This window comes from Actinoplanes sp. NPDC024001 (assembly GCF_040638955.1).
Lineage (GTDB): Bacteria > Actinomycetota > Actinomycetes > Mycobacteriales > Micromonosporaceae > Actinoplanes.
Genome location: NZ_JBEZZB010000001.1, coordinates 136,248 through 191,095, shown reverse-complemented (window position 1 = coordinate 191,095; position 54,848 = coordinate 136,248). Strand labels below are relative to the sequence as shown.

Annotated in this window: 57 protein-coding genes and 1 tRNA gene (2 of these 58 cut by a window edge); 19 read left to right on the top strand and 39 right to left on the bottom strand. The window is 70.6% G+C overall.

What is annotated here, in order from left to right:
• The 5 genes from pheA to AB0F81_RS00950 all read right to left on the bottom strand — a co-directional run.
• On the bottom strand, positions 1-685 hold the 5' portion of the coding sequence (gene pheA / locus AB0F81_RS00970; protein WP_360188955.1) for a prephenate dehydratase. The gene continues 263 nt to the left of window position 1, outside the view; 685 of the gene's 948 nt are visible here — the first part of the coding sequence; the start codon lies at positions 683-685; the stop codon falls past the left edge of the window.
• 30 nt (positions 686-715) lie between these two features.
• Entirely contained in the window at positions 716-1,366 is a 651-nt protein-coding gene (locus AB0F81_RS00965) for a hypothetical protein (protein ID WP_360188952.1), read from the bottom strand.
• Positions 1,367-1,390: 24 nt separating this feature from the next.
• Positions 1,391-1,777 (bottom strand): ACT domain-containing protein, encoded by a 387-nt coding sequence (locus tag AB0F81_RS00960; protein ID WP_360188949.1) that lies wholly within the window; start codon positions 1,775-1,777, stop codon positions 1,391-1,393.
• 83 nt (positions 1,778-1,860) lie between these two features.
• Positions 1,861-2,322, bottom strand: a complete 462-nt coding sequence (locus tag AB0F81_RS00955; protein WP_360188946.1) for a hypothetical protein — start codon at positions 2,320-2,322, stop codon at positions 1,861-1,863.
• 105 nt (positions 2,323-2,427) lie between these two features.
• A complete protein-coding gene (locus tag AB0F81_RS00950; RefSeq protein ID WP_360188943.1) occupies positions 2,428-3,180 on the bottom strand; it encodes a hypothetical protein in 753 nt (250 codons plus the stop codon).
• 286 nt (positions 3,181-3,466) lie between these two features.
• Between AB0F81_RS00950 and AB0F81_RS00945 the strand changes: the two genes are divergently transcribed.
• Positions 3,467-4,663 carry an arginine deiminase gene (locus AB0F81_RS00945; RefSeq protein WP_360188940.1) on the top strand — a complete coding sequence of 399 codons (1,197 nt, stop codon included), beginning with the start codon at positions 3,467-3,469 and terminating at the stop codon, positions 4,661-4,663.
• On the opposite strand, the gene AB0F81_RS00940 is transcribed toward AB0F81_RS00945, so the two are convergent.
• From AB0F81_RS00940 to AB0F81_RS00895, 10 genes are all read right to left on the bottom strand, one after another.
• On the bottom strand, positions 4,650-5,387 hold the full coding sequence (locus AB0F81_RS00940; protein WP_360188937.1) for a glycoside hydrolase family 16 protein: 738 nt from the start codon (positions 5,385-5,387) through the stop codon (positions 4,650-4,652). The genes AB0F81_RS00945 and AB0F81_RS00940 overlap by 14 nt on opposite strands.
• Positions 5,384-6,259: a DUF5926 family protein gene (locus AB0F81_RS00935; protein ID WP_360188934.1), complete on the bottom strand. Its 876-nt coding sequence runs from the start codon at positions 6,257-6,259 to the stop codon at positions 5,384-5,386. The genes AB0F81_RS00940 and AB0F81_RS00935 overlap by 4 nt, the downstream gene beginning before the upstream one ends.
• A gap of 60 nt (positions 6,260-6,319) precedes the next feature.
• Complete coding sequence (locus tag AB0F81_RS00930) at positions 6,320-7,522, bottom strand: HAMP domain-containing sensor histidine kinase (RefSeq protein ID WP_360188931.1); 1,203 nt, start codon at positions 7,520-7,522, stop codon at positions 6,320-6,322.
• 84 nt (positions 7,523-7,606) lie between these two features.
• Entirely contained in the window at positions 7,607-8,395 is a 789-nt protein-coding gene (locus tag AB0F81_RS00925) for a glycerophosphodiester phosphodiesterase family protein (protein ID WP_360188928.1), read from the bottom strand.
• Positions 8,392-8,727 (bottom strand): rhodanese-like domain-containing protein, encoded by a 336-nt coding sequence (locus AB0F81_RS00920; RefSeq protein WP_360188925.1) that lies wholly within the window; start codon positions 8,725-8,727, stop codon positions 8,392-8,394. Before AB0F81_RS00920 ends, AB0F81_RS00925 begins: the two co-directional genes overlap by 4 nt.
• A gap of 56 nt (positions 8,728-8,783) precedes the next feature.
• Entirely contained in the window at positions 8,784-9,932 is a 1,149-nt protein-coding gene (locus tag AB0F81_RS00915; protein WP_360188922.1) for an LCP family protein, read from the bottom strand.
• A 113-nt stretch (positions 9,933-10,045) separates the two neighbouring features.
• On the bottom strand, positions 10,046-11,209 hold the full coding sequence (locus AB0F81_RS00910; RefSeq protein ID WP_360188919.1) for an LCP family protein: 1,164 nt from the start codon (positions 11,207-11,209) through the stop codon (positions 10,046-10,048).
• A gap of 125 nt (positions 11,210-11,334) precedes the next feature.
• Positions 11,335-13,011 (bottom strand): cation acetate symporter, encoded by a 1,677-nt coding sequence (locus AB0F81_RS00905; protein ID WP_360188916.1) that lies wholly within the window; start codon positions 13,009-13,011, stop codon positions 11,335-11,337.
• Positions 13,008-13,361 (bottom strand): DUF485 domain-containing protein, encoded by a 354-nt coding sequence (locus AB0F81_RS00900; protein ID WP_360188913.1) that lies wholly within the window; start codon positions 13,359-13,361, stop codon positions 13,008-13,010. Before AB0F81_RS00900 ends, AB0F81_RS00905 begins: the two co-directional genes overlap by 4 nt.
• A gap of 120 nt (positions 13,362-13,481) precedes the next feature.
• On the bottom strand, positions 13,482-14,006 hold the full coding sequence (locus AB0F81_RS00895) for a flavin reductase family protein (protein ID WP_360188910.1): 525 nt from the start codon (positions 14,004-14,006) through the stop codon (positions 13,482-13,484).
• A gap of 100 nt (positions 14,007-14,106) precedes the next feature.
• Between AB0F81_RS00895 and AB0F81_RS00890 the strand changes: the two genes are divergently transcribed.
• Positions 14,107-14,385 carry a hypothetical protein gene (locus AB0F81_RS00890; protein ID WP_360188907.1) on the top strand — a complete coding sequence of 93 codons (279 nt, stop codon included), beginning with the start codon at positions 14,107-14,109 and terminating at the stop codon, positions 14,383-14,385.
• A 15-nt stretch (positions 14,386-14,400) separates the two neighbouring features.
• Here AB0F81_RS00890 and AB0F81_RS00885 read toward each other — a convergent pair whose 3' ends face one another.
• From AB0F81_RS00885 to AB0F81_RS00830, 12 genes are all read right to left on the bottom strand, one after another.
• Positions 14,401-16,017: an ABC transporter permease gene (locus AB0F81_RS00885; protein ID WP_360188904.1), complete on the bottom strand. Its 1,617-nt coding sequence runs from the start codon at positions 16,015-16,017 to the stop codon at positions 14,401-14,403.
• Positions 16,008-16,793 (bottom strand): ABC transporter ATP-binding protein, encoded by a 786-nt coding sequence (locus AB0F81_RS00880; RefSeq protein WP_360188901.1) that lies wholly within the window; start codon positions 16,791-16,793, stop codon positions 16,008-16,010. The genes AB0F81_RS00885 and AB0F81_RS00880 overlap by 10 nt, the downstream gene beginning before the upstream one ends.
• A gap of 82 nt (positions 16,794-16,875) precedes the next feature.
• Positions 16,876-17,466: a hypothetical protein gene (locus AB0F81_RS00875; RefSeq protein WP_360188898.1), complete on the bottom strand. Its 591-nt coding sequence runs from the start codon at positions 17,464-17,466 to the stop codon at positions 16,876-16,878.
• Positions 17,467-17,526: 60 nt separating this feature from the next.
• Complete coding sequence (locus tag AB0F81_RS00870; RefSeq protein ID WP_360188895.1) at positions 17,527-19,152, bottom strand: cation acetate symporter; 1,626 nt, start codon at positions 19,150-19,152, stop codon at positions 17,527-17,529.
• Positions 19,149-19,532 (bottom strand): hypothetical protein, encoded by a 384-nt coding sequence (locus AB0F81_RS00865; RefSeq protein ID WP_360188892.1) that lies wholly within the window; start codon positions 19,530-19,532, stop codon positions 19,149-19,151. The genes AB0F81_RS00870 and AB0F81_RS00865 overlap by 4 nt, the downstream gene beginning before the upstream one ends.
• A 31-nt stretch (positions 19,533-19,563) precedes the next feature.
• Entirely contained in the window at positions 19,564-21,009 is a 1,446-nt protein-coding gene (locus tag AB0F81_RS00860; protein ID WP_360188889.1) for a DUF4173 domain-containing protein, read from the bottom strand.
• A 136-nt stretch (positions 21,010-21,145) separates the two neighbouring features.
• Positions 21,146-22,192 carry a HAMP domain-containing sensor histidine kinase gene (locus tag AB0F81_RS00855; RefSeq protein WP_360188886.1) on the bottom strand — a complete coding sequence of 349 codons (1,047 nt, stop codon included), beginning with the start codon at positions 22,190-22,192 and terminating at the stop codon, positions 21,146-21,148.
• The gene (locus tag AB0F81_RS00850) at positions 22,189-22,887 is read right to left on the bottom strand and encodes a response regulator transcription factor (protein WP_360188883.1); all 699 of its coding nucleotides are present in this window, start codon (positions 22,885-22,887) and stop codon (positions 22,189-22,191) included. The genes AB0F81_RS00855 and AB0F81_RS00850 overlap by 4 nt, the downstream gene beginning before the upstream one ends.
• Positions 22,888-23,036: 149 nt before the next feature.
• Complete coding sequence (locus AB0F81_RS00845) at positions 23,037-23,774, bottom strand: LytTR family DNA-binding domain-containing protein (protein WP_360188880.1); 738 nt, start codon at positions 23,772-23,774, stop codon at positions 23,037-23,039.
• Entirely contained in the window at positions 23,771-24,964 is a 1,194-nt protein-coding gene (locus AB0F81_RS00840; RefSeq protein ID WP_360188878.1) for a histidine kinase, read from the bottom strand. Before AB0F81_RS00840 ends, AB0F81_RS00845 begins: the two co-directional genes overlap by 4 nt.
• Before the next feature lie 31 nt (positions 24,965-24,995).
• Entirely contained in the window at positions 24,996-26,582 is a 1,587-nt protein-coding gene (locus AB0F81_RS00835) for a sugar transferase (RefSeq protein WP_360188875.1), read from the bottom strand.
• 177 nt (positions 26,583-26,759) lie between these two features.
• Positions 26,760-27,620 (bottom strand): DNA-formamidopyrimidine glycosylase family protein, encoded by an 861-nt coding sequence (locus AB0F81_RS00830; RefSeq protein WP_360188872.1) that lies wholly within the window; start codon positions 27,618-27,620, stop codon positions 26,760-26,762.
• A gap of 81 nt (positions 27,621-27,701) precedes the next feature.
• Between AB0F81_RS00830 and AB0F81_RS00825 the strand changes: the two genes are divergently transcribed.
• Positions 27,702-28,886: a glycosyltransferase family 4 protein gene (locus tag AB0F81_RS00825; RefSeq protein ID WP_360188869.1), complete on the top strand. Its 1,185-nt coding sequence runs from the start codon at positions 27,702-27,704 to the stop codon at positions 28,884-28,886.
• A 30-nt stretch (positions 28,887-28,916) separates the two neighbouring features.
• Positions 28,917-30,446 carry an arylsulfotransferase family protein gene (locus AB0F81_RS00820; protein ID WP_360188866.1) on the top strand — a complete coding sequence of 510 codons (1,530 nt, stop codon included), beginning with the start codon at positions 28,917-28,919 and terminating at the stop codon, positions 30,444-30,446.
• On the opposite strand, the gene AB0F81_RS00815 is transcribed toward AB0F81_RS00820, so the two are convergent.
• The 3 genes from AB0F81_RS00815 to AB0F81_RS00805 are packed head-to-tail and all read right to left on the bottom strand — an operon-like array spanning position 30,436 to position 32,916.
• The gene (locus AB0F81_RS00815) at positions 30,436-31,155 is read right to left on the bottom strand and encodes a CDP-alcohol phosphatidyltransferase family protein (RefSeq protein ID WP_360188863.1); all 720 of its coding nucleotides are present in this window, start codon (positions 31,153-31,155) and stop codon (positions 30,436-30,438) included. The two genes, AB0F81_RS00820 and AB0F81_RS00815, sit on opposite strands and share 11 nt — an antisense overlap.
• Positions 31,136-32,197 carry an iron-containing alcohol dehydrogenase family protein gene (locus tag AB0F81_RS00810; RefSeq protein ID WP_360188860.1) on the bottom strand — a complete coding sequence of 354 codons (1,062 nt, stop codon included), beginning with the start codon at positions 32,195-32,197 and terminating at the stop codon, positions 31,136-31,138. The genes AB0F81_RS00815 and AB0F81_RS00810 overlap by 20 nt, the downstream gene beginning before the upstream one ends.
• A complete protein-coding gene (locus AB0F81_RS00805) occupies positions 32,185-32,916 on the bottom strand; it encodes a phosphocholine cytidylyltransferase family protein (protein WP_360188857.1) in 732 nt (243 codons plus the stop codon). Before AB0F81_RS00805 ends, AB0F81_RS00810 begins: the two co-directional genes overlap by 13 nt.
• A gap of 119 nt (positions 32,917-33,035) precedes the next feature.
• On the opposite strand from AB0F81_RS00805, the gene AB0F81_RS00800 reads away from it, so the two are divergent.
• The 3 genes from AB0F81_RS00800 (at position 33,036) to eccB (ending at position 36,649) form a co-directional block, all read left to right on the top strand.
• The gene (locus AB0F81_RS00800; RefSeq protein WP_360188854.1) at positions 33,036-34,130 is read left to right on the top strand and encodes a PLP-dependent aminotransferase family protein; all 1,095 of its coding nucleotides are present in this window, start codon (positions 33,036-33,038) and stop codon (positions 34,128-34,130) included.
• Positions 34,131-34,219: 89 nt separating this feature from the next.
• Positions 34,220-35,326, top strand: coding sequence for a magnesium and cobalt transport protein CorA (locus tag AB0F81_RS00795; RefSeq protein WP_360188851.1), 1,107 nt, complete (start codon positions 34,220-34,222; stop codon positions 35,324-35,326).
• A 9-nt stretch (positions 35,327-35,335) separates the two neighbouring features.
• On the top strand, positions 35,336-36,649 hold the full coding sequence (gene eccB / locus AB0F81_RS00790; protein ID WP_360188849.1) for a type VII secretion protein EccB: 1,314 nt from the start codon (positions 35,336-35,338) through the stop codon (positions 36,647-36,649).
• A 19-nt stretch (positions 36,650-36,668) separates the two neighbouring features.
• Here the strand turns inward: eccB and AB0F81_RS00785 are convergent, their stop codons facing one another.
• Positions 36,669-37,220 (bottom strand): hypothetical protein, encoded by a 552-nt coding sequence (locus AB0F81_RS00785; protein WP_360188847.1) that lies wholly within the window; start codon positions 37,218-37,220, stop codon positions 36,669-36,671.
• 171 nt (positions 37,221-37,391) lie between these two features.
• Here AB0F81_RS00785 and AB0F81_RS00780 point away from each other — a divergent pair, with 171 nt between their 5' ends.
• Both AB0F81_RS00780 and AB0F81_RS00775 read left to right on the top strand, forming a co-directional pair.
• Positions 37,392-37,916, top strand: a complete 525-nt coding sequence (locus AB0F81_RS00780) for a peptidylprolyl isomerase (protein WP_360188844.1) — start codon at positions 37,392-37,394, stop codon at positions 37,914-37,916.
• A gap of 23 nt (positions 37,917-37,939) precedes the next feature.
• Complete coding sequence (locus AB0F81_RS00775) at positions 37,940-38,842, top strand: rhomboid family intramembrane serine protease (RefSeq protein ID WP_360188841.1); 903 nt, start codon at positions 37,940-37,942, stop codon at positions 38,840-38,842.
• On the opposite strand, the gene AB0F81_RS00770 is transcribed toward AB0F81_RS00775, so the two are convergent.
• A complete protein-coding gene (locus AB0F81_RS00770; RefSeq protein WP_360188838.1) occupies positions 38,839-39,252 on the bottom strand; it encodes a PH domain-containing protein in 414 nt (137 codons plus the stop codon). The genes AB0F81_RS00775 and AB0F81_RS00770 overlap by 4 nt on opposite strands.
• Positions 39,253-39,340: 88 nt before the next feature.
• On the opposite strand from AB0F81_RS00770, the gene AB0F81_RS00765 reads away from it, so the two are divergent.
• Complete coding sequence (locus AB0F81_RS00765) at positions 39,341-39,826, top strand: hypothetical protein (RefSeq protein WP_360188835.1); 486 nt, start codon at positions 39,341-39,343, stop codon at positions 39,824-39,826.
• Between the two features lie 4 nt (positions 39,827-39,830).
• Here the strand turns inward: AB0F81_RS00765 and AB0F81_RS00760 are convergent, their stop codons facing one another.
• Both AB0F81_RS00760 and AB0F81_RS00755 read right to left on the bottom strand, forming a co-directional pair.
• A complete protein-coding gene (locus AB0F81_RS00760; RefSeq protein ID WP_360188833.1) occupies positions 39,831-40,703 on the bottom strand; it encodes a transketolase in 873 nt (290 codons plus the stop codon).
• Between the two features lie 9 nt (positions 40,704-40,712).
• Positions 40,713-41,384, bottom strand: coding sequence for a transketolase (locus AB0F81_RS00755; protein ID WP_360188831.1), 672 nt, complete (start codon positions 41,382-41,384; stop codon positions 40,713-40,715).
• Positions 41,385-41,433: 49 nt separating this feature from the next.
• Here AB0F81_RS00755 and soxR point away from each other — a divergent pair, with 49 nt between their 5' ends.
• The gene (gene soxR, locus AB0F81_RS00750) at positions 41,434-41,874 is read left to right on the top strand and encodes a redox-sensitive transcriptional activator SoxR (protein WP_360188828.1); all 441 of its coding nucleotides are present in this window, start codon (positions 41,434-41,436) and stop codon (positions 41,872-41,874) included.
• Positions 41,875-42,182: 308 nt separating this feature from the next.
• A complete protein-coding gene (locus AB0F81_RS00745; RefSeq protein WP_360188825.1) occupies positions 42,183-43,094 on the top strand; it encodes a sensor histidine kinase in 912 nt (303 codons plus the stop codon).
• 35 nt (positions 43,095-43,129) lie between these two features.
• Here AB0F81_RS00745 and AB0F81_RS00740 read toward each other — a convergent pair.
• Positions 43,130-43,214, bottom strand: a tRNA-Ser gene (locus AB0F81_RS00740).
• Between the two features lie 67 nt (positions 43,215-43,281).
• Here AB0F81_RS00740 and AB0F81_RS00735 point away from each other — a divergent pair.
• The 4 genes from AB0F81_RS00735 to AB0F81_RS00720 all read left to right on the top strand — a co-directional run bounded on the left by AB0F81_RS00735 (position 43,282) and on the right by AB0F81_RS00720 (position 46,887).
• Positions 43,282-44,244 carry an NAD(P)H-quinone oxidoreductase gene (locus tag AB0F81_RS00735; RefSeq protein ID WP_360188823.1) on the top strand — a complete coding sequence of 321 codons (963 nt, stop codon included), beginning with the start codon at positions 43,282-43,284 and terminating at the stop codon, positions 44,242-44,244.
• 155 nt (positions 44,245-44,399) lie between these two features.
• A complete protein-coding gene (locus AB0F81_RS00730) occupies positions 44,400-44,993 on the top strand; it encodes a DUF4352 domain-containing protein (protein ID WP_360188820.1) in 594 nt (197 codons plus the stop codon).
• Positions 44,994-45,229: 236 nt separating this feature from the next.
• The gene (locus tag AB0F81_RS00725; RefSeq protein WP_360188817.1) at positions 45,230-46,057 is read left to right on the top strand and encodes an NlpC/P60 family protein; all 828 of its coding nucleotides are present in this window, start codon (positions 45,230-45,232) and stop codon (positions 46,055-46,057) included.
• Between the two features lie 299 nt (positions 46,058-46,356).
• Positions 46,357-46,887: a YbhB/YbcL family Raf kinase inhibitor-like protein gene (locus tag AB0F81_RS00720; RefSeq protein ID WP_360188814.1), complete on the top strand. Its 531-nt coding sequence runs from the start codon at positions 46,357-46,359 to the stop codon at positions 46,885-46,887.
• 205 nt (positions 46,888-47,092) lie between these two features.
• Here the strand turns inward: AB0F81_RS00720 and AB0F81_RS00715 are convergent, their stop codons facing one another.
• A complete protein-coding gene (locus AB0F81_RS00715; RefSeq protein WP_360188812.1) occupies positions 47,093-47,806 on the bottom strand; it encodes a class I SAM-dependent methyltransferase in 714 nt (237 codons plus the stop codon).
• A gap of 248 nt (positions 47,807-48,054) precedes the next feature.
• The gene (locus AB0F81_RS00710; protein ID WP_360188809.1) at positions 48,055-48,582 is read right to left on the bottom strand and encodes a hypothetical protein; all 528 of its coding nucleotides are present in this window, start codon (positions 48,580-48,582) and stop codon (positions 48,055-48,057) included.
• Here AB0F81_RS00710 and AB0F81_RS00705 point away from each other — a divergent pair, their 5' ends adjacent.
• Together AB0F81_RS00705 and AB0F81_RS00700 are read left to right on the top strand one after the other, a co-directional pair.
• Positions 48,583-50,058: a hypothetical protein gene (locus tag AB0F81_RS00705; RefSeq protein ID WP_360188807.1), complete on the top strand. Its 1,476-nt coding sequence runs from the start codon at positions 48,583-48,585 to the stop codon at positions 50,056-50,058.
• A gap of 86 nt (positions 50,059-50,144) precedes the next feature.
• Complete coding sequence (locus tag AB0F81_RS00700; protein WP_360188804.1) at positions 50,145-51,236, top strand: calcium-binding protein; 1,092 nt, start codon at positions 50,145-50,147, stop codon at positions 51,234-51,236.
• A gap of 125 nt (positions 51,237-51,361) precedes the next feature.
• Here the strand turns inward: AB0F81_RS00700 and AB0F81_RS00695 are convergent, their stop codons facing one another.
• Positions 51,362-52,084: a hypothetical protein gene (locus AB0F81_RS00695; RefSeq protein ID WP_360189062.1), complete on the bottom strand. Its 723-nt coding sequence runs from the start codon at positions 52,082-52,084 to the stop codon at positions 51,362-51,364.
• Between the two features lie 330 nt (positions 52,085-52,414).
• Between AB0F81_RS00695 and AB0F81_RS00690 the strand changes: the two genes are divergently transcribed.
• On the top strand, positions 52,415-53,944 hold the full coding sequence (locus tag AB0F81_RS00690) for a peptide deformylase (protein WP_360188801.1): 1,530 nt from the start codon (positions 52,415-52,417) through the stop codon (positions 53,942-53,944).
• On the opposite strand, the gene AB0F81_RS00685 is transcribed toward AB0F81_RS00690, so the two are convergent.
• On the bottom strand, positions 53,945-54,848 hold the 3' portion of the coding sequence (locus AB0F81_RS00685; protein ID WP_360188798.1) for a globin domain-containing protein. Its footprint extends 206 nt past the window's final position; 904 of the gene's 1,110 nt are visible here — the last part of the coding sequence; its start codon lies off the right edge, out of view — the gene reads right to left on this strand; it ends in the stop codon at positions 53,945-53,947.

Below are 54,848 nucleotides of genomic sequence, written 5' to 3'. Positions count from 1 at the left end.
GGGACAGGTTGATCCCCCGCACCGCCAGCTCGGTGAGGACCGCGAGCAGCGCCCCGACCTGGTCGTGCCGGATCGAGACGGCCAGTGAGGTCACGTCGTCGCCGGTCGGCGCGGCCGGGGTGCCGGGCCGGGTGAGCAGCGCGAAGCGGGTGACCGCCTCGGCCCGGTCGGCGACCTTCTCGGCGAGCACGGTGAGGTTGTGCTGGGCGACGCCGATCGGGGCGCAGAGGGCCGCGTCGTGCTCACCGGCCGCCGCGCTGATCGCCGCCGCGGCGTTCGACAGCACGTCGACGACCGTGGCGTCCGGCGCGTTGGCCCGCAGCCAGTGCCGGCACTGGGCGGAGGCCTGCGGGTGCGCGGCGATGGTCCGGATCTGCGCCAGCGGGGTGAGGGCGTGCGCGGCCAGGACGAACTCGACCGGCAGCAGCACCTCCCGCGTGATCATCAGAGGGGTGCCGGTGATCAGCTCGTCGAGCGTGACCGGGACGGCGCCGCCGACCGAGTTCTCCAACGGGACCAGGGCGGCGTCGGCCTCACCGGAGCGGACCGCCTCCAGAGCCTCGGGCACGCTGCGGGCCGGCATGCGCACTCCGTGCTCGGCGGCGGGGATGGTGCGCAGGGCGGCCTCGGTGAAGGTGCCCTCGGGGCCGAGATAGGCGAAGCGCATGGGCGGCGTTCCGGGCATGCCCGAATTCTATGGTCTCCGCCCGGCGCTTCAGAAACCACAGGCCAGGACTCGGATCCCGGGCGGCGCCTCGGCCTGGACCCGGGCGTTGCAGACGTGCGTGCCGGCGGCGACCAGGGCCAGTTTGGTGCCCTTGCCGGTGGCCACCACCATCAGCGGCTCGACCTGCTCCGCGCCCTGCCCGGCGATCTTCACGGTGGTGAAGGACCAGGTGCCGGAGCAGAACGGCCCGTCGGCAACGGCCAGCTCCTTGTCCGGCACACCCGGGTCGTCCTTGATCAGGGCGAGGATCTGCGGACCGGTCGGCGAGGTTCGGCACTTGGCCGCGTGCGTCGGTGTCGGCGTCGGCGAGTTCGTCAACGGCGGCGTGGTGACCCCGGTGGTCGTCGTGGTCAGCTGTGGCTGCGGCGGTGGTGTCGCGTAGCCCGGGGTGGGATAGGTGATGCCGGGAGCCGGGTAGCCCTGCGTGGTGGTGGGCGGCGGCCCGAGCGGAGGGATCGTGACGTCACTGGGCACGGGCGCGCCGGCCGGTGGGCCCAGGGAGGGGGCGCTGGCCGCCGGCACGGGAAGCTCCGCCGGCCCGGCGCCCGGCGGCGCGCCACAGGCGGCGCTCACCAGCAGGGCACCGATGGCGCCTGCGACGCTCGCTGCCGGACGAATGCGGCGTGTGCGGGGGGACACGCGCTCATCGTAGGAGCCGAGCGGTCAGCTTGCGATACGGTGACCGGCCGCGGTGAGCGTGTTGACGGCCTCGGTGAGCCGCACGGTCGGCACCAGCAGGTAATCCGTGTCATACGTCGAGAAGGTGACGATGTTGACCCGGGCCTCGGCGAGCGGACCGACCAGCGAGGCGAGCACGCCCGTCATGGTCAGATCAAGATCGGACACCCGCAGGCACCGCCATGCCGTGTCGGCCTCGGCGCCCTCCGGAATCCGGTCGTTCGGGCAGATCACCGAGAGCTCGTCGACGCCCCAGGTCACCGAGATGACGCTCTTGTCGTCCGGACCTGTGGTGAGCGAGGCGGGCAGGATCGAGCCGGCCGGAAGCCGACACACCGCGTATTCACCCGGTAACAGGTCTAGATCGAGCATGAAGGAAGACTACGTTGCGGATCTGTAACGCCCAATGCCCACTCGCTGCGGTGAACAACACAACTCGGAGGACGAAAGGGATTTCAGTACCGTACCGGGGACAGGAAGGTCAGTGATCCGGCCACCCGATCGCCGGAGAGCAGCGGCGTCGACACGGCGTCGACCGTCAGCGGAGCCTCGCCGGCACCCGGAACCACCCGGATCAGCCCCCGCGCCAGGCGCTCGCTGCTGAGCGCGAGCAGCGGCGGGATCTTCTCCGTCTCGGGCTCCTCGAGCCGGCTCGCGCCGGCGGTGAAGTCGATCAGGTGCAGCGCCGCGGTGAGCCGCTGGCCGATCGCCTCGACGGGCTTGCCGAGCCCGAGCAACTCACTGCACGACGGCGAGACGGCGAGAATCGAGCCGGTGCCGTCGATGATCAGGCACGGCTCGTCGGCGACCGCCACCGTCGACGCCCAGCGCTCCACGCTGGTGACGAACTCGGCCTCGGCTGGTGTCCGCGCTTGGGGGACGAACGCTCCCGAGAGGGAGAGCTCAACATGCGCCACCCGCTCCTCCTCGCATCAGTCGCGACGACGGCCGGCGGCGGGCGGAATCACCGGTCTCCCGGTGCTCGGCCGCGGCGCCGGCTGTCGTCGGCGTCGAGGGGAACGTTACCGGCGGGTCGGCCGCTTGTCAGCGGCCGTCTGTCCGTTGCTGTACCAACGGTAGTCACCGGCCGGCCGGTAGGGCGCGTTTGCCCAGGTGCCCGGGTGTTGTGCAACCGCTGAGAGTTTGCTCGCCGTGGCCGGCGAGATCTTCGCGCCGCCCGCGATCAGGAGCCGGTCGAGCTCCTTGTCGGTGGCGACCAGACAGTCCTTCGGCAGGCCGTGGACGCTGATCACGCCGGAGCCGACGAAGGTCAGCACGGCGGTCACCGGAACGTTGAGGCCGACGGCGGCGGAGAGCGCCTTGGCTGCCCGGCGGGCGTCGCGACGGGCCTCGGCCACATACTGCGGGCGCTTGCCGTTGATCTGCACCACGTCACCGGCGATCAGAACGCGGGCGCGGCCGTGGTCGGCGACCGTCACCGCGTAGATGCCGCCGGGGCCGATCGCGAGGAAACCGGCGCGGTCGTCAGCCGGGTCGGGCTCACGATAGGCCTGCATGACGTCGGTCCGCGGCCAGTCGACGATGTGCCAGTTGGGCCCGAGGCGGTCGAGGCGGGTGAGCGCACGTGCACCGGCGGCCTCGAGGCGGCGTGCCTCACGCTCGGCACGACGACGCCGCGCCCACTCGACCGGTGTCAGGCGCGGCGGCTCCAGAACGGAGGGCGTCGGATGGCTGCGGTCGACGGGCGTCAGAGCTCTGGAGGGAACGGGCTTCGATGTCACGGGCAGAGCGGGGCGGGCGGGGAAGACAGTCACTGCGACCTCCGGCAAAAGGTCAGTCGGGCTCTCTTTTCCAACTACCGTACGTGCTCAGATCCCTACGGAACAGGGCGACGGCGAGGAAAGAAAGGGGAATGAGTGCGGATGAATGCCGTATTCACGGACAACACTTCTTTCGGATGGTGCACCAGTACGCCTGAGCGCCGCGGTCTCGTCGCACCATCACAAGCTATCGCTGTCGCCCCCAAGATGCATGTTCGTCCCAAGATCTAGTCAGAACGTCACGGCCCGATAGCACTCGGTACGGGCTAACGTCGGCGTCGTGTACGTCGACAGTGAAGTCAGCCGCCTCCGTACCGTCCTCCTCCACCGACCCGGGCCGGAGCTGGCCCGCCTGACCCCACGGAACAACGACTCGCTGCTCTTCGACGCCATCCCCTGGGTCGGCCGCGCCCAGGAGGAGCACGACGCCTTCGCCGAGGCGTTGCGCTCGCACGGCGTGGAGGTGCTCTACCTCGGTGATCTGCTCGCCGAGACGCTGAGCGTGTCCGAGGCGCGCACCGAGCTGACCGCCGGTGTCCTGGCCGCCCGCCGGCTCGGCGACCCGCTGCGGGCCAGCGTGCGCGACTACCTGGCCGACCAGGAGCCGGCCCGGCTCGCCGAGGTGCTGATCGCCGGGCTGGCGCACGAGGAGATCAAGCCGAGTGCCGGTGGCCTGGTCTACGAGATGATGCACCGCAACGACTTCGTCATCGACCCGCTGCCCAACCTGCTGTTCACCCGGGACTCCTCGGTCTGGGTGCGCGACCGGGTGGCGGTGACCGCCCTGGCGATGCGGGCGCGCCGCCGGGAGACCACGATCACCCAGGCCATTTACCGCAACCATCCGCGCTTCGCCGGCACCGAGCTGCTCTTCGACCCCTCGCTCGAGCACCTGGAGGGCGGCGACGTGCTGGTGCTGGCGCCGGACGTGCTCGCCATCGGCGTCGGCGAGCGGACCACCCCGGCCGGCGCCGAACGGCTGGCCCGCCGGGTCATCGACGCGGGCCTGGCGCACACCGTGCTGGCCGTGCCGATCGCACAGGAACGCGCCACCATGCACCTGGACACCGTCTGCACGATGGTGGACGTCGACGCGGTGGTGATGTATCCGAACGTCGCGCACAGCCTGGACGCCTGGACCGTCACCGGCGGGCCCGGCGAGCCGCTGCGGGTCCGCCCACCCCGCCCGTTCCTGGAGGCGGCGGCCGAGGCGATGGAGATCGACCACCTGCGGATCATCGACACCGGCCTGGACCCGGTGACCGCCGAGCGCGAGCAGTGGGACGACGGCAACAACACGCTGGCCATCGCGCCCCGGCTCTGTGTCGCCTACGAGCGCAACGTGGAGACCAACGCGCAGCTGGAGCGGGCCGGCATCGAGGTGGTCCGGATCAGCGGCTCCGAGCTGGGCAGCGGGCGCGGTGGCCCGCGCTGCATGAGCTGCCCGATCACCCGGGACCCGCTCAGGGGCCGGTGACCTCGGTGACGATCAGTTCCGGAACGGGAACCGGGCCGGGCGTCATCGCCCGGTCCGGGAAGTCGAAGACGGCGATCTCCAGCTGCATCGGGTAATCCGGCGCCTGGGCGACCCGCTTCACCACCGAGCCGTCGACGGAGAACTCCAGCGACCCGGGCTGCCAGTCCACCGCGTAGGTGTGGAACTCGGCGACGTCGACGGGCAGCGTGACCGTGCCCCACTCCTCGGTGACGGCCGGATCCCGGAACGCGTGCAGACCCATCCCGAACTCGTGCGGGGCGGTGCCGAAGACCTCCATCACGCAGATCTCCGCCGAACGCTCCGGCCGGTCCTCGATCCCGGCCAGCCAGAAGGCGGCCATCGAGCGCGGCGAGAGGACCGCCCGCATGCGGATCTCCAGCCGTCCGTAGAGCGGCGTGTAGCCCCAGAGCTCGGGCTGCTCCTCCTGCACCGTCAGACCGGTCCGGAACGGCTGCCCGCCGACGGTGCTCCCGACCGGCCCGGAGAAGTTCGCCGACTGGATGCCGGACACCCGCAGCGGCGTCTCGTGGATCCCCTCGGCCCACAGCGGTTGCTCCACCGGGATGCTCAGCCGCAGCTCACCGCCGCCCACGGTGTAGGTGGCCCGCGACGCCGCCCGCGAACTCCAGTGCGGCAGGTAGCACGGCACCCACACCGAGGGGTCGAGTTCCGCCTCGGTGAACCGCTCCCGGAAAGGACTCACCGCAAGGTCAGCTGCCGGCCGATCAGACCCTGCTTGGCGCGCCGGGCGGCCGCGTCGAGCGGCTCGTCGATCGCCAGCGTGTCGGCGTACCGCTTGGCGAAGTCGGCGAGCGGGGCCTCCCAGTCGGTGCCGTCCGGCTCACCCGGCACGTCCCAGACCGGTACGAGCAGCCCGTGCGCCCGGAACATGCCGGCGAATCGGGTGTCCTTGCCGAGCAGCAGCTCACCGGCCGCGGAGAGCCGCGCCAGCGCGTCCAGCGCCCGGTCCTCCGGGTCGGAGAGGACCCACCGGACGTGACCCTTGTCCGGGGCCACCCGGCACCAGTACGCCGCCTTGGCCGCCGCGAGCCGCACGGTCGGGTAGATCGAGGCGTTCGCCCGCTCCAGGGACGCCTTCACGTTCGCGTCCTGCATCTGGTCGGCGTCGAGCCAGTACTCGAAGCCCTCGTGCAGGGTGATGTCGAGCGGGCTGTCCACGATCACGTCCTGCAGGCGCGGGCCCTCGCCGGGCAGCGCGGGCACCGAGACCGTGTCGCCCGGGTTGGTACGCAGCGCGTTCAGGATCGCCACTGCCAGGTCCCGGGAGACGTCACCGGACTGGACGTGCCGCTGGAGCCCGATGAAGACCTGGCCGTCGCGGCGGGACATCGCCGGCCACGCCATCGGCAGCACCGTGGAGAGGGTGACCTGCCGGTCGCCGAACTCCTCGATGATCTCCGGCTTGAGGGTCAGGGGCGCGGAGGCGGCCGGGACCAGCTCACGCAGGGCGACCCATTCCGGTTCGTCCGCCAGACCCTCGAACGGGCGGGCGACGAAGATGTCGCGCACCTTCGTCTTCGGTGCGGTCTCGCGGGGCTTGCGTCGCTTGCTCACGGTGGACCAGCCTAAGCGCTCCTCCACGGGACGCGGTGATGTGGGCCACCCGTGTCGGATTCAGGCACGCGGCAGGCGAACCTCGGCGACCGTGCCGCCGCCCTCGCGCGGGCGCAGCGACACCCAGCCGTGCTGGCGCTCCACCAGGCGTCGCACCAGGTAGAGGCCGAGACCGGCGCCGGGGTGCGGGTGCTGCTCGCCGGCGCCCGCCTGCCAGTACCGCTCGAAGGCGCGCTCCACGTGCTCGGGCGCGATGCCGACGCCCCGGTCGGAGACCCGGAAGCGCAGCGTGTCGTCGTCGGTGCCGGCGCAGACCTCGACGACGCTGTCCGGCGCGGAGTATTTCTCCGCGTTGGTGACCAGCTCGGTGAGGATGGTGGCGATCGAGTCCCGGTTGCCGTAGGCCTTCGGCAGGCCGGCCGGCAGCTCGCCGAAGTGGATGCGCTGCCGCAGCGCGGCCGGCAGCTCCTCGGCGGCCGCACGCAGCGCCTCGGCCAGGTCGAAGGGGCCGGCCGGGGAGGCGCCGACCGAGCCGTCCTCGCTGGCGGCGGAGAGCAGCCGGTCGACCAGCCGGGCCAGCTCACCGGCCCGGGTGCCGATCACCCGGACCGCCTCACGCCGGCCCGGTTCCCCGAGGGTGTCCCAGTGGTTGGTGAGCGTGTCCGCGTACCCCTTGATGACCGTGACCGGCGTGCGCAGCTCATGGCTGGTGACCGCGACCCAGAGGTCGCGGTCCGCCTGGCGGCGGGCCTGCTCCGGCGCCGGCTCGCCGTGCACCGGCAGGCCGGAGCGCAGGCTGTAGAGCCAGCCGATCAGACCGGCCAGGAGCTCCAGTACGGCGTGATGCTCGGGTCCGGGCTCCCCGCCGGTGTCGCCGAAGTAGACGTGCAAGGAACCGGCCATCGTCTCGCCGGCCTCGCAGCGCGCACCGAGCATGTGCCGCAGGTCGCCGCCCTCGATCTGGCGGGCGAACTCGTCGTTCACCGAGTCGAGGGGGACCAGCAGGGTCCGCCGGTCGAGCAGCCGGTTGTCCGGGCCGTCCACCCGGCGGCCGATCGCCGGCTCGCAGACGCCGGTGGCCGCGATGATGCGGCCGTGACCCTCCGCGTACTCCGCGAACCCGGCGCCCCGCGCGCCGAGCGTCTCGCCGGCGAGCCGGACGATCTGCTGGAGGACGGACAGGCCGGTGTCGCCGGAGTTGACGCGGTCGAGGACCGCGATCTGACCCCGGGTCAGGGCCGCGTAGTCGGGACGAGCCGGCATGCCTGCGAGTCTGCCTCGCTCGCCCGCTTTTGGGCAGACGAACCTAAGCGGATGCTGGGGTAGACCAGCCGTCCGTGTCGTACGTCACAGTTGGTCGAGATGGTCCAGCACGAAACGGGGACGGTCCGTGATCACTCCGTCGACCCGGTGTCGAAGCACCAGCTCCAGATCGGCGGGCTCGTTCACCGTCCACACGTAGGTCCGGTGGCCGGCCGCGCGGATCGCCGGCAGCAGCGCGGGCCGCGCCCGGACCAGGTCGACTCCGGGCCCGGCGGTCCGGGCGCCGAACGGCAGCCGGCCCCGGCCGACACCCGGCGGCACGAACTCCATCAGGTAGACGGTGGGCACGGCCGGCGCCTGGGCGCGGATGCGGCGCAGCGCGAGCGCCGCGAAGGACATCACCGTCACCTGTACGGGGTCGTCCGGCTTGGGCTCGGTCAGACCGAACCGTTGCAGCATCCGTACCAGCCGGCGTTCGACCTCGGCCCCGTACCGGGAGGGGTGTTTGGTCTCGATCAGCAGGCGGACCTGGCGGCCGGTCGCAGAGACCGCGTCGAGCAGCCGTTCCAGCGTGAGCAACCGGGAGAAATCGGTCAGTTCCTCGTCGGCCGGGTAGCCGGGATGCCAGGAGCCGAAGTTCAGCGCGTCCAGCTCGGCGAGCGTCTTCGAGCTGACCAGGCCGCGCCCGTTGCTGGTGCGGTCGAGCCGCCGGTCGTGCACGCAGACCAGATGACCGTCCCGGGTCAGCCGGACGTCGCACTCCAGGCCGTCCGCGCCCTCCTCCAGCGCACGCAGGTATGCCCCGAGGGTGTGCTCGGGGAGTGCGTCGGCGCCGCCGCGGTGGGCGAAGACCAGGGGGCGGTACTTGGTCACAGCACGCGCGCCGGCTGCCCGTCGTCGCGGACCACGTCGCGGCCGGCCGCGGCCCAGGACTGCATGCCACCGTCGAGGTTGCGCACGTTGTCCCAGCCGTTGTTCATCAGGTAGGCCACGACCTGCCCGGAGCGGCCACCGGCGCGGCAGACGACGACCACCTCGCTGTCGGTCGGCACCTCGGCCATCCGGGCCGGCACCTCCATCATCGGCAGGTGGTGGGCGCCGGGCGCGTGGCCGGCCGTCCACTCGTCGGGCTCCCGGACGTCGAGCAGGTAGGCGTCGGGTGCGACTTGGTCAGGGGTCACGCTGGGTACCTGAGGTCCGAACACATGAAACAGGGTAGAGGCTTGACCTCTTCCGATTTCGGGTGGCGGGCGGGGGAGTCCTACTTCTCGTTGGCGACGACGCCCGGGTTGTCGAGCACGAACTGGGCCAGGTTGTCGTCCTTGACCGCCTGGAACATCGCCTGCGTGGTCTCGTCGATCCGCTCGCGCCCCTTGCCGTTGCCGGCGAAGGTGCCGTTGTTGGTGCGCAGCAGCACCATGTCGTTGGCGGCGACGTCCTTGAGCCCGAGCACGAAGTCGGTGATCGCGATCTGGCCGGTGTCCAGCACCAGCGCCTTGCCCGCCGACTTGATCAGCGAGGTGGCCTTGATCGGGTTGCTGAGCACGCCGCCGTTGGCCGCCTTCTTCGCCATCGCCTTGATCAGCTGCTGCTGGTGGCGCTGCCGGTCGTAGTCGCCGTTCTTCAACCCGTACCGCTGGCGGGCGAAGTCGAGCGCCTCCCAGCCCTCCATGGCGCGGCAGCCCACCTTGTGCACCACCGGCTTCGTCGCCTTGCCGGTCTTGCGGGCGTCGGCCAGGAACATGGGCTCACCGCCGACGTAGACCATGTGCTTCGAGGTGACCTGCTGGTCCACGCACAGGTTGACGCCACCGAGCTCGTCGATGACGCTCCGGAAACCACCGAAGTTGATGATCGCGGCGCCGTCGAAGCTGATGCCGGTCATGTTCTTCAGCGTCTTGGCCAGCAGCTGGGCGCCGCCACCCCAGCCGCCGCCGTTCTGCGCACCCCAGTAGAAGGCCTCGGTGGCCTTGACCGTGCCGCCGCCGTACTTACTCGGGGCGAACGGCGGCACCTCGACCTCGGTGTCCCGCGGGACGGAGATCAGGTACGCCTGGTCGTGGCTGGCCGGGATGTGCAGGATGATGATCGTGTCGGCGTGCAGCGCGTCGTCGGCCCAGCGCGCCCGGGCGTCCACGCCCATCAGCAGCATGTCGATCGGGCCTTCGAGGGTGTTGCCACCCTCGGCGGCGCTCTTCTTCGCGTCGCCGGTCAGGTTCTCCACCGCGATGCTGTCGGTGGTCTGGTCGATCAGCACGGAGCCGCCGACCAGACCACCCCCACTCGCCACCAGCAGCACCGCCCCGAGAGCGGTGGTGACCTTCGTCCAGAGCGGTGCACGCCGTTTCCGGGCCTTGGGCGGAGCCGGTGGAACAGTAGCCGGCGACTGCCTGTTGGCCGTGACGGTCATGCAGCACTCCAGGGGATGGGGTGAGGGGCTGCATCACTTTACGGACACTTTTTCGCCAGCTGAAGGTCTGGAGCGTTTCAGATTCCGTTCACAACCGGACAGCTGCCCGATTGCTACTTCTTGGTCGGGTTCGCCGCCATCCAATCGTCCAGCGTGTCGGCGGCCATCGCCTTGTAGAGGCCGAGTGCCTTCTCCCGGTCGGAGACCACCACGGACTGCCCGTTGATCGTCTCGCTGCCCTTGTTCGGGCTGGTGAGGAAGGTCAGGTTCTCGCCGCGCAGGTTACGGAACTGGATCACCATGTCCTTGAGGGAGAACTTCTCGTCGACCGTGACGGCGGCCGCCACCGCGTCCAGGAAGGCGTCCAGCTTGCCGGGGTTGGTCAGCGTGCCGCTGCTCGCCGCCTTGTCCATCACGGCCCGGAGGAACTCCTGCTGGTGCTGCATGCGGGCGAAGTCGCCGCGGGCGAACTGCTTGCGCTGACGCACCCAGTCCAGCGCCTGGGCGCCGTCCATGTGCATCATGCCCTTCTTGAACACCCGGTACGGCTTGTGGATCGACGTGATGGTCTGGTCAACCTTGAGGTCGACGCCGCCGAGCGCGTCGGTGACCTCCTTGAAGCCGCCGAAGTCGATCGCCATCACGTGGTCGAGGTGCACGTCGGTCATGCACTCGACGGTGCGCACCGCCCGCGGCAGGCCGCCGAAGGCGAACGCAGCGTTGATCTTCGCCCGGCTGCCGGAGCTGCAGGGCGCGTTGTTGTCGCTCGGGATGTTGACCCACAGGTCACGGGGGATCGAGACGATCTGCGCGGATTGGTGATCAGCCGGGATGTGCATGATCATCAGCGTGTCGGCGCGCCACTTGCTCGCCTCGTCGTTCTTGTTGTCCGGATTGCGGGAGTCGCTGCCGACCAGCAGGATGTTCAGCGCACCGTCGACGGCCTTGCCCGGTCGATCCGTGGTGATCTCGCCGAAGGCGTTGGTGCGCTTGATGTCCTTGTCGAGGCCGTTGATGTAGCCGTAGGCCGCGATGCCGCCGATCAGGGCGAGGACCAGGACGGCGATGCCTCCCACCAGCGCGATCCGGCGCCAGCGGGGCTGGGGACGACGTCCCCGAAAGGAGCGGCCGGGACCACCCGGTCCACCCGGTCCGCCGGGCCCGCTACCGCCGCCCGGTGCCCAGTCACGCTCGGGGCGGACCGAAGCCCGGCCACCATAGGCGGGCACTGACGCCCGGCCGGAAGGGTTGCCGCTGGGAGAGGTGGTAGCAGACATGTACTCCAGATTACGGAGCGATACGCAGTGATCCCGGTGCTCGACTCGCATCGGCACGAAGGTAGGAGTTTTCGCGGAGCACGGGCCGGCGCGGCGACTGCGCCGACCCGTGCGGGGGCCGGGGCTCAGTGAGCCCCGTGGCCGGTGAGGGAGCGGACCTCGAGTTCCGCGTACTTCTCGGGGTCGGTCTCCTTGGAGATGACCGTGCCGAGCCATCCGAAGAAGAAGCCCAGCGGGATCGAGATGATGCCCGGGTTGGACAGCGGGAACCAGTGCCAGTCCTGGTCCGGGAACATCGCGGTCGGCGAGCCGGACACCACCGGGGAGAAGAACACCAGGATCACCGCGGAGGCCAGGCCGCCGTAGATGGACCAGAGCGCGCCCGCGGTGTTGAACCGGCGCCAGAAGAGGCTGTAGAGGATCGCCGGCAGGTTCGCCGACGCCGCCACCGCGAACGCCAGCGCCACCAGGAACGCCACGTTCAGGCTCTGCGCGAAGATCGACAGGGCGATCGCCACGGCGCCGATGAGCAGGGCCGAGATGCGGGCGACCCGGACCTCGTCCCGCTCGGAGGCGGTGCCCCGCTTGATCACGCTGGCGTAGAAGTCGTGCGCGAGGCTCGACGACGACGCGAGGGTGAGACCGGCGACCACGGCGAGGATCGTGGCGAAGGCCACCGCCGCGATCACCGCCAGCATGATCGAGCCACCGGTGTCGCCGCCCAGGTAGTCGATGCCGAGCTGCTGGGCGAGCTGCGGCGCGGCGGTGTTGCCGGCCTTGTCCTGCGCGGTGATGTTCTCGCCGCCCACCAGGGCCGCCGCGCCGAAGCCGAGGGCCAGGGTGAACAGGTAGAAGGTGCCGATGATGCCGATCGCCCAGAGCACGCTCTTGCGCGCGATCCGGCTGGTCGGGACGGTGTAGAACCGGGTCAGGATGTGCGGCAGACCGGCCGTGCCGAGCACCAGCGCGAGGCCCAGCGAGAGCAGGTCCATCTTGCTGTAGAAGGTCTTGGCCGCGTCGCCGGCCGTCTCCACGCCGTAGCGCAGACCCGGTTCCAGGAAGGCCGAGCCCTTGCCGGATTGTTCGGCGGCGTCACCGAGCAGCGCCGACAGGTTGAACTTGTAGTGCGCCAGCACCATCACGACCATGATCAGGGCGCCGCCCATCAGCATGAACGCCTTGACGATCTGGACGTAGGTGGTGCCCTTCATGCCGCCGACCGTCACGTAGATGATCATCAGGGCGCCGACCAGGATGATCGTGGCGACCTTGGCGGTGTCCGCGTCCATGCCCAGGAACGTGGTGCCCGGCGAGATGCCGAGCAGCAGCGACACCAGCGCGCCCGCGCCGACCATCTGCGCGATCAGGTAGAAGATCGATACGACGATGGTGGAGACCGAGGCGGCGGTGCGAACCGGGCGCTGGCGCATCCGGAAGGCCAGCACGTCGGCCATCGTGTAACGGCCCGAGTTGCGCAGGAACTCGGCGACCAGCAGGAGCGCCACCAGCCAGGCGACCAGGAAGCCGATCGAGTAGAGGAAGCCGTCGTAGCCGTACAGGGCGATCAGGCCGGCGATGCCGAGGAACGACGCCGCCGACATGTAGTCGCCACCGATCGCCATACCGTTCTGGAAACCGGAGAACTGCCGGCCGCCGGCGTAGAAGTCGGTGGCGGTCTTGGTCTGCCGGCTGGCCCAGACGGTGATCGCCAGCGTGATCGCGACGAAGACCAGGAACAGCGTGATGGTCAGGGTGCGTGAGCCGCTGGCGTTGGCCTCCGCGGCGAGAGCGGTCCCCGTCACTGGGCGCTCCCCTCGGTGGTGGTGCCGGCGACCTTCTGGCCGTCCTCGAGCTCCTGGTAGATGTCGTCAGCGAGCGGGTCGAGCTTCTGCGCGGCGTAGCGGGAGTAGTACCAGGCGATCAGGAACGTCGAGACGAACTGGAGCAGGCCGAAGACCAGCGCGACGTTGATGTTGCCGATCAGCTTGATGCTCATGAAGTCCCGCGCGTACGCGGAGAGGAGCACGTAGAGGGAGTACCAGACGATGAATGCGACCGTCGTCGGGAAGATGAACGTGCGCAGCCTATGGCGCAACGTGGCGAACTCCTGAGAGTTCTGTACTTCCAGATATCTCTCGGCGGATGCCGGCACGGGATCACCACCTTCGTGGGGGCGGGCGGACTTTCCGGCACCGTACGAAGGAGTGGGCCAGGTCACGGCTCCCCGGTCGGGGTCTGCGCTGAGTGGTGGTCTGAGTGCGCTGAGCGGCAGTCACGCCAGCTCGGTGTACCGCCCCCGGTAGTGCACCAGCGGCGACGCGGACGTGCCGATCTCGATCGATTCGATGATGCCCTCGACCAGCAGCGCCCACCCGCACGGCCGGTTCCCGTCGAGCCGGCAGCCGGCCCACGTGGCGGCCTCCTCGGGCACCGGGCCGTACGGCGTCTGCTGCCACCGGCCGGCGGCGAACAGTCCCCCCGGCGCGGGCATCAGGCCGGCGAACCGGTCGGCCAGTTGCCGGTCGGCCGGGGTCAGCGGCACCACCGCGAAGACGCCGGAGTCCTCGACCGCCGCCCAGAACTCGCTCTCCTCGTCGATCAGGCCGAGGATCCGGCCCGGGTCCCCGTCGGCGACCAGGGTGGAGGAGACGGTGAGCCCGGCGGGGCCGGGCGTGGTCCAGATCGTGACCGGCGCGGCGAACCGCCCGCGCAGCCGCCGGACCGGGGATTTCGACGACTCCGGCACGGCGAACGGGTCGGTGGAGTGGATGCGCCCACCGGGCTCAAACGGATTCACCCGATCATTCTCTCGATTACAGATTGTGCATGCCGCTATCCCGTTTAATTGATCACAAACTATTTTGTAGGGAACTTTGCCGCGGGAGAGGAGACGGCGAATGCCTCATGTGGTGTTGCGGCCGGGCGACGTCGTCCAGGTCAGCGCCGAGGCGAGCGTCCAGTTCTCGGGCGACCGGGGGCTGCTCTTCCGGATCATCCGGGTGGACCCGCGGGTGACCTACGACGGCTGGCTCTGGCTGGACGGATATGTGATCGGGCCGGCCGGGAACGCCATGCAGCGCCGGCGCATCTTCGTCAAACGCGACGGGCTTCGCACGGTCATCCTGAACCGGGGGCCGGAAGCTCGGAGCGGATCGCGAACCGCGGGCCAGTCCTGACCATCGAGAGTGGACTCAGCGGGCGGAGACGGCGGCCAGGACCTCGGGCATGCGGCGGTCCAGCAGGCCGCCGGCCAGGTGCGCGCCGACCAGGTATGCCGCCAGGCCGTAGGCCAGCCCGGCCGGCAGCCCGAGCCACAGCCAGGCCGGACCGAGCAGATAGCCGGCGAGCACCACCGGCAGCGAACCGACGATCGCCCCGACCATCGCGCCCAGACTCGGCAGCGCCTTGCCGAGCCCGCCGCCGGAGGAGAGCGCGAACGGCGTGCTCGGATCTGGCAGCGCATAGGCCGCCCGGACCGAGACCGGCAGCACCAGCGCCAGCCCGACCCCGTAGGTGGCGACCAGCATGCCGAACGTGGCCGGGACCGACTCCGGCCGGCCGCCAGCCAGCAGACCCGTCACCAGCGCCACGAGCAGCAGCATCGGCAGCGTGAAGAGGGCGTGCGCGGCGGCTCGGGAATGCACCTCCAGACGGCCCGGGATCCCGGTGGCGAGGTTCGTGGCGTAGGCGCTTCCCTCGTACCCGAATTGGTTGGCCAAACCGATCGGCGCGATGGCGCCGACCAGGACTGCCAGGCCGCGTCCCCCGGAACCGCCCGAGCCGAAGGCGGTGGAGAGCGGCAGGAAGACACCCGCCACCCCCAGGGTGATCAGGGCGGCGCGCCGCCGCGTCTCCCGCCACCAGTACCGCGTCTCGCGCGCCATCAGCGCGCCGAATCGGCTCCGCGGCCACCAGCGGAACAGCAACTGATCCACCGGCCCGCGACCGTCCGCGCGGGTCACGGCGCTGCCGCGCCGGCTGCCTGCGGTCGCGGCGCCGGCCATGGCCCGCTCCAGCGTGCGGCTCCACCACCAGAGCAGGCCGCCGACGGCGACCAGCACGATCACGACCTTGATCGGTACGGCCCAAGCGCGCCCGCCCGCGACATCCAGCCCCACGGTCCACGCAGCGCCGAAGGGTGTCCACCCGACCACCTCGGCGATCAGCTGGACGCTTCGCCAGTCGGCCTGGTCGAGCAGCCCGAGCAGCAGCAACTGGGCCGGGCCGAGTGAGGCGGCCACCACCGCGAGCAGAACGGTGGCCAGGTCGCGGGCCCGGCGCGAGCGCAGAGCGGTGGCGAAAGCGCTGGTCACCGCCCGGCTGACGGCGACGCAGAGGAGCAGGCCGCAGATGATCCCGAGCAGCTGCGCGAGAGCGGCGCCGGGACCGCCGAGCCGGGCCGAGGTGTCGACCATCCCGGCGGTGGCGGCCAGCGTGGCGAGCGCCGGCAGCCCGATCAGGGCCGCCACGCCCAGCCCGGCCAGCAGGGTGCGCCGGGGCAGCGGCAGCAGCGCGAACTGTGCCGGGTCGAGCGAGTCGTCCACCCCGAAGAAGAGCAGCGGCATGAGGAACCAGCCGAAGACCAGCAGCGCGCCGCCGAACGGGAAGAGCACCTCGGCGGAGCGGGCGCTGTCAAGCAGGCCCGGCGTGGCGAACGCGGCATAGCCGAAGATGGCCAGGAAGCCGGCGGCGACGGCACCGAGCACGAACATCACGATCCGGGCCGGGCGGCCGCGCAGGCCGTTGCGGCTGATCCGCAGTTTGAGCCGGACGAACGGGCCGATCGACAGCGCCGGGGTCAGAGCCACGCCAGCTCCGAACCGGTGGCCACCCGGCCGCCGACGACCTGCACGAAGACGTCCTGCAGGGAGCGGTCACCGCGGATCTCGGCGAGCGGGCCGTGCATCCGCAGCACACCGTCGGACATGATCGCGACGTGCGAGCAGAGCCGCTCGACGACCTCCAGCACGTGGCTGGAGAAGACGACGGTGCCGCCGCCGGCCACGTACCGCTGGAGGATGTCGCGGATCAGGGCGGCCGACACCGGATCCACCGCCTCGAACGGCTCGTCCAGGACCAGCAGTCGTGGGGCGTGCAGCAGCGCGCAGGCCAGGCCGATCTTCTTCTTCATGCCGGCCGAGTAGTCGACCACCAGCGTGCGGTTGTCGACACCGAGTTCGAGCACGTCGAGCAGGTCGCGGGCGCGCTGGTCGACCACGTCGGCGGGCATCGCGCGGAGCAGCCCGTGATAGGCGAGCAGCTCGGGGCCGCTCAGCCGGTCGAACATCCGCACCCCGTCGGGGAGCACTCCGACCAGCGACTTCGCCTCGGCGGGGGACTGCCAGACGTCGTACCCCAGCAGGACGGCCTGGCCCGCGTCGGGCCGCAACAGGCCCACCGCCATGGAGAGTGTCGTGGTCTTGCCGGCCCCGTTGGGGCCGAGCAGGCCGTAGAACGAGCCGGCCGGAACCTCCAGGCTGACCTCGGAGACAGCGAGGCGGGAGTCGAACCGCTTGACCAGCCCGCGCAACGACATCGCCGCGGTGCCGCCCTCACTGGGCGGGCGCTGTGCCGGAATGCTCATGTACACGAACGTATCGGTACAGCGGGTGATCGGGGAACACCCGGACCGGCTGGCCGTGGCCGCCGGTCCGGGCCGGTGGCGATCAGCCCACCCGCTCGATCACGGCCCGCCGGATCAGGAACTTCCCGGGTTCGCGGACCTGCTCGAACGCGGCGTTGTTGAGCAGGATGCAGCTGCCCGAGGTGGTCTGCACGGTGACCGTGATGCTCTTGTCGTTGTCCAGGTTCGTCACCTTCAGGACGGTGCCGATGGGGAACGTCCCGCTGGAGGCGAACGGTTCGCCGGCCTCGCCGGAGAGGGTGACGGTCGAGCCCTGGCAGACGACGTCACCGTTCTGCTGAGGCGCCTCTTCCTCCGGCGCGGCTTCCTGTTCCTGCGCGGGCGGCGCGGGCGGCGCGGCGACCTCGCCGGTGCAGCCGGCCTGCTGCCGCTGGACGTTGATCAGGTCGATGACGTCCTGACGGTTCTTGAGCACGGCCTCGGTCTGCGCGTTCGGGTTGGCGCGCTGCTCGGCCATGAAGTCGAGGTTGCGCTGAATCGCCTGGTCCAGGCCGTCGCAGGTGGTGGAGGCGTTGCCCAGACCGGTGCCCACCGCGAGCGCGCCACCGGCCAGCGCGGCGACTACCAGCCCGATGACTACCTTGCGGTCGATCATTCCTCTGCGTCGTCTCATGCCCCGATTTACGGGACGGGCACGGCCGTGGCCGAGGATCGAACCTTAAAGATCCTTAAATCAGGTTCGCAGCGATTCGGGGGCGTGCAGCCGCAGCATGGTGGCGCCGACGTCGCCGGGAACCCGCCGGCTGCTCAGCAACGATCCGCCGACCATCACCACGAAGGCGAGCGGGACCGTCCAGGCGGCCGGCTGCTCGACGAGTTCCGCGGCGCTGCCGGTCAGCGGCGGTCCGAGGACGGTGATCAGGACCGAGGCCATCGCCGCGCCACCACCGGCGACGATGCCGGCGATCGCCCCCACGTCGGTCAGGCCTCGCCACCAGATGCCGAGCACGAGCAGCGGGCAGAAACTCGACGCGGCCACCGCGAACGCGAGGCCGACGACCTGCGAGACGTCCATGTCGGACACATAGAGGGCGAGCACGGTCGGCACCACCGCGGCGAGCACGGTGGCCAGCCGGAAGTCGCGGATCGAGCCGCTGCGCCCGGACCGCAGCACGTCCGTGAAGATCACCCCGGCGACGCTGGTGAGCAGGCCGGACGAGGTGGAGAGGAACGCGGCGAGGGCGCCCGCGGTGACCAGGGCGCCGAGCAGCCGGCCCAGATGCCCGCCGCCCAGCGCGGCCTCGGGCAGCAGCAGCACCACGGCGTCGGTGCGCCCGGTCATCAGCAGTTGCGGTGTGTAGATCCGGCCGAGCACGCCGTAGAGGGTGGGCAACAGATAGAAGAAGCCGACCATCGCGAGCACCACCAGCGTGGTGCGCCGGGCCGAGGCGCCGTCCGGATTCGTGTAGAACCGCACCAGCACGTGCGGTAACCCCATCGTTCCCAGGAACGTGGCGAGGATCAGCGAATAGGTCGCGAACAGGCCGAGTTCGCCGCCGGGCAGCAGCCAGTCCGGGCCGAACCGGGCCTCGACCGTGCTGACCCGCGGCACCGGGTCGCCCGCCGCGAACTGCAGCGTCTCCCCGGCCTCGACCGTGCGGCCACCCTCCAGCACCGCGTCGCGCTCGACCACGACCGTGGTCGCGGCGGGGAAGACCGCGCCGGCCGGCGGCGTCGCGGCCGGGCGGCCGTCGGCCTGCCACTGCAGGATCAAGAAGATCATCGGTACGGCCAGCGCGGTCAGCTTGAGCCAGTACTGGAACGCCTGCACGAAGGTGATCGCCCGCATCCCGCCGAACGCCACGTTCGCGGTGACGACGACGCTCACCAGCAGGGCACCCCAGACGTACGAGCCGCCGGTCACCGTGCTGAACGTCAGCCCGGCGCCCTGGAGCTGGGGCAGCAGGTAGAGGCAACCGATGAAGAGCACGAACGCGGTCGCCAACCGGCGCAGCGTGGTTGACCGGAGCCGCACCTGACAGAAGTCCGGCAGGGTGAACGCGCCGGAGCGGCGCAGCGGGGCGGCGACGAACAGCAGCAGCGCCAGGTATCCGGCGGCGAACCCGACCGGGTACCAGAGCATGTCGACGCCGTAGCAGAGGATCAGGCCTGCGACGCCGAGGAAGGACGCGGCGGAGAGGTACTCGCCACTGATCGCGGCCGCGTTCCAGGACGGGCTCACCGAACGGGACGCGACCAAAAAGTCCGATGTGGTTCGTGCGAACCGCAGGCCGTACGCGCCGATGGCCACGGTCAGCAGCACGACCGCGACCAGGCCCGGGGCGAGGTACGGGTTCACTGCTCCGGCCTGCGGATCAGGGCGGCGAAGTCCTGCTCGTTGCGTTCCGCCCAGCGCACGTAGGCGGCGCCGACCCCGACCAGGAACGGGAACGAGAGCAGCCCGAGCAGCAGCCACGGCAGATGCACGCCGAAGACGGTGAACCTGCCGACGGCCGGTGCGGCGGCGAACAGCAGCGGCAGCGTGCCGAGACCGGCGGCCACCACCAGCGCCAGCCGCAGGGCGAGCGCCAACTGCGCCCGGACCAGGCCCTTGACCAGCGCCTCACCGACCGGGGTCTGCTCGGCGAGGTCGGTGCGGGCCCGGTCGGTGGCGGCACGCCGGGTCGCGGCGTCAGCGAGGACCACCCGGGTGCGCGGGCTCGGGGGCGGATCGGCCATGTTCGGCAGTCTCGCCGCCCCCGGCGGATTGTCAATCCCTGTAGATCTCGTCCGCGCAGTCCGCGGGTGGGTTCACCGCCAGATCACGGGCGGTCTGCCGGCCGAGGTTCCACTCCCACCAGGCCTCGTCGGACGGCATCCGGTCGCCGATCGCCCAGAGCAGGCAGTCCTGGCGGTCCGCGTCGTCCAGCCCGGAGATCGCCGGCGCGGCGTCGGCGGAGAGCCCGCTCAGGTACGCCATGTCGATGCGCTGGGTGCGCTCGTAGCGCTGCACGTGGTTCTCGGCGATCAGGCCGTCCGGGTTCGCCCCGGCGAGGCCGAGCAGTGCCAGCACACCGGCCGCGATCGCCACCCGGGGCAGCCACGGCGCCCGGATCCGGATCCCGGCCACCAGCACCAGGACGAGCACGAACCCGAACCAGACCTCGCAGCAGGCGACCAGCAGCCGCAACCGGGTCAGCCCGTAGGTGTCGGTGTAGACGTTCATCCGGTGCAGCGCGGACGCGACGATGACCAGGGTGAGCGTGGCCAGCGTGCCCAGCACGATCCGCAGCAGCGTCCGGTCGCGGGCCTCACCGCGGGGCGCCCACCGGGCCGCGCCGGCCAGCACCACCAGGGTCAGGCCGGTGACGATGCAGAGCTGCCAGAAGCCGCTGCGGGCGTACTCGGCGTAGGTGAGCCCCTCGGTCTGCACGACGTGCCGGCTGCCGCCGAAGAGCACGGTGAGCTGGACCGCCACGAACGCCGCGAAGAGCAGGGTGAGCAGGCCGAGCGGGACGGCCCACTCGGCGCGGCGGACCTTGCGGCCCTCGGTGCGGTCCAGCCGGCTGACGTCCGGCGGGGCGGCGCGGAGGAAGGCGGCCGCGCCGAGCAGGACGAACGTGACGGCGGTCAGGAACACCCAGCGGAAGACCGTGTCGACGCGGATCTCCGGTGTCAGCGCGTCGAAAACCCGGGCGAAGGCCGCGTCGGCCGAGACGAAGAGCGAGCCGAAGACGGTGAGCAGGGCGATCGAGACGGCCACGGTCGCGGCGATCCGGACGCCAGAACCGTTCGGTCCGCGGCTGCCCAGACGGGCGAGACCACGCAGCAGCCAGGACAGGCCGCGCAGCGCGGCCACCGGGACGATGACGTACGACGCGGTCACGGCACGCATCGAGCGTCCGGTGCTGACCGCCACGACCCCGGTCACCGAGGCGGTCATCAGGCAGAGCACGAACAGCCAGTCGGCCGCCCGGAAGGTGCCGACCGCGAACAGGGCGACGGTGGCCGCGGCCCAGGCGACGCGGGTCCGGGAGACGGCCGGTGCGGGGCGCCGGACCAGCGGCGGCACCGCGTCCGGCTCCGGGAAGATCCGGGCGGCGACCAGGGCGGTGACGCCGGCGCTCACGGTGACCAGCCAGCCGACACCGGCCCGGTCGAGAGGGAGGGTGAGCGCGGCGACGACCGACGCGGCGAGCAGCGTGTAGATCGTCACGGCTGAGGGCGGGCGGCCCGGTCCGGGCCACCGGCGGTCCCATTCGGTCAGCGGCGGCCACGGCCCGTGCATCGGGCCGGCGTCCGTTTTTTGAGCTGGAGGTGCCGTGGACATGTCGATGCCTTCCCGCGCTGTGTCAGACGGTTTGCAGTGGAAGTCGTACTTCGATGTGGCAGCCGCGCTGCTGCTCCGGCTCGACCACCGCGATCGTTCCCCGGTGCAGCTGCACCACCCAGCGTGCGATCGCCAGGCCCAGCCCGGAGCCGCCGCCGGTCGCTCGTTCACCCCGGGTGAATCGTTCGAAGACCCGCTCGCGCTCGGCGGCCGGGATGCCGGAGCCCTGATCGGCCACGGCGAACAGGCAGTGCTCGTCGCGGCGCTCGGCCCGGACCGTGACGACGCCGCCCGGCGGGCTGTGCCGGGCCGCGTTGTCCAGCAGGTTCGCGAAGACCTGGTGCAGCCGCTCGCGGTCACCGCAGAGCACGATCCCGGGGGCGGAGACCTCGAACTTCACGTCGAGCCCGGTGCCGTCGGCGTTGACCGCGGCCTCCCGGACCACGTCGCCGAGGAAGACCGGCACGTCGATCAGATCCCGGCGCAGCGAGGTCACCCCGGCGTCCAGCCGGGACAGGTCGAGCAGGTCGGTGACCAGGCGACTCAGACGCTCGGTCTGGGCCAGGGCGGTGCGCATCGTCTCCGGCTCGGCCGCGGCCACCCCGTCGACGATGTTCTCCAGCACGCCCTGGAGCGCGGTGATCGGCGTACGCAACTCGTGCGAGACGTTGGCGATCAGCTCGCGCCGCTGCCGGTCGGCGGCCGCCAGGTCGGCGGCCATCTGGTTGAACGCGGAGGCCAGCTCGCCGACCTCGTCCTGTGACCGAGTGCGGACCCGCTGGGTGTAGTCGCCGCGGGCCATCTTGCGGGCCGCGACGGTCATCTCCCGCAGCGGCACGGTCGCGCCGTGCGCCATCACCTGGAGGGTGACCAGCCCGAGCGCGGCGGCGATGGCGATCCACAGCAGGTCGACCCGGTAGAAGTCGATGCTCCACAGGAAGACCAGCAGGCCCACCCCGCCGGCGAAGCCCAGGGCCAGCGAGAGTTTCGCCTTGATCGAGCGGACCGGGTCGAGCGGGCGCGGGAGCCACCCGAAGAGCCGGACCGCCAGGTCGTGCAGGGCGTTCACCGGTCGACCTCCAGGGCGTAACCGACGCCGTGCACGGTGCGGATCAGGTCGGCCCCGAGCTTGCGGCGCAGGCCCTTGATGTGGCTGTCGACGGTGCGGGTGCCGGAGGCGTCCGCCCAGCCCCACACCTCGGCCAGCAGCCGTTCGCGGGGCAGGACCGTCCGCGGCCGCTCGGCCAGGTGCAGCAGCAGGTCGAACTCGGTCGGGGTCAGGTGTGCCTCCACCCCGCCGCGCAGCACCCGCCGCTCCGCCGGGTTGATCTCCAGGTCGCCGAGCCGGATGCGCGGCGTCTCCGGTTTCGGCTGCCGGATCGCGGCCGCCTTGTCCGCCCGGCGCAGCAGCGCGTGCACCCGGGCGGCCAGCTCCCGCATCGAGAACGGCTTCGCCATGTAGTCGTCCGCGCCGACCGCGAGCCCGACCAGCAGGTCCGTCTCGTCGCCGCGCGCGGTCAGCATCAGGATCGGGACCGGGCGCTCGGCCTGGATGCGGCGGCACACCTCCAGGCCGTCGAAGCCGGGCAGCATCACGTCCAGCACGATCACGTCCGGGTGGGTGTTGCGGGCGGTCTCGACGGCGCTCGGGCCGTCGCCGACCACCTGCACCAGGAAACCTTCGGCGCGCAGCCGGGCGGCCACCGCGTCGGCGATGGCTCGCTCGTCCTCCACCAGCAGGACCCGTCGCTCGGTCGTCTCCATGGCCGATGAGCTTAGGTACCGGCTGGGTAGACGCCGGGGTCAAGTTGTGAACGAAGTGTGCAGATTGATCCGGCCAGCCTGTGTGCAAGTTGCAGAGCCTGTGGATAACTCTGTGGGTAAGTCGGTGGACCTGTGGATTACGGTGTGGATTAACGGGTCCAGTCGTGCTTGGCGGCCCGAATCAGACGGTCCTTGAGCTCCCGGGTGTGCCGGCGGCTCACCGGCAGCTCCACGCCGTCCACCGCCACCACATAACCGGAGTTGGTCAGCCGCAGCTCGGTCACCAGGCGCAGCTGCACCAGATACGACCGGTGGATACGGACGAAACCCGCGTTCGCCCAGCGCTCGGCCAGCGTGGCCAGCGAGACGCGGACCAGGTGGGACGTGTCCCCGGTGTGCAGCCGGGCGTAGTCGCCCTGCGCCTCCACCCAGCGCACCGAGGACCGCGGCAGCATGCGGGTGGTGCCGGCCAGCTCCACCGGGATCGCCGGCTCGTCCGGCGGCGTCGCCGGGGCCGGTGCGGAGCGCAGGCCCGCCACCCGGCGCAGCGACTCACCCAGCCGCTCGGCCCGCACCGGCTTGCGGACATAGTCGGTGACGCCCAGGTCGAAGGCGTCGACGGCGCCGTCGTCATAGGCGGTGACGAAGACGATCGCCGGTGGCTGGGCGAAACGGCGCAGGATCCGGGCCAGCTCCATGCCGTCCAGGCCGGGCATCCGGATGTCCAGGAAGACCGCGTCCACCTCGGTGTCGCGCAGCACCCGCAGCGCCTCGGTGGCGTCGCCGGCCCGGTGCACGTGTGCCACCCGGCCGTCGGCGTTGAGGAGATAGGCCAGCTCGTCGAGGGCGGGTGGCTCGTCGTCGACGGCGAGCACGACGAGACTCATGCCCGCACCTGGGGATGGAACTTCGGCACCCGCATGCTCACCTTCGTACCCGCTCCGAGGGCGGTCTCCACCACCAGGCCGTTGTGATCGCCGAACACCGAGCGCAACCGCTCGTCCACATTGACGAGGCCGACGTGCTGCCCGTCCTCGCCCTCCGAACCGTCGCGCCCGAAGACCGCCGGATCCATGCCGACGCCGTCGTCCTCGACCGTGATGTGGCACTCGGCCCCCGCGTCCCGCGCCTCGATGCTCACCATACCGACGCCGGGTTTGCGCGACAGGCCGTGCCGAACCGCGTTCTCCACCAGCGGTTGCAGGCAGAGGAACGGCAACCCGACCGGCAGCACCTCGGGGGCGATCTGCAGCCGGACCTGGAGCCGGTCGCCGAACCGGGCCCGCTCGATGGTGAGGTAACGGTCGATGGAGCGCAGCTCCTCGGCGAGCGTGGTGAACTCGCCGTGCGCCCGGAACGAGTAGCGCGTGAACTCGGCGAACTCCAGGATCAGCTCGCGGGCCCGCTCCGGATCGGTGCGCACGAACGAGGCGATCGCGGTCAGCGCGTTGTAGATGAAATGGGGGCTGATCTGCGCCCGCAGCGCCCGGACCTCGGCGCGTGCCAGCCGCTCGCGCGACGAGTCCAGCTCGGCGAGGGCGAGCTGCGAGCCGGCCCAGCGCGCCGCCTCCAGCGTCGCCTGCACCAGGCCCGGCGCGGGCTGGCCATCGGCCACCGCCACCAGCGCGGCCTCGGCCGTGCCGTCCGGCCCGGCCAGCGGCGCGATCATCGCGCCGCGCACCACGCAATCCATCCGGTCACAGGGCAGATCGGACCCGTTGAGCACGACCGAGCGCTGCGTCCCCACGGCCCGCCGGGCGGCGGCGGTCAGCTGGTCCTGATGGTGCGCGCCGCGACCGTCATAGGCCAGGCAGGTCTGCCCGTCGGTGATCGCCAGCCCGACCGCACCCACCAGCGTGCGCAGGTGCCGGACCGCCTTGCCGGCCGACGCCGGGGTGAGCCCGCCCCGCAGCGGCTCGGCGGCCAGGGCCGCGGTGTGCAGCACGTCGTAGGTGGCGCGCTGCATCGCGGTGGCGATCCCCCGCCGGGCCCGCAGCCGGATCACCGCGGCCACCGCGGCGGCCAGGGCTGCGAGCACAGCGAGGACCGCCAGCACACTCCCGACCTGACCCGCCACGCAGCGATCCTGACGGCTCCGCCGGGCTAACTCAATAGGCGCCCTTGCGCTTCAGGACGACGAAGATGGTGCGCCAGAGGATGCTCAGGTCGTAGGTGAGCGACCAGTTGTCGACGTAGTAGAGGTCGAGACGGACCGCCTCGTCCCAGGACAGGTCGGACCGGCCGCTGACCTGCCACAGGCCGGTGATGCCGGGGCGCACCAGCAGGCGGCGGCGGACGTCGCCGAGGTAGTCACCGTCGTCCGCGGGCAGCGGGCGGGGACCGACCAGGGACATCTCGCCCTTGAGCACGTTGATCAGCTGGGGCAGCTCGTCCAGAGAGGTGGCCCGCAGCTTCGCTCCGAAGGAGAAGATCCGCGGGTCGTGCTTCATCTTGAAGAGCATGCCGTCGGACTCGTTGAGTTCCTCCAGCGTGGCCTTGCGCTCCTCGGCGTCCACATACATCGTCCGGAACTTCCAGACCCGGAAGGTGCGGCCGTCGTGGCCGACCCGGGTCTGCCGGAAGAAGATCGGGCCGGGGTCGGACAGCCGGATGCCGATCGCGATGACCAGCAGGATCGGGCTGATCAGCAGCAGGCCGAGGCCGGCGGCGACCCGGTCCATCAGGTTCTTGACCAGCCAGCCGGGGCCGGAGAGGGTCGGCTCCTCGACGTGCAGGAGCGGCAGTCCCTCGATCGGGCGGATGTGGACCCGGGGGCCGGCGATGTCGGTGAGCTGCGGCGCGACCACCAGGTCCACACCGGTGCCTTCGAGCTGCCAGGCCAGCCGGCGCAGCTCGCCGGGCTCGGTGCTGGCCGATCCGCAGACCGCGATGGTGTCGGCGCCGACCTCGCGGACCAGCGACAGGACGTCACGACCGGCGTAGACCGGGACCGGGGTCTCGATGCCACGCGCCGCCGCGTACCCGTCGGTGATGTGGATGGCGACCGGGATGAGGCCGGCGGCCGGGCTGCGGGTGACCGCGGTGTAGACCTCGAGCGCCTCCGGCAGCGTGCCGACCAGGACCATCCGGTGCGCGCCGTGCCCGGTGCTGCGCCGGGCGAAGTGCAGCACCTGCCGGGCACCCACCCGGCACAGCAGGATGAGCACGAGCGCGCTCAGCGACGCCGTGGCGACCGTGCCACGGGACAGGTCGGCCTTGGTGGCGAACGCCAGCAGCGACACACAGGCCACGACGGTGACCGAGGTCCGCACGACCCGTTTGAACTCCTCGCTGCCCAGACCGAGATAGCGCCGGTCGTAGGTGCCGTTGGTCCAGAGCAGGACCAGCCAGCCGAGCGGCAGCACGATGTAGGCGAAGAAGAAGAAGAGTTCGGTGCCCTCCAGCGGGCCCCAGCTCCGGTTGGTGAAACCGGCTCGCGATTTCTCCAGGAAGGTGGCGGCGATCCAACTGGCCGTCAGAGTGGACAGCAGGTCGAGCAGGACGAGCCCGAACGTGTACGGCCGGTGCCAACGGGACAGGCGCCGACGCTGCCGGCTCCACGCCGATCGGGGAACGCCGTTGCTCGGAGTCGGCGAGTGCCACTCGAAGCTGTCGTACCCCACGGGCTTGCTCCGGCTGCTGTCGGTGGTTGGGCGATGCAGGCTAGTCGTCACTTCGCCTACGTCCTCCCGCATCCGGAAAAAGATTACGCACCGCCACGACGGTCGGGTCGTCGGCGGGTCCGCCGATACCCGTTCGCGTCATAACGGTTGCCAGGGACCGAGCCACTATACCGATGGATCGGCCGGAGTGAAGGTGACGTTGCGGTGGCAATCCCACCTTGTACGTTGCGTGACTGAGCGGTGGCAAAATCACCGCACCAGCTTGGACAGCCTGCGGTCCGCCAACGGCTTACCGCCGGTCTGGCAGGTAGGGCAGTATTGCAGACTCTTGTCCGCGAACGAGACTTCTCGCACCGTATCCCCGCAAACCGGGCAGGGAAGCCCGGTCCGGGCGTGGACCCGCATGCCCGCGCGCTTCTCGCCCTTGAGCTCGGCCGCCTTCTGCCCGACCGATCGCTCGACGGCGTCGGTCTCCACCGCGCGCATCGCCTCGTAGAGGGTGCCGATCTGCTCGTCGGTGAGCTTGCCGCTGAGCGCGAACGGCGACAGTTTCGCCACGTGCAGGATCTCGTCGGAGTAGGCGTTGCCGATCCCGGCGAGCACCTCCTGGTCGGTGAGGACGCCCTTGATCTGTCCGTTCCGCCCGCGTATGCGAGAAGTGAACTCGTCGAGCGAAACGGCCAGCGCGTCCGGGCCGAGCCGCGACACGCCGGGGACCTCGGCCGGATCCCGCACCAGATAGGCCGCCAGGGACTTCTGGGTACCGGCCTCGGTCAGGTCGAAACCGGAGTCGTCGTCGAGCCGGACCCGGATCGCGATCGGGCCACTGCCCGGCTTGAGCGGAGCCGGCGACTTGAACGAGTCGCGATAGTGCAGCCAGCCGGCGCGTGCCAGGTGGACGATCAGATGCAGCTCCGGGCCGATGCCGACGTCGAGGAACTTGCCGTGCCGGCCGGCGGCGACGACGGGCAGGCCACCCAGGGTGGACGGCGCCGGGTCATAGGTCTTCAGCGCGCTGAAGGAGGCGACCTCGAAGCGCTGCACGGTATGGCCGACCGCACGCTCACGCAGGTAAGCCGCGAGCGCCTCGACCTCGGGGAGTTCGGGCACCTCCTCACGGTAGCGGTTTCCGTCACGAGCGAGGAGAGAGCGGAGCGAGCCCCGCAGTCCGCGACCTCTAGGCTCCGGTTCATGAAGGTGGTGGTAGCGCACAACCGGTACCGCGAGGCGATCCCCTCCGGGGAGAACGTCATCGTCGACACCGAGATCGAGCAGCTGCGGGCGGCGGGGGTCGAGGTGGTGCCCTTCCAGCGCAGCTCGGACTCGATCGGCGAGATGCCGGCGAGCCGCAAGGTGCTGCTGCCCATCTCCCCGATGTACGGCGTGGACGCCCAGCGCGACCTGTCCGAACTCCTGTCCCGGGAGAAGCCGGACGTGCTGCACCTGCACAACCCGTACCCGCTGCTCTCGCCCTGGGTGATCCGGACCGCGCACGCGCACGGCGTGCCGGTCGTGCAGACCGTGCACAACTACCGGCAGGTCTGCTCGTCCGGGCTGTACTTCCGCGACGGGCACAACTGCCGGGACTGCCGGGGCAAGATCCTCGGCTGGCCGGCGATCAAGCACCGCTGCTACCGCGGCTCCGCGGCGCAGAGCGCGATCATGGCGACCACCCTGGCCGTGCACCGGGGGACCTGGCGCTCGGTGGACCGGTACATCGCCCTCACCGACAAGATCGCCGGGCATCTCGGCGACTACGGCATCCCGGCCGAGCGGATCGTGATCAAACCGAACGGCCTGCCCGACCCGGGCGCGCCGGAACCGCTGGGCGACGGCTTCCTCTACGGCGCCCGGCTCTCCCCGGAGAAGGGCCTCGGCCTGCTGCTCGACGCCTGGCAGCGGCACCCGGACGGCGCCCTCGGGACACTGCGGATCGCCGGCGACGGCGAGCTGCGCCCGCTGGCGGAGCAGGCGGCGGCCCGGCGGGCGGACGTGACCTATCTGGGCCCGCTGGACCGGGCCGGGATGACCGCGGCACGCCGCGCGTCGGCGGTGGTGATCGCCGTGCCGACCTGGGAGGACGTGCTCCCGACGGTGATCCTGGAGGCGATGTCGGCGGGCCGGGCCGTGCTCGGCACCGCGGTCGGCGGCATCCCGTACCTGGTGGGCAGCGGGGCCGAGGCGGCCGGCTGGCTGGCCCAGCCGGACCCGGAGTCGCTCGCGGCGGCCCTGCCGGTGGCCCGTGCCGGTGCGGCGGCCGCGGCGCCGGCCGCCCGGGAGCGATACCTGCGGCACTTCCACCCGGACGTGCTGACCCACCGGCTGACCGAGATCTATACCGAGATGATTGCTGATTCACAGCGCACATCTAGGTAATTTCGCCGCCCCGCGGGCAAAATCGCGCGTGTGACAGATCGATCAGTCTCGCAGTCCGGAGTCTCCCGCCGTACGGTGCTGCTCGGTTCCGCCACGGCGGCCGTCGTGGCGGGCGGCGCCGGTTTCCTGCTCGGCCGAGCCGGCCGGGAGGACGAACCGCCACGGACCGCGGCGCCGGCCGCCCCACCCGCCAAGTACCGCTCCCGCCCCGACCTGGACGGGCTCCCCGACGTCACCATCACCACGCCGGCCGACAACGTCGCACCGGGATACGTCTTCCTGACCCCGTTCGCCGGCGAGACGCTGCGCGGACCGCTGATCGTGGACGCCAAGGGCTCCCCGGTGTGGTTCAAGAAGGTGCCCGACCCGGCCACCGTCGCCATCGACTTCAAGGTGCAGCGGTACCGGAACAAACCCGTGCTGACCTGGTGGGAGGGGACCATCGGGGGAACCGGCGGGCAGGGCGTCGGGCAGGGCGAGTTCGTGATCGTCGACGAGTCCTACCGGGAGATCGCCCGGATCCGCGCGGCCGGGACCGAACAGGCCGACCAGCACGATCTGGTGCTCACGCCGGCCGGGACGGCGCTGTTCTGGGTCTACGACCCGGTGCCGTTCGACCTCTCCGCGAAGGGCGGTCCGGCCGACGGGGTGCTGCACGACGGTGTGCTCCAGGAGATCGACGTGGCGACCGGCCGGAAGGTCTTCGAGTGGCGGGCCCGCGAGCACGTGACGCTGGACGAGTCGTACGCGCCGCTGCCGCAGGGCGAGGCGGCCCACCTGCCCTACGACTACCTGCACCCGAACTCGGTCAGCCTGGACCACGACGGGCACCTGCTCTTCTCCGCCCGGCACACCTGGGCGGTCTACAAGGTGCACCGCAAGACCGGCGCGGTCATCTGGCGCATCGGCGGCAAGAAGTCCGACCTCCGGGTCGACCAGCGGTCCACCTTCTCCTGGCAGCACGACTTCCAGCGGCGCCGGGACGGCAGCTACAGCATCTTCGACAACGGCGCCGGGATCACCACCGAACGCGACTACTCGCGTGGGCTGATCTTCCAGGTCGACGAGCAGGCCCGGACGGTCACCTTCGTCGCCGAGCACGTGCACCCGCAGCGGCTCTCCGCCCCGACCCAGGGCAACTTCCGGGAGCTGCCGGACGGCGGCACGTTCATCGGGTGGGGCGAGAAGCCGCACTTCACCGAACACCGGCCGGACGGCACGGTGCGGTTCGCCGGCCATCTGCCGGAGGGCAACCAGTCATACCGGGCGTACAAGGCGGACTGGATCGGGGTCGCCCACGACCAGCCGGCGCTCGGCCTGCGCGTGGAGGGCGGCAACGTGCTGGCCTCGGCGAGCTGGAACGGGCACACCATGGTGACGAAGTGGCGGGCCCGGTCCGGAGCCCAGCCGGGCGTGCTGCAGGGCGCGGTGGAGGCGGCGCGGTCCGGGTTCGAGACCACGCTGACCATTCCCGGCACGCCGGAGTACGTGGTGGTGGAGGCGCTGGACGACGCCGGTCAGGTGCTCGGGTCCTCCAGCGCCATCCCGATCAGGATCTGAGCGCCGCGCGCCCGGTGAAGGCGATGCTGGCCGCCAGGAACCCGGCGTTGATCAGGGTGAACAGCGCGACGAACCAGACCGTCCACTGCGGCGCCACGGTGAGCACCACGCCGGCCAGCGTGATCACCGCGCCGTAGTCACGGACCAGCTTGACCATCCGGACCGGCAGGGACCGGCTGGTCACCATGCTGGACGCCTGGTCGCCGCCCTGCATCACCGAGGTGACCAGGTTGACCATCCAGGTGGCGGCGAACGCGGCCAGCAGCCAGGCCGGGGTGTCCGGCTCCTGCGCCTTGGCGGTCGCGGCCAGGGCTGCCACCAGGGCGGACTGGACCGCGACGTCGCAGAGCACGTCGAGGCGGGCGCCGGCCGGGCTGGTCTGCCCGGTCACCCGGGCCAGCTGGCCGTCGGAGCAGTCGAACGCGTACGCCAGCTGCCAGCCGATCAGCGCGAGCAACCCGACCGGCGCCGCCCAGAAGCTGCCGTCGGCCACCGGGCCGGCGGCAGCGATCACCACGAAGGAGGTCAGGCAGCCGAGCCCGAGGTTGAAGACGGTGAGCACGGTCGGGGTGAGGCGGTGCTTGTGCGCCCGCACCGCGATCCGGGCGCCGATCCGTTGACTGATTCCCTCGCTGAAGAGGCCACCGCCCCGGTTCACCGCGTAGTAGTCGGCGGCCGTGGGCGCGGGCTCAGTGGGCTGCGACTGCATCGTCGTACTCGGCCAGCTTCCGCCGGATCTCGTCCGGCTTCATGTCCAGGTGTTCGAGGATGGTGTAGCGGTCCGGCCGGGTCCGCGGGGCGAACTCGACGATCCGCACGAACTGCTCGACGTCCAGGCCGACGTCCGAGGGGGTGCGCGGCAGCTGGTGGCGGGCCAGGCACTCGGACATCTGCCGGAACCGCCGCTCGTCGCCGCGCAGGAAGGTGCAGAACAGCGCGCCCATGCCGGCCAGCTCGCCGTGCGACGCCGTACCCGGGTAGAGCGAGTCGGTGGCGTGCATGATCTCGTGGCAGCCGCCGCTGGAGGGCCGGCTGCTGCCGCAGACCGCCATCGCGAGGCCGCTGGAGATCAGCGCCTCGGCCAGCACGGTGACGAACGCGTCGTCGGTCATGTCGCCGGGCATGGTGAGCACCGCCTCGGCGCCCATCCGGGCCAGCGAGGCGGCCAGGCCGTCGACCGGCTCGCCGCGCACCTCGCGGGCCAGCTCCCAGTCGGCCAGCGCGCTGATGTTGCTGATCACGTCACCGATGCCGGCCCGGTTGACCAGCTCCGGGCCGTTCTCGACGAAGTCCAGGTCGACGACGACGCCGAACGGGATGTGCACGCCGTACGAGCCCTTGATGCCGTCGTTGATGAGGCTGGCGACCGGGGAGGCGATGCCGTCGTTGGCGAGGCTGGTCGCCACCGAGACCATCGGCAGGCCCCAGCGGCTGGCCGCGTACTTGGCGGTGTCGACGGTCTTGCCGCCGCCGATGCCGATCACCGCGTCGTAGTGCCCGGAGCGCAGCTTGTCGGCCAGCTCCAGCGCCGCGTCCAGCGTGCCACCGGTGGTGGTGAAGACGGTCGCCGACTGCAGCGAGGGCCGCAGCAGGTCGACCACCTTCTCGCCGAGCCCCGGGCCGACCACCACCGCGACGTCGCCGCCGGCGGAGATACGACCGTCGGCGAGGATCTTGCCGAGGTCGGCGACCGCGCCCCGCCGCACCTCGATGTGCAGCGGGGTCTGGACGCTACGAGCTAGTAGCGGCATGCGATGTCCCGGGCCTTGGCCAGGTCGTCGTGGTTGTCCACCTCGACCCAGGGCAGGTCGCCGATCTCGGCGGCACGCACCTCGCCGCCCCGGTTCGCGTACTCCTGGAAGCCGTCCTCGTAGTACAGGTCGGGGTTGCGCTCCCAGGTGGTCTTGAGCGCGTCGGCCAGGGCCGACGCGGCGGACGCCTCGATGATGTTGGCGCCGATGTACTCGCCGTACGCCTCGGCCGGGTCCATCAGCTTGGTGATCTTGGTGAGCTGGCCGTCGGCGCCGAAGACGGTCTTCATCTCCTCGTCGGCCAGCTTCTTCACCGTGTCGACGGCGAGCAGGATGCTCGGGCCGCGCTTGGCCAGCAGCGTGTGCTCGACGCTGACCGGGTGCACGGTGTCGCCGTTGACCATCAGCGCGCCCTGGGCGAAGTGGTCCCGGGCCAGCCACAGGGAGTAGGCGTTGTTCCACTCCTCGGCCTTGTCGTTGTGCACCAGGGAGATCTTCACGCCGTACTTGCGCTCGAAGCCCTCGACCCGCTCCTCCACCGCGCCGGCGCAGTAGCCGACCACGATCGTCACGTCGGTCAGGCCGGCGGCTGCCAGGTTGCGCAGGGAGATGTCCATGATCGTGGTCTCCCCGTCCACGGGGACCAGCGCCTTCGGCAGCGTGTCCGTGTACGGGCGCAACCTGCGCCCCGCGCCGGCGGCGAGTACCAGACCGATCATGGGTGGTTCCTTCCAGAACGAGGGGTGTGCCCAGCGAGGATAGCGGCACCAGTCCCATCAGCAGGACTCGCGCGGACCACTGGGAAAATGGTATAGACCCGGCTTCTAAGCTGATGGGCATGACCGCTGAGCAGCTGATCTCCTTCGCCCGTGGCGCTCCGTCGCTGGACATCGTCGACGTGGAGGGCCTCAAGGCCGCCGCCGCCCGTGCCTTCGACGCCGACCCGGCCGGCGTGACCGCCTACGGCACCTCTGTCGGCTACCTCCCGCTGCGCAAGTGGATCGCCGACAAGCACAACGTCTCCCCCGATCAGGTCATCGTGACGAACGGCTCGCTGCAGGCGGACGCGTTCCTCTTCGGCCACCTGGTCAAGGCGGGCGACGACGTGGTGGTGGAGAAGCCGACCTACGACCGGACCCTGCTCAACCTGCAGAACCTGGGCGCCAAGGTGCACCAGGTCACCGTCGAGGCGGACGGCATCGACGTCGAGGAGCTGCGCGCGCTGCTCGAGTCCGGGGTGCGGCCCAAGCTGGCGCACATCATCCCGAACTACCAGAACCCGGCCGGTGTCACGCTCTCCGCCGAGAAGCGGCAGGCGCTGCTCGCCCTGGCCGAGCAGTACGAGTTCATCATCTTCGAGGACGACCCGTACGTGGACATCCGGTTCCGCGGCGAGGCGCTGCCCTCGATGCTCTCGCAGGACACGAACAACCTGGTGGTGCACGCCTCCAGCTTCACCAAGACGGTCTGCCCCGGCGTCCGCGTCGGCTACCTGGTCGGCCCGGCCGCGCTGATCGACGCGATCGCGAAGAAGGCCACCAACCTCTACATCTCGCCGGGCATGGTGTCCGAGGCGATCGTGCACCAGTTCTGCGTCTCCGGCGACATCGAGAAGTCGGTCCGGACGGTCAGCGCCGCGCTGGGCGAACGGGCCCGGGTTCTGGCCGAGTCGATCCGCAAGCACATCCCCGGGGCCACGTTCACCGAGCCGGACGGCGGTTACTTCCTCTGGGTCGACCTGCCCGAGGACGTCGACGTCGACAGGCTCTTCCCGGCGGCCATGAAGAAGGGTGTCGCGGTCGTGAAGGGCAGCGACTTCCTGCTCGAGGGCGGCCGGCACTCGCTGCGCCTGGCCTACTCCGCGGTCACCGTCGACCAGATCGACGAGGGCGTGCGCCGGCTCGCCGACGCCATCGAAGAGGTGCGAAGCTGACAGCCGCTTCCCGTGCCGGCCGGAGGGTCGGCACGGGAACCTCCGGGTAGCCTCGATTGGTTTGGTGGTCCCCGGGGGAGGTTGAAGCTATGACGGAGAACCGTGCTCGCCCGCTCGGAAAGGCCCTCGCCGAGCGGATGCGAGGCTTTCTCACCAACGGGGAGCTCGCCGAGCCGAACGGTTCCCGCGTCCACACCACTACCTCGGTGGTCGACTGCGGCGTCTATGTCGGCGGAAAGCGCCTGCCGGGGGACTTCCGGCCCGACCGGGCCCTCGTGGAGGCCTGCCGGCAGGAGGGCGCCTTCGTCTGGCTCGGCCTGCACGAGCCGTCGGAGGCCGAGATGGCGGCCATCGCCCGCACCTACGGCCTGCACGAGCTGGCCGTGGAGGACGCGGTCAAGGCCGAGCAGCGGCCCAAGCTGGAGCAGTTCGGCGCGGTGCACTTCCTGGTCCTGCGCACCGCCCGCTACGTGCCGCACCAGGAGCTGACCGAGAGCCAGCAGGTGGTGGAGACCGGCCAGATGATGATCTTCATCGGGGAGCGGTTCGTCATCACCGTCCGGCACGGCGACGCCTCCGAGATGGCGCCGGTCCGCGCCGACCTGGAGGCGCAGCGTGCGGTGCTGCTGGAGCAGGGGCCGTGGGCGGTCGCCTACGCGGTGACCGACCGGGTCGTCGACCACTACCTCGAGGTGGCCGACCAGGTCGAGGCGGACCTGGACATCATCGAGGAGGGCGTCTTCTCGCGGGACAAGAGCGCCCCGATCCAGCAGGTCTACCAGCTGAAACGGGAGCTGGTGGAGTTCCGCCGGGCGGTGGTGCCGTTGCAGCGGCCGCTCGCCGCGATCACCGCGAGCCAGGGTGTGGTGCCCAAGGAGATCCGGCGCTACTTCCGCGACGTGCAGGACCACCTCACCCGCACCGTGGAGCAGGTGTCCTCCTACGACGACCTGCTCAACTCGATCCTGCAGGCACGGCTTGCCCAGGTGACGGTGGACCAGAACAACGACATGCGCAAGATCGCGTCCTGGGCGGCCATCGCCACGGTGTGGACCGCCTTTGCCGGCATCTACGGCATGAACTTCGACTACATGCCGGAGCTGGGCTGGAAGTACGGCTACCCGGCCCTGGTCGCCGTCCTCTCGGTGATCACCGTGCTGCTCTACCGGGCCCTGCGGCGCAACGGTTGGCTCTAAAGTGGCGTGATGCCGTCGCGTCAGGATGAGCTGCATTCGTATCAGTATTCGATGCAGCGCGTCGTCGCGGCGCTGGTCACGCACGATCCCGATCCGCCACGCTCGCCGATGCGCCGGGCCGGCCTCACCGCGCTGATCGGGGTGCTGATCGCCGCGCTCGGCCTGGGCGGCACCGCGGCGTACGGCATGGTCACCGGGCACACCATGACCGAGGCGACCGACGCCGACGCCGTGCTGCTGGAGAAGGGCACCGGCGCGCGCTACGTCTACCTGCCCGCCGACGGCCGCCTGCACCCGGTGCTGAACTACACCTCGGGCCTGCTCCTCGCCGGTGGCGCCCGCCCCGAGGTGAAGGCCGTGCGCGCCGACAAGCTGGCCAGGGTGCCGCTGGGCGAGCCGCTCGGCATCCCGGGCGCGCCGGACTCGCTGCCCACCGCCAAGAACCTGCTGGCCGGGGACTGGTCGGTCTGCTCCGAGACGGTGGCCGGCGGGCCGCGGAGCACCCTGCTGGTCGGAGCCGCCCCGTCCGGCGGCACGGATGCGGCGGAGCGAGGACTGCTGGTGCGCGACGAGGCCGGGCGCACCCATCTGGTGCACGGCAACCAGCGCTTCCTGCTGGCCGCGGAGCGGGTCGACGTGATCCAGCGGGCGCTCGGTTGGTACGGCCGGCGTCCATGGCCGGCCCCGGCGGCCTGGGTGGACGCGATCCCGGCCGGCCCCGATCTGGCCGCTCCGGTGATTCCCGGCGCCGGCCGGCCCTCGACGATCGCGGGGCGCCGCATCGGGCAGGTGGTCACCGACGGGAACCAGTTCGCGGTGGTGCTGCGGGACGGGATCGCCCCGGTGGGCGAGACACAGGCGAGACTGCTGGCGCCGGCGGCGGCGATCGGCGCGGCGTTCCGGCAGTTGCCCGGCTCGGCGACGCGGCTCGGCGACGGCGCGGGCCTACCGGCCCGGGTGCCCCGGCTCGCCGACGATCCGGCGCGGGCATGCGTCACCCTCGCGGGTGGCAACGCCGTCGTACGGCTGGACGCCGCTTTCCCGCCCGGTGCGGCACCAACCGGACCGACCCGCGTCGATCGTGTGCACGTGGCCCGTGGCCGGGGCGCGCTCGTGGTCGCGGCGGCCTCGCCGGGCGCCCCGGCGAGCACCGGCGCGGTGCACCTGGTCACCGACAGCGGCCGTCGCTATCCGCTGGTGGGCCGCGATCTGGCGGCCCGGCTCGGTTATCCGGACGTGTCACCCCGGCCGGTGCCGGCGCAACTCGTCGCGTACGTCCCGGCCGGCCCGGCCCTGGATCGGGGTCGGGCCGGACGACCGTGACAGCGGTCCCGCGTCGGGGTCAGACGCTGCCGGGCTTGCTCTTGTCGGCCACCGTGCCGTTGGACGTGGTGTAGACGGTCGGCTCGATCGGCTCGAACGCGGCGTCGTCGGCACCGGTCTGCGCCGAGGTCAGCGCCGGGTCGTACTCCTCCCACTGCGCGTCGCGGCGGCGACGTGCGAAGTAGGCGGCACCCAGGCCGACCGCGGTGCCGAGCAGCGCGTAACCGGCGAGCCGGCCACCGCGGCCCTTCTTGCGCCCGTACGCCTTCTCGGCCTTGCGCTCCAGCTTGCGCGCGGCCTTCTCCTGCTTCTTGAGCTGCCGCTTCGACTGCTTCTTGGTCGCCTTGCCGGTGTGCCGGACGCTCTCGCTGGCCGCGGTCACCAGCGGAGTGATCGCCGCGACCGTGCTCTCCCAGCTGTTCGAGGCGGCGTCCTTGGCCTTCGTGGCGGCCGGCTGGACGCGGTCCTTCGCGGCGTTGAACTTGGGGCCGACGGTCGCGCTGGTCTCCTGCGCCGCGAGCGACGCGGCACGCTTGAAGTGATCCATGCTCTGGTTGAGCTCGTTGCGCATGCGGTTACTACGACGCCGACGGCGGATCGTTGCGAACACCAGTGCCCACCTCCTGTGGTCTTCTCCCAGGCCATGTTGCCTTCTCGGGTACCCCCGCGCCGCCGGATCCACGACATGGGGGAGGATCCGAATTGCACGAGAACAGTCCCATCACCGCAGACGGGAGTACCCGTGGCAGAGAACATTTACGCCACCCTTCACACCAATCACGGCGCGATCCGCCTCCAGCTGTTCCCGGATCACGCTCCCGCGACCGTCCGCAACTTCGTGGAGCTGGCCGAGGGCACCAAGGAGTACAAGGACCCGCGCACCGGTCAGCCGGGCAAGGGGCCGTACTACGACGGCACCATCTCGCACCGGGTCATCGCCGGTTTCATGGTGCAGATGGGTGACCCCACCGGCACCGGCCGTGGCGGCCCGGGCTACCAGTTCGGCGACGAGTTCCACCCGGAGCTCTTCTTCGACCGTCCGTACCTGCTCGCCATGGCGAACGCCGGCCCGGGCACCAACGGCTCGCAGTTCTTCATCACGGTTGTGCCGACCCCGCACCTGAACCGGCGGCACACCATCTTCGGCCAGGTCGCTGACGAGCAGTCCGCGAAGGTCGTCGACGCGATCGCGAACACCCCGACCGGCCCGGGCGACCGGCCCCGCGAGGACGTCGTGATCGAGCGCGTGGAGATCGAGCGTTCCTGACCGATGACGGTACCTTTGGTGCCATGAGTGAGGCTCCCTCGACCGCATCGGTGTGCTATCGGCATCCGGACCGAGAGACCATGCTCCGGTGCAGCCGCTGCGATCGTCCGATCTGCACGAGCTGCATGAACGACGCCGTGGTCGGCCACCACTGCCCGGACTGTGTCAAAGAGGGACGCCGCAGCCAGCGGCCGGCGCGCACCGCCTTCGGCGGTAGTCGCGCCGGCCAGCTCGGCTATGTGACGACCGCGATCGTCGCGATCAACGCGCTCGTCATGATCGCCTCCGCCGTGGTGGGCGGGCCGCGGGCGATCGCCGGCAGCGGGTTCCTCGGCCTGCTCGGCACCGGCACGCCGCTGACCGACGCGGGCGAGGTGCTCGGTTACGCGACCTACGGCGGCGAGATCCACGGTGTCGCCGAAGGCGAGTGGTACCGGCTGGTCACCGCCATGTTCCTGCACTACGGCGCGGTCCACCTGCTGCTCAACATGATGCTGGTGGCCCAGCTCGGGCGATACCTCGAGGCGCAGCTCGGCCCGCTCCGGTTCGCCGCGCTCTACCTGCTCGCCGGTTTCGGCGGCAACGTCGCGGCCTACGTCTTCCAGGCGCCGAACCAGCCCTCCGCGGGCGCCTCCACCGCCACGTTCGGCCTGATCGCGGCGGTGCTGGTGGTCAACCGGCGGCTGCTGCGCGACCCCGGCCCGATCCTCTCGCTGCTGGTCACGAACCTGATCTTCACGTTCACGATCCCGTTCATCTCGATCGCCGGGCACCTCGGTGGTCTGGCGATCGGCGGGGCGACGGTCGCCGCCCTGGCCTATCCCCGGCTGCCGCGCCGCAGCCTGAAACAGGCCCTGGGCTGCACCGCGATCCTCCTGCTGCTGATCGCCGCGGCGGTCGTGCGCACCCAGAACCTCTTCACCTAGCGGGTCGCGGCACCGCGCAGCTCACCGAGCCGGGCGGCCACGTCCTCCGGCAGCGCGCCGAGGTCGTGCGCCCCGAACTGGTAGATCGCGTCGCCGGCGTCGACCTCCAGGAGCTCGCTGCGCAGTCCACGGCGCACGGTGCGCTCCACCCGTACCCTCTCGATCTGCGGCCAGGGGAGATGCCGGCGGCGAGCGAGGCCGGTGAGAACGGTGACGCCGGCGGCGTCAGCCGCCAGGCGGACCGGGAAGAAAAGATCGCGCAGCGCCCACGCGAGCAGGCCGGCGGCGACGACACCGCCGAGCACCCAGCGCACCGGATCGCCTTCGGCGAACGCGGCGGCGAGCACCAGGATGGCGACGGCACCCATCAACTTCGAGATCGGTACGACCGGACGAACACGCCACTGCATGCCGTCAACTATGGCAGCCGTCCCGTGTAATTCGATATTCAGCGGCGCCGCCCCGCCTCCTCCTCGTTCATCCCCCGTTAAACATCACATGGACGTGTTCTCAAGTACGTTCCACACCGCTGCCGAAGCCGGGTCGGTCTCCCTCCCGACGGCGAACCGGCACCTGTCGATCTTCAAGAACTGCGTGGACCAGGACGACCCCGCGGTCCTGGTGGCCCGCTGCACCCGCTCCGGGCCGCTGTCGGCCGGCTGCCACCTGCTGCTGACCGAGCGCCGGCTGGTGGTCATCCGCCAGACCTGGCCGCTGCGGCGGCTACGGCTGCACCTGATCGCCAACCTGCGGCACCTGTGCAACGTGAACTGGCGCCTCGACCTCGCCAAACCGGCCGTGGAACTGTCCGCGACCGCGATGGACGGCGAACGCGAACGGTTCCGGATGCGGCTGGGCAGCACCGACGCGGTCTGGCGGGCCGAGGAACTGCTGCAGCGGGTTTTCGAGGGGCGGCGCGGCGAGCAAGTAGCCGTCGCGGGACGGGCGTCGCGGCGCCCGGCACCCGCGGTCGCCCTGGCCTGATCCGTCAGCCACCCAGGAAGTCGCTGATCGAGCGGCGCAGCCCGGCCGCGTCGAGCCCGTGCTCGCGGGCGTGGTCGTGCCGGCTGCCGTACCGTCGCACCTCGTTGCGGCCGACGCCGAGGTACCGGGCGCGGTGCGGGACACCGCTCAGCGCCTCGCCCACCAGCCGGGCCGACGTGCCGGCCAGGTACGGCTCGACCAGCACCACCTCGCCCCCCGCCAGCGCACGGAGACCGTCGGTGTCGAACGGCCGCGGGGTGTTGGTGTAGGCGACCGTCACGTCGAGATCCCGGGTCGCCTCCAGCACCGGGTCGAGCATCGGGCCCACCGCCACGACCAGCGGTCCGCCGCGCCTGAGCACGCGCAGCTTCGCGCCGTCCGGGTGGGCTCGCGTGTTCTCCTGCGCGGAGAGCCGGATGTAGACCCGGTCGTCGTGGCGGGCGGCGTTGCGCAGCAGCGGGGCCACCTCGTCGCGGTGGCCCGGCACGTGCACGGTCCAGCCTTCCAGGGTGTCGAGCAGTGCCACGTCACCCGGGGACTGGTGGGTGTAGCCCTCCTCGGCGGCGTCGTACGAGGCGCCGATGCTGACCAGCACCGCGCCCACGTCCTGGTGCGCGAAGTCGAGCTTGATCTGCTCGTAGGCCCGGTCCACCAGGAACGGCGCGTACGAGTGCAGGATCGGCCGCAGGCCGGTCAGCGCGAGCCCGCCGCCGACCCCGGCCATGAGTTGCTCCCGGATGCCCACGTTGATGACGCGCTCCGGGTGCCGCTGCTGCGCGGCGGTGAACGAGGCGGCGGAGATGTCCGCGAGCACCAGTGCGGTCCGCGGATCCTCGTCCAGCAGGGCGGTGGTGGTGGTGATGAAGGTTTCCCGCATGGCAGGGCCTCACTTCGTCTCGACGGCGGCGACGACCAGGTGCGGCCGGCCGGTGATGCGCAGGGCTCGTTCGATCTCGTCGTGGTCGCGCCCGTTCACCACGGACACGCTCCACCCCGGGAAGCGCGCCGGAATGCCACCGGGCCAGCCGTGCGTCGACGACTGGTTGTCGATCACGATGGCGGTGAGCGGCAGCCGGACCGCGGCCGCATAGGCGATCGCCTCGTGGTTCGAGCCCTCGTCCAGCTCCGCGTCGCCGAGCAGCACGAACGTCCGGGTGTCCAGGAAGCCTTGGGCGCGCAGCCCGAGCACGGTGCCGACAGCCAGGCCGAGCCCGTGGCCGAGTGATCCGGTCCCGACCTCGACGCCCGGGATGAGCACCCGGTCGGGGTGGTGCCCGAGCCGGCTGTCCCAGCCGCCGAGGTCGTCGAGCCACTCCTCGGGGATGAAGCCCTTGGCGGCCAGCACCGCGTAGTAGGCCGCCGGGCCGTGGCCCTTGGAGAGCAGGAAACGATCGCGGTCCGGCTCGTCGACGGTCTCCGGTGTGTTTCGCAACACACGGTCGTAGAGAACCCAGAGGACGTCCAGTGTGGAATGCGCGCTGGGCGCGTGTTTCTCGTCGCCGGTGATCCGGCTGAGCAGATGGTGTAGCGGGTGTCTCGGTGCGGCGATTACTGTCATGCGCCTAGGCTGCAACTTAAAGTTCACTTCAGCTCAAGGGGTGTCCGAAATGGAGACGCTGACCATCGGCGACCTGTCCGCCCGCAGCGGCGTGGCGCCCTCGGCGCTGCGCTTCTACGAGCGGGAAGGCCTGATCCACGCCACCCGCACCAGCGGCAACCAGCGGCGTTACGAGCGGGCCGAGCTGCGCCGGGTGGCCTTCATCAAGATCGCTCAGCAGGTCGGGGTGTCGTTGGAGGAGATCCGCACCGCGCTGGCCTCACTGCCGGAGAACCGGACACCGACGAAGGCCGACTGGTCCCGCCTCTCCGCGCACTGGCGGCACAAGCTGCAGGAGCGCATCACCGTGCTGGAGCGCCTCCGCGACCAGCTCACCGGCTGCATCGGCTGCGGTTGCCTCTCCCTGCAACGCTGCAAGCTCGTCAACCCGGCCGACCAGCTGGCCACCCGCGGCGCCGGCCCTCAGATGATCCTCAACCCGCCGGACTGAGCGGTGTTCGTGCACCGTGGCACGGCCGCACCGACGTCGCTCGGTTGAGTGACCCGGTCAGGGCATATTCGCGGGTAGATTGTTCGACTCGGGGCTCGTGCTGCGCATCCGGCGCACGCGTCAGATCTGGTCGATCAGCCGGCGCTCAGCGCCGTGCTCGATCACCTGCTCCGGAACGCGCCGCGGGCCGGCTCCGGCTCGTCGGCCGGTCGCCGGCACTCGCCCGGCTTCTCGAACGGCACGGTGCCGGTCAGCCCGCCGGCACTGCCTGAGCGAAACGCCGCTGAGTGTGCGAAGAGGAATCCCGCATGACCGACTTCCATCATCCAGCTCTGCTGTACTGCCGAGACGCGGAGTACGTCGCGGGCGTCACCGCGTTCGTCCGCTCCGCCGTGAACGACGACAACCCGGTCCTGATCGCGGTCCCCGGGGCGAACCTGGACCTGTTGCGCGCAGCCCTGACCGACCTCGGTGACCGTGTCGACTTCGCGGACATGGCGGTGGCCGGCCGCAACCCGGGCCGGATCCTGCCCAGCGTGCTGCTCAGGTTCGCGGCCGAGCATCCGGGCCGCCGGGTGTCGATCGTCGGGGAGCCGATCTGGCGGGACCGGACCCCGATGGAATACCCCGCCTGCGCCGTGCACGAGGCGCTGATCAACGCGGCGTTCGCCGGCCGGGACGCGGCCATCCTGTGCCCCTACGACGTGGGGCAACTCGACCCGTCGGTGATCGCGGACGCCTGGTCCACCCATCCGACGATGATCGAGGACGGCGCCCTGCGCGACAGCCACCGATACGCCGACCCGGTCGCGACGGCCGCGGCCCTCAACCGGCCCATCCCGCCACCCCCGGCCGAGGCGGAATCGCTGGTGTACGAGAAGACGGTCGCGGCCGTCCGCTGCTTCGTGCGGCGGCACGCTGCCGCGCATCTGCCCGAGGACCGTGCGGAGGAGCTGGTGCTTGCCGCGAGCGAGGTGGCCGCCAACACGGTCGAGCACACCTCAGGCCGGGGCCGGGTCACCGTCTGGACCGAGCCTGGCCTCATCGCCTGCCACTTCGAGGACTCCGGCCACCTGACCGACCCGCTCGCCGGCCGCGTCGCGCCGGCGGACATCCGCCATCGCGGTTACGGCCTGGTCCTGACGAACGAACTCTGCGACCTGGTGCGGATCCACTCGAGCCCGTCCGGCACGACCGTTCGGCTGCACAAGCTGCGCTGAACGGCCCGCGGCCGCGGTGTCGGAAAGTGATCGCGCGGAGGGCGTGGGATTCGAACCCACGAAGAGTTTCCCCTTACCGGTTTTCAAGACCGGCGCCATCGGCCACTAGGCGAGCCCTCCCGTAGTGCCGCTCCAGTCTGCCACCCGCCGGATGTTTATGTCGTACCGGTGGGGCAGAGTCGAATGCATGCACGCGATCGTGATCGAGGACAAGCAGCTGGTGTGGGCCGAGGTGCCGGATCCGGAGGCCGCCGAGGGTGAGGTCGTGGTCGATGTCACCGCGACGGCGGTCAACCGGGCCGACGTGCTGCAACGGCAGGGGTTCTATCCGCCACCACCGGGCGCGCCGGAGTTCCCGGGGCTGGAGTGCTCCGGTGTGATCAGCGCGGTCGGGCCCGGGGTCACCGGGCACCATGTGGGTGAGCGCGTCTGCGCGCTGCTCGCCGGCGGGGGCTATGCCGAGCGGGTCGCGGTGCCGGCCGGGCAGCTGCTGCCGGTTCCCACCGGTCTGTCGCTGGTCGAGTCGGCCGCACTGCCCGAGGTGGCCTGCACCGTCTGGTCCAACGTGGTGGACCGTGACCGCCTGCGGTCCGGCGAGACCCTGCTGGTGCACGGCGGCGGCAGCGGGATCGGCACGTTCGCGATCCAGCTGGGCGTCGCGCTGGGGGCGACCGTGCTGGTCACCGCCCGCGAGGAGAAACATGAGCGGCTGCGCGCGCTGGGCGCCGCGCTGACGATCGATTACCGGAGCCAGGATTTCGTCCACGAGGTGCTGGAGCACACCGGTGGGCGCGGCGCCGACGTGGTGCTGGACATCATGGGGGCGAAATATCTGGCTCGCAACATCGAGGCGCTGGCGCCGGAGGGGCGGATCACCGTCATCGGCATGCAGGGTGGGCGGTCCGCCGAGCTCGACCTGGGCAAGCTGATGGCGAAACGGGGACGGATCTCGTCGACCTCGCTGCGCGCCCGCCCGGTGGCCGACAAGGCACGGATCGCCGCGGGCGTGCGGGACCAGGTGTGGCCGCTGGTCGCCGCCGGTTTCGTGAAACCCGTCATCCACACGGCCTTCCCGATGGCGGAGGCGGCTGCGGCGCACGAGCTTCTGGAGTCGAGCGATCACCTCGGCAAGATTCTGCTGCTGAGCTGATCACCCGTATGAGGGAACAGTCGCGGAGGTATATGCCCGATACAGCCGGATATGCGGCGAGTCGCGGGGGTGTTCGGCGGCATCGAACCCAGCATGGACGGACGGCGCGGCCGGATTCCGGTCGCGCCCCGTGAGTTTGACTGTTGGGGGACACCGTGACCTACACACCGCATCGTTCCGCGCCCACCCGTGCCGTGGCGTCGCACGACGACAGCGCGGAGGCCCGGTCACTGCGCTGGAAGATCCGGATCTGGATCGCCGGTGGCGCCGTCATGGCGCTCGCCCTGATCGGTTTCGGGATCTGGGCGGTGGCGACCGCTGAGCACCGCCCGGCGGTTCTCGGCCGTCAGGTGCCGAACGGCGCGGTGGCCGGAAACTTCGAATTCGCCGTGACGTCACTGCGGTGCGGAGTGGCGTCGGTCGGCCCGGAAGGCCTGGAACAGCGGGCCGGCGGGCAATTCTGTCTTCTCGGTGTGACGGTGAAGAACACCGGGAGCGAACCGGAGCTGTTCGACAGTGGCGCGCAGCGGGTCTACGACACCAACGGGGTAGCCTACGCCGTCGCCGATCAGGCCGCGGTGTTTCTGAACGATCGCAGCCCGACACTGCTCAACGAGATCCCTCCGGGTGACACCGTGGCCGGTGTCCTCCCCTTCGACGTGCCGACCGACGCGCAGCTCACCGAGGTGTCCGTGCACGGTGCGATGTCCACACCGGGCGTACGCATGACGCTGCCACCCGTTCAGTGATTCGTCGCCTTTATCTTTTCGAGATCGGGGGATCAATTACGTGAATCCCGCCCCGGCGCATTAGATCTTGTGTTGGCATGGTCCACGGAATACGCACGGTTGTCCGGGTTCCCATTGCCCACCTTCGACGGCGGCAAAGCGTGGCAGCAGCATCGTCCACGCACGGATGGGATTCGCGCGAGTGCCCCGGGCCTATTTCGGAGGCAACACTGCACGGTACGTCGACGCGCCGTGTGTTGACCGCCGGCGCCATTGCGCTGGCTGTCATCGCACCGGCTCTGGAACCGGTCGAGCACGCCGCGGAGGCCGTCACCATGCCCCCGCGGGCCCTGCCGGCCACACCGGAGCCGCCCGCTCTCCCGTTGCGCGAGGAGATCCAGGAACGACAGTTCCTGCTTCGGGACCACAAATCGGAGATTCCGCTTCGCGCGAGCCTTCAGGAACGGGAGACGGCCAGCCAGCGCGCGTCCCGCTCGATTCCGCGCCGCCCGGCCGTACGCCCGGTGACGCGGGTGCGCCCGGTGGTGGCGCCGGCGTCGCGGCGGCCGGTCCGGCTCAACAATCGGCCGGCCGCGCGGATCGCCGAACGGCCCGCCGCCCGCATCGCCGAACGCCCGGCGCAGCGCCGGGTGGTCGTGCACCAGAAGCGGACGAGCGTGTCCAAGCGCGGTTCCGTCGCGGTCCGCACGACCACGCGGAGCACCGCGGTGCGGCGTCTGCGGACCAATCCGGGCCGGGGCATGAACGCGGTGATCGCCTTCGCCCGGTCCCAGGTCGGCAAGCGTTACGTACGCGGCGGCGAGGGGCCCGGCGGGTTCGACTGCTCGGGCTTCACCAAGCGGGCGTACGCGCGGGCCGGTCTGCGCCTGCCGCACTCGTCCGGCGCTCAGGCCCGCCGTGCCCGGACCGTCTCCCGTGCCCAGGCCCGCCCCGGCGATCTGGTGGTCGGTCCCGGCCACGTGGGGATCTACATGGGCCGCGGCATGATGATCGACGCCGGCAACCACCGCACCGGGGTGGTCTACCGCAAGCTCTACCGCGGCCTCCGGGTGGCGCGGCTGTAGGACGCACACCCGCGGACAGCAGTAGGCACCCGTCGCATGACGGGTGCCCACTCGCTGACCGTCGTTCCGACGGCCGATCGCAACCGGGCGCGGGGATCTCGGCCGCACACACCCGGTCGGATGTCTGACAGAAGCATTACCGACGAGCGCCCTTCCCACGCGCACCACCTGTGCGTTTACCCGTTCGAGTGACGGCGGGTCGCAATCGGGACGAAAGGCGACGGTTACGTCAGCCGGTTAGTCTCGGCGCATCGTGGGAAAACCTGATCAGTTACTCACCACGCCGCCGGAGGCCAACCATGAGTCTTGATCGTGCCCTGGCTCCCGACCCGTACGATCTCCTGCCGCCGGTCCCGTCGTTCACGGTGACCAGCGCGGACGTGACGGACGGGCAGCCGCTCGACGAGCTTTTCGTGCACACCAGTGTGGGCGGGAAGAATCTCTCGCCGCAGTTGTCCTGGTCGGGGTTCCCCGACGAGACCCGGGGGTTCGTGGTCACCTGCTTCGACCCGGACGCGCCGACGGGCAGCGGGTTCTGGCACTGGGTGCTGGTCAACCTGCCGGTCACGGTCACCGACCTGGACCGCGGCGTCGACCCGCTGCCGGACGGGGCGTTCTGCGTGCGCAACGATTACGGCGAGCGCAACTACGGCGGCTCGGCGCCGCCGCCCGGAGACCGCCCGCATCGGTACGTCTTCGCGGTGCACGCGATCGACGTCGACCGGCTCGAGGTGACCCCGGACGCCTCCCCGGCGTATGTCGGCTTCAACCTCGCCTTCCACACCCTGGCCCGGGCGACCATCCGCCCCACCTTCCAGGTCCGCGGCTGACACCTGGGTGACGTTCGGGCGCGCTCCGCGCCCGAACTCCCGTGTGAGGTTGTGGTGCGCGCCGCAACCTCACACGCTCCGCTCGGCGGCGAGACTCCCTGCCGAATGGGAGTGTGCCGGGCGCCGCAACTTCACACGTGTGCCGGTCTGCGTAAACGCGGAAGCCGCCGGTGGAGGCTGGCGGCTTCGCGGTGTTCGGGTGGGGTCAGCGCGGGGCGCGGCCGACGCAGAAGACGGACTGGCCGAACGGGGGCTTCACGACGCGCTCGGCGGCCTTGGTGACCGGCAGCACCAGCGAGTCGTAGACCTTGACCATCGGGCCCTCCTTCGGCGCCAGCTTGAAGATGCTGGTGGCGCCGTAGTAGCCGATCAGACCCAGCGCGTTCGCGTAGTGGATCTTCTCGATCTCGAGGCCCGCTTCGATGAACGCGGCGGAGAGCGTCTTCTTCGTGTAGCGCCGGATGTGCCCGGTCGCGATGTCGACCTGGCTCATGGCGAACATGAAGGCCGGCACGATGATGATCACCCGGCCGCCGGGGCGGACCAGCTCTTTCATGCTGCGCAGCGCGCCGACGTGGTCCTCGATGTGCTCGAGCACGTTGTACGACACCGCGGCGCTGTACTCCCCGTTCGCCTCGGCGGCGGGCAGCAGCATCTGCTTCACGTCGATCGTGGGGTGCTCGGCCATCCGCTCCTTGAGCAGAACGAGCCGGTCCGGGTCTGCCTCGGTCGCGGTGAAACGCGGGAGGTGCTCGGACCACTCGATCGCGTAGTCACCGAGGCCGCTGCCGATCTCGATGGGGTTGTCCCCGAGGTATGGGAGCGCGAGCTCGACGAACCACCGACGGTGGTTCACAGCCGTGGCAAGGCCTTCGAGCACTTCGGACTGGATCCGCTGGTCTCCAGTGATGTCTGCCATAGGTGAGGTTCCCTCATCTTGCCGATCTGAGTGACAGCGGGACCGGAGAAGTTAACCATCTGGCGCGCCTAACCGAAAGTTGACCGTGGGTCGCCGCTGATTTTTTGGCCTGATTGAGACATAGGTGGGTTGGGTACTCGGATGGGTTACGCGCCTCTAGTCCACCAGATGGACACCACGTACGGGACACGCGGAAAACACGCGTACATATCGGCTCTATCACGCCTCGGGCGCTCATCGCCGGCTTCTTACGAACCTCGGTTAGGCTCGCCGATGCTATGACGATTACGGGTTTTGACTCGACAGGCCAGTCGACCGGCGAGAACGTTCTCCGGCCGCGCCAAGTGACCGCCGACGACAACCTGGACGCCGAGCTGCTCGCCCTCGGGGCTGCCGTCACGGCGGACGCTCCGGCGGCACCCGCGCCAGCCGTGGAAACGGCTGAAGAGCAGGTAGGACAGGCTGATCAGCGCCGTCCGAAGTGGCGGGTGCTCACCTGGCGCGACGTTCTGGCAATCGCGAGTTTCATAGCCGTTGCCCTCTTCGTCACAGCACCGTTGTGGCTCAATCTTGATCATGAACTGCGTGATGATCCGCAGGATCAAGCTTTCTTCGAGTGGATGCTGGCGCACGGTGCACGGGTGCTCACTGATGGCGCGTATCCGTTCTTCTCCGATCGCATGAATTACCCCGACGGGGTGAACATGATGGCCAACACGTCGGTGTTGGCCGTTTCCTTGCCACTGACTCCGATCACTCTTCTGTTCGGTCCGCATGTGGCCTTCAACGTATTTCTCACCTGCGCATTGGCATTCACCGGAACTTCGTGGTATCTGGTGCTGTCCCGGCGGTTCGTTACCTCGCGGCTGGCCGCCTGGGTGGGTGCGCTCTTCTGCACGTTCGCGCCGAGCATGATCTCGCACGCCGGTGGCCACCCGAACATCGTTTCGCAGTTCCTCGTCCCGCTGATCATCTGGCGCACGCTGGAACTGCGCGTGCCGGGCCGGGCCATGCGCAACGGGCTGATCCTGGCCGGTCTGCTGGTCTGGCAGGCCTTCATCAACCTCGAGATCCTCTTCATGACCGCGGTCGGCCTCGGCATCTTCTGCGTGGTGATGGCCGTCGCGCGGCGCAGGCGCCACCGCGGTGAGGTCCTCCCGTTCCTGCGGGCGCTCGGCGTCACGGCCGCGGCGACGCTGGCCGTCCTCGCCTACCCGCTGAGCGTGCAGTTCTTCGGGCCGCAGAGCTACCAGGGCCTCGCCGAGTTCGTCCGCAACTTCGGCGCCGACCTCGGTTCGTTCACCGCGTACGCGAGCCGGTCGGTGGCCGGCAACCCCGAGGTCGCGGCCATGCTCTCGCAGAACCCGGCGGAGGAGAACGCCTTCTTCGGCTGGGGCCTGGTGATCCTCTTCTTCGGGCTGATCCTCTGGATGCGGCGCACCGCGGCGGTGGTCACCCTCGGTGCGATCGCGGTCTTCTTCGCCGCCATGTCGCTCGGCCCGACGGTCTACCTGAACGGCATCAACACCGGGATCCCCGGCATCTGGTCGATCATGCACAGCATCCCGGTGCTCGACTCGGCCGTGCCGACCCGCTGGGCGATGGCGATCGCGCCGATGGTCGGCATCGTGCTCGCCCTCGGCTGCCAGCGCGCCGCCGATCTGGTCCGGTCCCAGCCGCACGCCCGCGGGCCGGTCCGGGTCGCGATGATCACGGCGGTGGCGATGGCTCTGGTGCCGCTCGCGCCGACCCCGCTGCAGACCACGCCGATGGACCCGGTTCCCGAGTTCGTCACCAGCGGCGCCTGGCGGCAGTACGTGGACGACCAGCACACCGTGGTCAGCCTGCCGCTGCCGGACAGCAGCTACCCGGACTCGCTGCGCTGGACCGCCTACACCGGGCACGACATGCGCATCGCCGGTGCGTACGCGCTGCTGCCGAACCAGAACCCGCAGAACCCGGCCGACCGTACGGCGATCTTCTCGCCCCCGTGGCGGCCGACGAGCGGCCTGATCACCTCGATCCGGCAGGGCAACCCGATCCCCGAGGTCACCGACGCGCGGCGGGAGATGACCCTCGCCGACCTGCGATTCTGGAAGGCCGGCGTGGTGGTGCTGACGCCGCAGCCGCGCGACATCGAGATGCTGCGCACGATGTCCGAGCTGGTCGGCTTCCGGCCGACCTGGACCGGCGGCGTGTGGCTGTGGGACGTCCGGCACCTGGTCGACGACCCGGAGGCGTCCCCGTCCTGAGCGCAGAACGGGGCGGCGCGTCGTAACGGTATCGTTCTATGATCTCCGGACCCGCGGTATTCACCGCCGCTGATCCAGGAGATCACATGGCAATCACCAGGCCCTTCGCGCTCACCCTGGCGACCACTCTCGTCACGGTCGGAGCGTTCGCAGCCCCGGCCGCAGCGGCGTCCACGGGTGTCGCCTCGGTCGTGTCAAGCACGAAGGTGCAGTACAAGGCGGCCAAGGGCAAGCAGAACCGGGTCGTGGTGACCCGTTCGGGCAACACCATCACGATCGACGACCGGGTCACGGTCAAGGCCGGCAAGGGCTGCAAGAAGGTCAAGGGCGACAGGACCAAGGTGCGCTGCACCCCGTCGAAGGCGCCCACCCGGCTGCGTATCTACACCTATGACCGGAACGACTCGGTGGTCAACAGCACCGATCTCGCCCTGACCGGCGACGGTGGCACCGGGAACGACAAGATCTATGGTGGCCCGCGCGCCGACTTCATTCAGGGCGACAGCGGCGCTGACAAGATCTATGGGCGCGGTGGCCGCGACGAACTGCACGGCGACGACGGCAGCGACCGGCTCTCCGGCGGTGACGGGGACGACTGGATCAGCGCGAGCGACGGCAACGACCTGATCCTCGGCGACGCGGGCAACGACTCGCTGCACGGTGGGATCGGCGACGACCGGATGTACGGCGGCGCCGGCCAGGACAGCTTCAGCATGGACCCCGCCGCCTACGGCAGCGACAACGACTACGTCGCCGGCGGCAGCGGTGACCGGGACGCGGTCAGCTACATCCTCTACACGAAGGGGATCAGGGCCGACGCCGACGGGGCGAAAGGCGACGACGGCGCGAAGGGTGAGAAGGACACCATCGCCACCGACGTCGAGGAGATCCAGGGCGGCGAGGGCAACGACCGGCTCTACGGCACCGGTCGCGCTGATTATCTGTACGGCTGGGCCGGCGACGACGTGATCTACGGGCTGACCGGCGACGACCTGGTGGTCGGCGAGGCCGGCCGCGACAAGCTGTACGGCGGGGCCGGCGACGACTACGTCAACGGTCACGACTGGGAGGAGCCGAAGGGCCAGGACCTGCTCGACGGCGGCAGCAACGGCACCGCGGAGGGCGACCTCTGCGAAGCGCACGGCGGCGACACGAAGGTCGGCTGCGAGCGGATCTGATCTGAGCTGGTGGCGGGGCCGGGCGCGGCAGCGCCCGGCCCCGATGCTTAAGCCCGGCGGCGGGCAACGGCCTGGACCACGACGGCGCTGCGTCGTAGTCACGGGGCCTTACCCAGCCCGTACGACTAAGGGGTTTTGATGCAGCAACCCGGGCAGACCTTGGGCCGCGGCAGGGTGAAGGCCAGGCAGCAGGTCTTGCGTTGCACGTCGAGTTTGCCGTGCCGGCCCGGGACGAGCTCGATCAGGTCGCGCACACCGAGCGTGCCGAGCAGCAGGTCGATGGTCGCCGCGGAGGAGCCGGGCAGGGCGTCCGCGGAGCGGAGCACGCCGTAGGCGATGCCGGAGGCGAGCGAGCCGAGCAGGGTCCGCTTGCCGAGCCGGACCCGGTCGTGGAGGGCGTCGAGCAGCGGGCTGAGGTGCTCGTCGAGCAGCGACCGGCGGAACTCGCCCAGCAGCGCCTGCTCGTCGGCGACGACGCGGACCTGGGGCAGGCCGCTGAGCGCGATCGGGTCGGTGGGCAGGACCGCGATCGGGATGTCCGGGCGCAGGCCCAGGGTGAGCAGCGGACGCGGGTCGTCGAAGTGCATCACCGTGTCGGTGGCGGTCAGCAGCGGCACCCGGCGCGCGGAGGCCCAGCCGAGGACGGCGGGCAGGGCGAGCCAGTAGGTGTACGCCTTCCAGGCGAGCGCGGCGGCGGCGTGCGGCTGCGCGTTCCACCGGTGGCGGGCCGTGTCGAGCAGGGTGTCCAGGTGCACGTCGGCGAGCCGGGCGGCGGGTGTCCAGCCGGCCAGATCGCGGGTGACCAGATCAGGGGCCAGACCGGGGATCTCGGTGCTGGTGCCGAACATGGCACGCAGCGTCGCGTTGACCGGAGCGAGTGGGTGCTCAGCGACCAGCGGGGAACGCGTGAGTTCCAAGGCGATGGTCACGGCTCCGCACTTCTCCTAGCCAAGGGTTTACGGAAAGGTCTGAGACGACCCACCGTACCCGGTTAAGGGTAGCCTAACCACACTCTCCGGCGGGATTTTTCGGGCGAATACCCAAGGCAAGAATCACTTCACGTAGCGTTGCTGCCCCCACGCGTTCGTCAAGGCATTTGTCGGCAACGCGCTACTAGCCCCATCCGGACACCCGACGCCAGCGACACTGAACGTGCCGTCGCGAAGGGGACATCCGTGATGACCACCTCGCCCATTGAACGGGCCGCAGATCAGTTCGTTACGGCGCTTGCGCAATGGCGGGTCGAGCGCGGAATGACAAAGAAGCAGCTCGCCGCGCGCATGGGCTTCGACCCCTCCTACGTCAGCCACGTCGAGGGACGCCGGCACAAGCCCACCGAGGACTTCGCCCGCCGGGCCGAGGCGGTGCTCAGCGCCGGCGGCGCGATCTGGCAACGCTTCCAGGAGTACGACGAACTGCGGCACGCCCGCGGATCGGCGCTCCATCGGGACCCACCCGTGCCGGTGCAGTGGCTGCCGCCCGGCACCGGCCTCGTCGTCGAACGTGAGATCGCCGAACTGCTCTACACCGACGGCGCCTACCGCTGCCGCGTGCGGCGGGCGCTCTACAACGCCGGGGTCGAGCCGGTCACCCGCTACCTGGTGAAGATCGCCGTCGATCGGTACCCGCACGATCCGGCCGGCTCCAACCGGCACCACCGGGACAACCCGCTCACCTTCGACGAGATGGACGTGCGGGCGGTGGCCGGCGAGGGGGACGCCGCCGAGCCGATGCAGTGGCGGGTCAAGCTCGACCGGGACGCGGCCAAGGAGATCTGGCTGCTCTTCGCCAACGAGCGCGGCCAGTTCCCGCTCTACCCCGGCGAGCGTACGACGATCGAGTACGCGTACACCGTCGGCGAGGAGAAGTGGGGGCAGTGGTTCCAGCGCGCCGTCCGGCTGCCCACCCGCTCGCTGACCGTCCGGCTGAACTTCCCGCAGAGCTTCGAACCGCAGGTCTGGGGTGTGGAGGCGTCCCTCGCCGCCGAGGTGCCGGTCCGCACCCCGTTGGAACGCCGCATCGAGGGAGGTCGCGCCATTTTCGAGTGGTCCACCGACGCACCCCTGCTCAACGCGCGGTACCGGCTGGAATGGCGGTACCGCGGCGCCGACGCCCCGGTCTACGAGGAGACCGGGCCACCGGAGCCGGCCCTGCCACGGGCCTCGCACCGGATGCGCGGCATCGGCATCATCCAGCGCGGATCCGACCTGCTCCGGCAGCGGGCCCGCCACTTCCAGCTCCCCCGGGAGGGGCCCGCCGCCCGGGAGACCGTCACCCGTCTGCTGACCTCCCTGGGCCGCCTCCAGGATCTGCACGAGTTCAGCAAGGGCGTCGGTCTGGCCGCGACGCAGATCGGCGTCCCGGTGGCGGCCGCCGTGGTCCGCCCACCGGAATTCGACGTCGATCCGGTGGTGCTGCTCAACCCGCGTGTCGTCGGCGAGTCCGTCGAGTGCGACGAGCAGTACGAGGGCTGCCTGTCCTTCTTCGACTACCGGGGCCTGGTGTCCCGCCCGCTGCGGATCGACGTGGAACACGCTCGGTTCGACGGAACCCGGGTGATCACCACGTTCGAGCGGGCGCTGGCCCGGCTGATCAGCCATGAGATCGACCACCTGGAAGGCCGGCTCTACGTGGACCGGATGGACGCCGAGTCGAAACTGGTGCCGGTCGCGCAGTACCAGCAGACCGGACGGCCATGGGACTACTGATCAGTCGGTGAAGCTGTCGTACTTCACCCGGACCGACGGGACCTGAAGCTCGGCGAGTGTCTTCAGGGTGGCCTTCACCATCCGGCCGGAGCCGGAGACGAAGAAGTCGTGCTCCTGCCAGGGGCCGTAGCGGGCCACCACGTCGGAGATGTTGCCCTTCTCGCCGGGGAAGGTGGGATCGTCGCTGCACGCGGTCACCACCGACAGCCACGGATAGCGGGCGGCCAGCCGGTTCAGGTCGGCCAGGTCGTAAAGGTCGTCGCGGGTCCGCGCGCCGAAGAAGACGTGCACCCAGCGGGTCCGGTTGTACCGGGTCAGCTCCTCCAGCAGCGACTTGATCGGCGCCAGGCCGGTGCCGCCCGCCACGAAGACCGCGTCCCGGGTCGACCGGCGGTCCAGCGTCATCGAGCCCATCGGGGCGGCCAGTTTGATCATGTCGCCGGTCTGCAGCCGGCGTACCAGGGCGCTGGACACCCAGCCGGCGCCGACCGCCTTGACGTGGAACTCCAGGGTGTTGTCGCGGCGCGGCGCGTTCGCCGGTGAATAGGTGCGCCACAGCCGCGGTTGATAGCGCGGGGCCTCCAGGCTCAGATACTGCCCGGCCCGGAAATCCAGCGGCTGCAGCGGGAGCGCGGTGAACACCGCGATGTCCCGGGAGCGGCGCTCGTGCGCGACCACCTCGGCGTACCAGTATGGCGGGTTCGGATCAGCGTCGGCACCGGCCAGCATCTTCGAGGCGATCACCGCGTACGCGTCGGCCCACGCCTGGTCGTACTCGACCCCCCACTCCTCACCCGCGACGGTCCGCATCGCCTCGATCAGCGCGCCGCCCACCACCTCGTAGTGTTCCGGTTCCACGTGGAACTTGCGGTGATCCCGGCCCAGCGCCCGCAGGTAGTCGTCG

What these genes read in the sequence shown, in the direction of transcription:
- AB0F81_RS00865 (WP_360188892.1), bottom strand. Translation starts at nt 19,532, where the DNA reads ATGGCCGATCCGCCCCCGAGCCCGCGCACCCGGGTGGTCCTCGCTGAC.
- AB0F81_RS00930 (WP_360188931.1), bottom strand. Translation starts at nt 7,522, where the DNA reads ATGCCGGCTCGTCCCGACTACGCGGCCCTGACCCGGGGTCAGATCGCG.
- AB0F81_RS00755 (WP_360188831.1), bottom strand. Translation starts at nt 41,384, where the DNA reads ATGACAGTAATCGCCGCACCGAGACACCCGCTACACCATCTGCTCAGC.
- AB0F81_RS00960 (WP_360188949.1), bottom strand. Translation starts at nt 1,777, where the DNA reads ATGCTCGATCTAGACCTGTTACCGGGTGAATACGCGGTGTGTCGGCTT.
- AB0F81_RS00770 (WP_360188838.1), bottom strand. Translation starts at nt 39,252, where the DNA reads ATGCAGTGGCGTGTTCGTCCGGTCGTACCGATCTCGAAGTTGATGGGT.
- AB0F81_RS00745 (WP_360188825.1), top strand. Translation starts at nt 42,183, where the DNA reads ATGACCGACTTCCATCATCCAGCTCTGCTGTACTGCCGAGACGCGGAG.
- AB0F81_RS00695 (WP_360189062.1), bottom strand. Translation starts at nt 52,084, where the DNA reads ATGTTCGGCACCAGCACCGAGATCCCCGGTCTGGCCCCTGATCTGGTC.
- AB0F81_RS00715 (WP_360188812.1), bottom strand. Translation starts at nt 47,806, where the DNA reads ATGGCAGACATCACTGGAGACCAGCGGATCCAGTCCGAAGTGCTCGAA.
- AB0F81_RS00775 (WP_360188841.1), top strand. Translation starts at nt 37,940, where the DNA reads ATGAGTGAGGCTCCCTCGACCGCATCGGTGTGCTATCGGCATCCGGAC.
- AB0F81_RS00795 (WP_360188851.1), top strand. Translation starts at nt 34,220, where the DNA reads ATGACGGAGAACCGTGCTCGCCCGCTCGGAAAGGCCCTCGCCGAGCGG.
- AB0F81_RS00845 (WP_360188880.1), bottom strand. Translation starts at nt 23,774, where the DNA reads ATGAGTCTCGTCGTGCTCGCCGTCGACGACGAGCCACCCGCCCTCGAC.
- AB0F81_RS00815 (WP_360188863.1), bottom strand. Translation starts at nt 31,155, where the DNA reads ATGCAGTCGCAGCCCACTGAGCCCGCGCCCACGGCCGCCGACTACTAC.
- AB0F81_RS00710 (WP_360188809.1), bottom strand. Translation starts at nt 48,582, where the DNA reads ATGCGGACCGAACAGAAGAGTGATCGGAGTCAGTGGCAAGGAAACGGC.
- AB0F81_RS00850 (WP_360188883.1), bottom strand. Translation starts at nt 22,887, where the DNA reads ATGGAGACGACCGAGCGACGGGTCCTGCTGGTGGAGGACGAGCGAGCC.
- AB0F81_RS00835 (WP_360188875.1), bottom strand. Translation starts at nt 26,582, where the DNA reads ATGCGGGAGGACGTAGGCGAAGTGACGACTAGCCTGCATCGCCCAACC.
- AB0F81_RS00825 (WP_360188869.1), top strand. Translation starts at nt 27,702, where the DNA reads ATGAAGGTGGTGGTAGCGCACAACCGGTACCGCGAGGCGATCCCCTCC.
- soxR (WP_360188828.1), top strand. Translation starts at nt 41,434, where the DNA reads ATGGAGACGCTGACCATCGGCGACCTGTCCGCCCGCAGCGGCGTGGCG.
- AB0F81_RS00805 (WP_360188857.1), bottom strand. Translation starts at nt 32,916, where the DNA reads ATGATCGGTCTGGTACTCGCCGCCGGCGCGGGGCGCAGGTTGCGCCCG.
- AB0F81_RS00720 (WP_360188814.1), top strand. Translation starts at nt 46,357, where the DNA reads ATGAGTCTTGATCGTGCCCTGGCTCCCGACCCGTACGATCTCCTGCCG.
- AB0F81_RS00800 (WP_360188854.1), top strand. Translation starts at nt 33,036, where the DNA reads ATGACCGCTGAGCAGCTGATCTCCTTCGCCCGTGGCGCTCCGTCGCTG.
- AB0F81_RS00690 (WP_360188801.1), top strand. Translation starts at nt 52,415, where the DNA reads ATGACCACCTCGCCCATTGAACGGGCCGCAGATCAGTTCGTTACGGCG.
- AB0F81_RS00760 (WP_360188833.1), bottom strand. Translation starts at nt 40,703, where the DNA reads ATGCGGGAAACCTTCATCACCACCACCACCGCCCTGCTGGACGAGGAT.
- AB0F81_RS00765 (WP_360188835.1), top strand. Translation starts at nt 39,341, where the DNA reads ATGGACGTGTTCTCAAGTACGTTCCACACCGCTGCCGAAGCCGGGTCG.
- AB0F81_RS00880 (WP_360188901.1), bottom strand. Translation starts at nt 16,793, where the DNA reads ATGAGCATTCCGGCACAGCGCCCGCCCAGTGAGGGCGGCACCGCGGCG.
- AB0F81_RS00915 (WP_360188922.1), bottom strand. Translation starts at nt 9,932, where the DNA reads ATGACCGTCACGGCCAACAGGCAGTCGCCGGCTACTGTTCCACCGGCT.
- AB0F81_RS00735 (WP_360188823.1), top strand. Translation starts at nt 43,282, where the DNA reads ATGCACGCGATCGTGATCGAGGACAAGCAGCTGGTGTGGGCCGAGGTG.
- eccB (WP_360188849.1), top strand. Translation starts at nt 35,336, where the DNA reads ATGCCGTCGCGTCAGGATGAGCTGCATTCGTATCAGTATTCGATGCAG.
- AB0F81_RS00910 (WP_360188919.1), bottom strand. Translation starts at nt 11,209, where the DNA reads ATGTCTGCTACCACCTCTCCCAGCGGCAACCCTTCCGGCCGGGCGTCA.
- AB0F81_RS00700 (WP_360188804.1), top strand. Translation starts at nt 50,145, where the DNA reads ATGGCAATCACCAGGCCCTTCGCGCTCACCCTGGCGACCACTCTCGTC.
- AB0F81_RS00890 (WP_360188907.1), top strand. Translation starts at nt 14,107, where the DNA reads ATGCCTCATGTGGTGTTGCGGCCGGGCGACGTCGTCCAGGTCAGCGCC.
- AB0F81_RS00875 (WP_360188898.1), bottom strand. Translation starts at nt 17,466, where the DNA reads ATGAGACGACGCAGAGGAATGATCGACCGCAAGGTAGTCATCGGGCTG.
- AB0F81_RS00785 (WP_360188847.1), bottom strand. Translation starts at nt 37,220, where the DNA reads ATGCGCAACGAGCTCAACCAGAGCATGGATCACTTCAAGCGTGCCGCG.
- AB0F81_RS00810 (WP_360188860.1), bottom strand. Translation starts at nt 32,197, where the DNA reads ATGCCGCTACTAGCTCGTAGCGTCCAGACCCCGCTGCACATCGAGGTG.